This is a genomic window from Frankia sp. EI5c (genome assembly GCF_001636565.1).
Classification (GTDB): Bacteria; Actinomycetota; Actinomycetes; order Frankiales; family Frankiaceae; genus Parafrankia.
Genome location: NZ_LRTK01000066.1, coordinates 1 through 51,835, shown reverse-complemented (window position 1 = coordinate 51,835; position 51,835 = coordinate 1). Strand labels below are relative to the sequence as shown.

Genomic DNA, 51,835 nt, shown 5'->3' with positions numbered 1-51,835 from the left:
GACATCGCACCCGCGATCGAGCGGGCCTTCGCCAGCGGCCGGACCGCCGTCGTCCACGTGGTGGTCGACCCGAAGGCGAACTCCGAGGAGATGCCGAACTACGACGAGTTCCGCACCTGGTACGCCGAAGGAATGCAGTGATCTGACGCGACCTGACGACCGGCCTGACGGCCTGACGGCCTGCCCGGGTCGGACCGGGCAGGCGCCGGCCCGGCCCGGGCTCGCCGTGGTGGACGAGCCCGGGCCGGTGCGCTACTGGATCGGCTCGTCGCCCAGCAGGGTGGTGCGGCGCATGGTGCGCGGCCTGGTCCGGTCGAACTCGCAGGCCCGGTGCACCAGGCCCCGGTTGTCCCAGATCGCCATGTCGCCGACCGACCAGGTGTGCCGCAGCACCCGGTCCGGTGTGGTGGCCCGGCGCTCCAGGTCGTCGAGCAGCGCCCGGCCCTCGTCGCGGTCCATCCCGACGACGTGGGACGTCGTCGACCCGAACACGAGCGAGCGCCGGCCGGAGCGCTGCTCCCACACCAGCGGGTGCTCCCGCGCCGGCCGGGCCGCCCACTGCGCCAGCTGCTCGGCGGTGGGGTTCGGGTAGCTGTGCCGCTGCACCGCCTCGAAGGTGTGGATGACCCGCAGCTTGGCGTAGCGCTGCTTCTCCTCGGCGGTAAGGCCCTCGTAGGCGGTGTAGGTGCTGGCGAACTCCGTCTCGCCGCCCTGGCTGGCGACCACATGGGCGCTCAGCACGCCCGCCTTCGGCGGCGGCCCACCGTCCAGGCAGCCGTCGAGGTGCCAGCGGTCGTTGCTGCGGAAGTACTCCGCGTTCGGATTGCCGGGATCAAAACTGATCTCCATCACCTCCGGCGGGTCGTACCGGGGAAACGTCGCCAGCCGGCCCAGCTTCCGGCAGAAGGCCACCTGCGCGCGGTCGTCGACGTGCAGCTCGCGGAACAGCAGCACGCCGTGCTCCTCGAGTGCCTTCGTGCAGGCCGCCGGCAGGTCCTCGTCGTGCAACAGCCGGTCGACGTCGACGTCNAGGACCTCCACGCCGACGTGCTCGCTCAGTTTCCGCATGGCGATCGCAGCCATCCGTCGCTCCTTTCGGTAGTTGTTCCGCAGTTCCGCTCATTGCCCTCAGATGCGCCGGGCGGGCGGCACCTCGTTGTGGATGCGCGGCCAGCGGAACATGCCGCTGGTCGCCTGCTGCCCGCCGTTGATCACCAGGGTCTCCCCGGAGACCCACGACGCCTCCGCCGAGCAGAGGTAGAGCGCGGCCGCCGCCACGTCGTCGACCTCGCCCACGCGGTTGAGCGGGTAGAACGACGCCATGGCGGCCCGGTCCTCGTCGGTGGTCAGCCGGTCCGCGATGAGTGGCGTGTCGATCGGCCCGGGGGCGATCGCGTTGACCCTGATCCCGTGCGTGCCGAACTCCATCGCCAGGGTCGCGGTGAAGTGGTTGACGGCGGCCTTCATCGCCCCGTAGAGCACGGCGCCGGGGGAGACGAACTGCCCGCCCACCGACGTGATGTTGAGGATGGCGCCCGGCAGCCCGAGGCGGACCATCGACTCCGCCGCGCGGATCGAGGTGAACAGCGCCGACCGCACATGCAGCGCGGAGACATGCTCGAAGTCGGCCTCGGTGAGCTCGAAGGTGTCCCGTTCGAGCCGGCCGGTGTCGCCGGCCGAGTTGACCAGGACGTCGATCCGCCCGAGCACGCCGAGGGCGCGTGCCACCAGGTCGTCGGCGGCCCTGGGGGCGGTCAGGTCGACGGNCAGCGCCCAGGCGTCGCGGCCGAGCGCCTGGATCTCCTGCACCACGCCGGCCAGCTGTTCGAGGCTGCGGGCGGCGACCGCGACGTCCGCGCCGGCCCGCGCGTAGGCCAGCGCGATGCCGCGCCCGATCCCCCGCCCGCCTCCGACGACAAGTACCTGACGACCGGCGTAGGAGAACACGAGGAACCTCCGACATTCGTTGTTCCGCCCGCGCGGCGGTCAGCCGGCGGCGGCCGTCCCGGCCGCCGTGGAGCTGCCACACCAACGCACTGATCGGCCCGCCTGTCGACATCGAAGACCGTATCGTGGATATTGACACCACGATGCGGCATCGTCCAGGGGTGAGCTGGCTGGTCCGACCCGCCATGGGCGGGGGAGCGACCGGCGGGCGGCCTCGGTGCCGGTGCCGGTGCTGGTGCCGGTGCCGGTGCCGCGAAAGGAGACGTGATCGGCGGGATGACGCACTACCCAGCGCTGTTCGAGCCCGGGCGGCTCGGGCCCCGTGAGGCCGTCAACCGGGTCTGGATGACGGCGCACGCCACCGAGTTCACGACCGACCACACCTACGCCGACGCGCACGCCGCCTACTACGGCGAACGGGCGCGCCAGGGCGTAGCGGTCATCACGATGGAGGCGACGTCGGTGCATCCGACGAGCCAGCCGCGGACGGGTGTCGTCCTGGCCTACGACCCCTCCGTGGTCGACAGCTACCGGAAGGTCGCCGCCGCGGTCCAGCCGCACGGCACGCTGCTGTTCGCCCAGCTGTGGCACCGGGGCCGCGAGACCGACAGCGTGGTGAGCCGGCGCCCGGTGTGGGCCCCGAGCCCGGTGCCGTGCACGGTCTACCGCGAGATCCCGCACGAGGTCACGGTCGCCGAGATCGACGAACTGGTGGACGGCTACGAGCGGTCGGCGAAGCTGGCGGTCGCCGGCGGCCTCGACGGCGTCGAGATCCACGGCCTCGCGCACGGCTACCTGCTCGGCCAGTTCCTCTCGCCGGCGACCAACCACCGCACCGACGCCTACGGCGGCTCCGCCGAGAACCGCTTCCGCATCGTGCGGCGCATCATCGAGCGGGTGCGCGCGGCCGTACCGGCCAGCATGGTCGTCGGCATCCGCGTCAACGGCGACGACGGCGACTTCGAGGACGCGCTGCGCAACCCCGACTGGGTGGAGATCGCCCGCCGGATCGCCGCCACCGGCGCGGTGGACTACGTCTCCGTCTCGCAGGGCACCTACCTCGACCGGATGCTCATCTACGGCGCCACGCCCAAGCCGGCCGGCTACGAGATCGCGGCGACCTCGAGCATCAAGGCCGCCGTGGGGCAGCTGCCGGTCGTGGTCGTCGGGCGCATCACGACACCCGATATGGCCGAGGCCGTGCTGCGCGACGGTCACGCCGACTTCGTGGGCATGGCCCGGCAGCTGATCGCCGACCCGGGCTGGGTGACCAAGGCCGCCCAGGGGCGTCCCAACGACATCCGGCCCTGTGTGGGTGCCAACCACTGCATCGCGTCCATCGCGCGCACGGCGTTGGCCTGCATCCACAACCCCGCCGTCGGCCGGGAGGCGGAGTTCGCCGCGCCCCTGGCAGGGAAGGGGGCGGGACAGGCGGGGCCGGGGCCGGGGGCGGCTTCGCGATCGCTGACGGTGGCCGTCGTCGGGGCGGGCCCGGCCGGGCTGCGAGCGGCCCTGACCGCCGCCGAGCTGGGGCACGAGGTGACGGTGTTCGAGCGCGGCACCGAGACCGGCGGCCAGGTGCGCTGGATGAGCCTGGCCGAGCCGTACCGGGAGTGGCTCGGCATCACCGACTGGCTGACCGAGCAGCTGCGCGGGCGCGGTGTCACCCTCCGGCTCGGCCACGAGGCGACGATCGACGACCTCGCCGGGCAGTACGACTCCTACATCGTGGCGACCGGGTCGACGCCGCGTCGCGACGGGTGGACCGCACTGCGGCCATCCCGGTGGGCGCCTGGCGCGCCGAGCGTGCCAGGTGCCGACCAGTGGAACGTGCACACGCTCGCCGAGGTGCTCGGCGAGCGGGTCGCCCTGCCGAGCTCGGTGCTCATCGTCGACGACATCGGGGACCGCCGGGCGCTGGTCGCGGCCGAGTACCTGGCCGGCGAACGCCGGGTGGTGGAGATCGTCACCAGGCTCACGCACGTCGGGGTCGGTCTCACCGACAGCCACGACCTGCCGAGCGTCACCACCCGGCTGCGCCGGCGGGGGGTGCGGCTGTCCGCCGGCCTCGAACTCGTCGCGATCGAGGAGGACCGCGTCACGCTCGCCGACGTCTACAACGACGAGCGGCAGGTCCGGGAACCGGTCGACGCGGTGGTGCTGGTCACCGGGCAGCGAGCGGAGGACGCGCTGCTGCGGCGCCTCGGTGAACTCGAACCGAACGTCGTCGGGGTGGGCGACTGCGTGGCACCGCGCCGTATCTTCGACGCCGTCTGGGAAGGAGATCTCGCGGCGCGTTCCCTGTCGGTGCGCGCCTCGTCGGCTCGCTCCGTCCAGACTGCCCGGTCCGTCCAGACTGCCCGGTCCGTCCAGACGGCGGAGGCCGAGCAGGACCTGACAGCTCAGGAGAAGACACGTGTCTGGTGACCCGCTGGGATACCGAGCCAAGTTCGGTGTCGTGACACCGTCGGTCAACACGGTGGTGCAACCTGAGTACGACGCGATGCGCCCCGCCGGCGTGACCAACCACATCGCGCGCATCCACATCCCGGAGAAGCCCATCGACGGCGACGCCGGGTTCCAGGAACTCGTGCACGCCATCGACCGCGGCCTGGACGACGCCGTGGAGCGGGTGCTGTCCTGCGAGCCGACCTGCGTCCTGATGGGCGTGTCGATCGAGGCGGTCTACCAGGGCGGGGTCGCGGCCGCCCGGGCGATCGAGCGGCGGCTCGCCGCCAGGTTCGGCGAGCTGACGCTGATCCACGCGGCGGACGCGCTGCCGGCGGCGCTGCGCGCGCTGGGGGTGGACGACGGCCCGGTGTCACTCGTGACGCCCTACATGCCGGATGCCGACGCGCACCTGAAAGGCTTCGTGGAGGAACTCGGCTACGGGTACCAGCAGGCGATCCATCTCGAAGCCCCGACGCCACTGCAGATCTCGCACATACCCGAAGCGGTCGTGCGCCGGGCGCTCACCGAGCTCGCCGGCGGCCGGCCGCGGGCGATCGTCCAGTTCGGTGCCAACCTGTCGGTCGCCCGGCTGGCCGGGGAAGCCGAGCGGTGGCTGGAACTTCCGGTCGTCGCCGTCAACACCGCCACGTACTGGCACGCCCTGCGGCGGCACGGCATCCTCGACCGGCGCGAGGGCTTCGGTTCGCTGCTCCTCCAACACTGACCCAAGCGAACACTGACCCAAGCGAACACCGACCTACTCGAACACTGGTAGACGTGCGCGACAGACATCCGTGAAAGGGGGGGCCGGCTTGGAACGCGAGGCTGACGCCGTCCAGGTGCTGCACCGGCAGGCGCTGATCCTTGACTGCTTCTCGGGGGGCCGGCCGCGGTTGCGGGCCGCCGATGTCCGGGCGGCGACCGGGCTGCCGACCACGACCGTCGCGCGCATCCTGCGCTCGCTCGTCCAGGAGAACCTGCTCCAGCGCACCGGCGACCACTACTCCATCGGGCTGCGGGTGATGGCCTGGTCGGCGGCCGCGACCGCCGGTTCCGACCTGATCGAGGCGGCCAAGCCCGTCGTCACCGAGCTGCGGGACCGCACCGGCGAATCGAGCATCGTCTACGTCCGGCAGGGCGGCACCCGGGTCGCCGTGCTCATCAGCCACTCCGAGCAGTCGATCATCTACCAGGGCAAGATCGGCCAGATCCAGCCGCTCAACGCGGGCGGCGCTGGAAAGATCTTCATGGCGTACGAGCCGGAGGCGCTGGCGGCGGCGCTGGACGCGGGGCTGCCCGCGTACACGGAGAACACGATCACCGCGCGTGATCGGCTCGAAGCCGATCTCGAGGTTGTGCGCCGCCGAGGGTGGGCGTACTCGCCCGAGGAGCGCGAACGAGGACTCAGCTCGATGGCCGCGCCGCTGACCGACGCCCGCGGCGCCCTCGTCGGTGCGCTGGCGATCGGTGCCCCCGCGTTCCGGCTGTCCCTGGAGACGGCAGTCCACCACGCCCCGGCGCTGACCGAATGCGCCAAGGCGATCTCCCAGCAGCTCCTCTGACCGCGCGCGCCGAGACGGCAAGAACAGGAGCCACGACGACATGCCCACGTCCACAAGTGCGAAGCCGTCCGACCGGTCGGACGGGGGCGGCCCGCTCGCCGGCGTCCGGGTACTGGAGCTCGGCCAGCTCATCGCCGGTCCGTTCTGCGGGCAGCTGCTCGGTGACTACGGCGCCGAGGTGATCAAGATCGAGGACCCGGCGGCGGGTGACCCGATGCGGCGCTGGGGTTACACCGACGGCAGCGGCGAGCCCGTCCACTGGTCGGTGCTGGCCCGCAACAAACGGTCGATCGGCTGTGACCTGCGCAGCCCCGAGGGCCAGGAACTGGTGCGCCGGCTGGCCGCGACCGCCGATGTGCTCGTCGAGAACTTCCGCCCCGGCACGATGGAGCGCTGGGGTCTCGGCTACGAGCAGCTCGCCGCCGTGAACCCCGGCCTGATCATGGTCAGGGTCACCGGTTTCGGCCAGGACGGCCCGTACTCCAGCCGCGCCGGCTACGGGTCGATCGGCGAGGCGATGGGCGGCCTGCGCCACCTGATGGGGGAGGCCGACCGGCCGCCGAGCCGGGCCGGGCTGTCGATCGGCGACAGCCTGGCCGGCACGCTCGGCGCGCTGGGGGCCCTCGCCGCGCTGGTCGAGCGTGGCCGCAGCGGGCGGGGCCAGGTCGTCGACTGTGCACTGTACGAGGCCGTGCTGGCGATGAGCGAGTCGCTGGTGAGCGATTACGCCGCCTTCGGCCACGTCCGGGAACGGACGGGCTCGGTGCTGCCGGGCGTCGCGCCGTCCAACGTGTACCCGACCGCCGACGGCGCCGAAGTGCTCATCGCCGCCAACCAGGACACCGTGTTCCGCCGGCTGGCGGCCGCGATGGGACGCCCGGAGCTGGCCGACGACCCGCGGTACGCCACGCACGGCGCCCGCGGCGAGCGGCAGCGGGAACTCGACCAGCTCGTCGCCGACTGGACCAGCCGGCTGACCCACCAGGAGCTCGAACGCCGGTGCCTGGCCAACTCGGTCCCCGTCGGCCTGGTCTACCGGGCGCCGGAGATGATCGATGACCCGCACTTCCAGGCCAGGCAGTCGGTCGTCGAGGTCGATGTGAACGGCTCGAAGCTGCCCATGCAGACCGTCGTCCCGCGCTTCGGCCGCACGCCGGCGCGAGTCAGGTGGGCCGGTCCGCCGCTCGGCGACGCCACCGACCAGCTGCTCGCCGAGCTCGACCTCGCCGACGCCGAGATCGCCGACCTTCGCAGCCGTGGGGTGGTCAGATGAGCACGAACGCGCCGCGACCCGCGGCGAAGCCGCGGCCTATGGCGAAGCCGCAGCCCAGCGTGCGGGTGGTGGAGGTCGGTCTGCGCGACGGCCTGCAGTCGGTGGAACGGGACGTCCCGACCGAGGCGAAGGTCGAGCTGGTCCACCTGATGGTCGAGGCCGGCGTGCGGGACATCGAGGTCGCCTCGTTCGCGCACCCGCGGGTGCTGCCGCAGCTGGCCGACGCCGAGGCGGTGCTCGCCGCCGTGCCGCGCGGCGGCGGGGTGCGGTACCGGGCGCTGGTGCCGAACCTGCGGGGGGCCCACCGGGCCGCGCAGTGCGACCTCGACGTCGTCGTCGCGCTCGTCTGCTGCGACGAGCAGGTCAGCCGGCTGAACCAGGGCAGGTCGGTCGCCGAGGTGCTCGCCGAACTGCCCGCGATCGGTGAACTCGCCCGGGACGGCGGCGGCGAACTGGTCGTCGGGATCGCGATGTCGTATTTCACGCCGTGCGTCGGCGTCACCGACCNCGCCCTCCGGCTGGAAATGGTGCAGCGCGCCGTCGATGCCGGGGCGACCGGGGTCTATTTCGCCGACACCGTCGGGATGGCGAACCCGGTGCAGGTGGCCGAGTCGCTGGAAAGCGTCAGCGGGCGGTTTCCGGGCCTGGAGATCGGGTTGCATCTCCACGCGCGCAACGGCTTCGCACTCGCCAACGTGCTCGCCGCCCTCCAGGTCGGTGTCGACTGGCTTGAGTCGGCGTTCTGCGGCATCGGCGGCGACTTGTGGTTCCCCGGTGAGCCCGACGTCCTCGGGAACCTGCCCACCGAGGACCTCCTCGCCTTCACCGCCGCGATCGGGGTGGCGACCACGGTGGACGCCCAGCTCTATACCCGGGTGTCGGAGCTGGCCCGGCAGGTGACCGGCCGGGAGCCGCTCGACCACTACACCCGCGGCGGGTCGGCGGCCGGCATGGTGGATACCTCGTGGCCCGAAATCCTGCGCACGTTCGACGGCGTCACCACGACCCGGGGCCAGAACCCGGCCCCGGGTCGCGCGGCGGTCAGTCGCTGACGATGCGGTAGGTGGAGACGGCGGTCCGGCGCATCGTGCCGGGATCGACGTCGAGGACGAGGTTCTCCCCGTTCAGGCCGAACATGGACAGCCGGATCCGCCCGCCGCCGTCGACCGCGAACGCACGGAGCGCGTCGGCCTTCGCCACCTGGCGACCCAGCTTCTCGCCGGGTAGAAACCTCGGAACCTCGCGTGCGCCGGAGGGGTAGGCGGACAGCACGGAGTCCACGACCTTGATCTCGCGAGGCCCGTGAGTGCCGTCAGGCCGGAACTCGTAGCTGTCGAAGACGAGGCCGGGGTGGCGTGGGTCGGCGGCGGCGACGCCCGCTATCTGACGCGGGGCGACGAGCTGCCCGTCTGGCAGCACGACTCCCACGACCTTCGCGTTCACGGCTACCGCGCGGTCGGGGTGAGCGAGCGAGAACTCGATCGCGTCCAGCCGTTCGAGCGTGTTCCAGATCGGTTTGGCCAGCAGGCTGCGCTGCCTGGCCTGCTGCGGTGCGGAGAGCTGGTCCAGCCGGGCCTTCCACTGGATCCGCTGCCGGGCGAGCAGGCGCTCGCCCGCCGCCCGGCGCAGCAGGAGCGTGCCGCGGTCGAGCTGAGGCAGCGCTCGCCAGACTGGATGGCGAGCGGCGGGCAGCACCGGGTACTGGACCACCGGCCGGCCGCCGGGGCGAACGGCGCCGTCGGTGAAGGCCGGGCCCCGGGTGGGCGGGGGCGGCGGGACGTCCCCGGAACGAACCGGGTGTGCTGGTCGAGGCGGGGTCGGTGATGGTGGGGGCGGAGGTGTCGGGGGCGGAGGTGTCGGGGGCGGAGGTGGTGGGGGCGGCGTCGGCGGTCCGGTTGGCCTGCGGGCGGGTGGCGGAGTGTGCGTCCCGGTCCGCGGGCGGCTTCCGCCGCCGCGCCGGGTGGGCGCTCCCTTCGGCCCCAGACCGGCGGTGGTGACGGTCGCGACGAGGGCGGCGGCCGCACGGGCCGCCTCGCGGCCGGCCTCGCGCGCGAGCTCGACGCTCTCCCGGATATGCCCGGCCTGGCTGGCCCGCAGCGCGGCGCCGGCGATCTCGTTCGCCTGCCACCCATGCTCGAGGACGCCGACCATCGGGTTGAGGGTGGAGTTGACCGCCTCCCAGAACGATTCCCCCTGCGCGAGGTGCTCACTGAGCTGACGGATCAGATCGAGCGTCGCGCGGATCGCCGCGCCCTGCGGGTCGAGCAGCGTGTCGGCCTGGCCGGCCGCGGCGTGGGTCAGCGTCGACAGTCCTTCGGCGAGTATCCCCTGCAGATATGCCTCGCCCAGCGTGGCGGGCCGGCTCCGTGCGAGGACCTGGTCGACCTGCTCGTCCAGAACTGTGGCCAGTGCGTCCAGCGGGGCTACCCGAAGCAGCGGCACCGCCGCCGGCCAACCGAGGGGGGCCGTCGCCGGCGGGCTCAGCCGGGCCCGTTCCCGCAGCGACAACCACTCGTCGACGACCGTGTCGAGCAGCGGCAGCAGGCTGTCGGTGGCATCTGGACCGTGATCGGTGGCAGTGTCCGCCGAGCCGTCCTCGATGTCGTCGTCGCCTGCCGGGATCGGCGCCGGTGCCGAGCGAACCGCGATCGGGGGCCCGGCCCGCGGGATCGTCGGGGTCTCGGAACCAGGTGCCGTTCCCGGCTCGGCCAGGACATCGTCGTAGCCCGATCGGGCGGCTGTGCCCGCGTCGACGGGCACAGCCGCCGCGACGCCCACGGCCTCGGCGACGGCGGTGGCGGTGGCCGTGCCCGCCGCCCCGCGCCGGGCGACAGCGGCGGTGACGGGAGTCGTGCCGGTGTGACCAACCGGCAGTTCGGTGTGGACCACCCCCGTATAGCCCGCTGACGAGGAGTAACCGGCGGTGACGTCCGAGTAGGTGATGGCTGTGTATCCGGCCTGAGTCGTCATCGGTCTGTGCTCGGTTCGGTTTCGGGCTGGGTGATCAGTGCGAGATGTTGTTTGTCGTCGCGAGCGGCACGATCTCGATGTCGGGCTGATCGCCGAGGGTCTTCTCCCAGACGGTCGCCTTCTGGTCGGCGTCCGCGGCGTCCACGAGTTCGAGCGCCTTCGCCGTCCGGCGGGTCTCGGTCTCCCGCCATATGATGTCGGCCTCGCGTGCCCGCAGGTCCAGGGCCTGAAGGGCGGCGGCGTAGGGATCCAGGGCGTCAGCCCGACCGAGCAGTGCCTCGATGATGACGCTGTCGGTGCGGAGCACCACCGAGGTCTTGCTGGTGACGACGCCGTCGACCTTCCGCGGTTCGCCGGCCTGGCCGAGCGGCTCTCGCTTGATCCTCCAGACGACGTCCTTCGCTAGCGGATCGCCCTGGTGAGCCAGCGATCCGTCGCTGTCGATCTCCGCGTCCTTCCAGTCGGTGAGCACTCGGTTCGCCCCGGAACGCCATTCCAGCATCGTGATCGCGTTCCCGGTGTGGTCGAGGCACTGCGCGACAGTCGCCAGGATCTTCCGCCCGACCTCCGCGCGCCGGCTTTCGACGAGGTGCTTGTCGAGCAGGTCCCGGATCCCGGCGAGTTCGACGATCTCGGCCGAACCGGTCTTCCCGTTGAAGAAGGCGAGCTGGACCGAACGGAGCACGGTCACCACCTCGTAGGTCTGGTTCAGCTCCCGGAAAACGAAATTGAGCACGCGGCGCAGGTTGGTGTTCGTGATCTCCCGGGTGGTCGAGTTCTCCTCACCGGTGGTGGTGGTGACGGCCGCCGTCGAGCTGACCGCCTGCCGGCGCGCGCTGTTCACCTGGCTCGCGTGTTCCGATGCCGATCGGCTGACACTGGCGGCGAAGCTCTGCCGGGCCTCCTGATGATTCGCCGCGAAACCGGCCTCAAGGGACGCCTTGGCGCTGACGAACCCGAGTGAGCCGGAGGCCGAGGCCTTGGTGTTGACCGACACCGCCCAGCCGCCCTGGTCCTGGAACGCCGAGCTGGTCTCCTTCTCGAGCTGCGAGCTGAAACGCTCCTGGGCGGCGGTGTCGGAGGAATCGAACACCGAGGTGCTGTCCTGCCGGTCGGTGGTCGACTCCCGCCAGGTGCGGATGGCGATCGTGGTCCGCTCGCCTGGCAGGAGGCTGAAGGTGTTGATCGTGCGTCCCAGCCCGTAGTCACCGAGAAAGGCGCTCACCTGGTAGGTCTCTACCAGCGCGAGCGTCGGCCGCGGCCCGGCGGACGCGTCGACGGGGATCAGCCGGGTGCTGTTCCCCAGGCCGGGTGCTGGAACGTCGATCGTCATGAGTTTGCCGGTGGTCGCGAGGTCGACCTGCTTCTTGACCATCCGGTCGAGGTAGGCGTCCAGGATCGGTGCGGGCGTCACCGACAGGGCGGCTGAGGATGCCAGCTCCGACGCCGCCAGAGCCGCCGGTGCCGGCGCCGGCTGCGGCGGCCCAGGTAGCACCGGCGAAACTCCGACGGCTGGCTGGCTCCCGAACGACCCGGTGGACGAGGCCGGGCGCGGCGGGCCGCCGTCAACGGTCAACCTGGCGGCGGTCAGCGGGCTCGGCACGAGACCCGGTATCACCAGCCGCTCGTAGTAGGCCCGGAGCCGCTCGGCGGACACCGCCACCACATTCCCGGCCGACAGCTGGACGACGCCGAGCTCGGCCAGTGACTCGCCCGGCTTCTTTGCTGTCTCGACGAAATGGTCCGCCGGCAGGTCCAGCGGCACGATCCGTTGAAAGGAGTACTCACCCGGCAGCGGAATGTCGTATCGGATCCGCGCCGCGGCGTTCCGCGCGTCATCGCCGAATGCGGCCAGGTCGGCGGCGTCCACGGGGTCTGAACTCAGCGGCATGTGCGGGTTCCTTCGGTGAGATCGTTGTCGGCCCGGGTAGTCGGCCCGCCGGAATCGGTCCGCGTCGGGCCGCGCATCCGGGCCCAAGTCTGGATGACNGCGGCCACGCTGCCATCGGGTGTTTCCCCACCGCTGCCGCGCATCGTCGTGTAGCGTTGCCGGCGGGGATTCGGGATATCCCTCGAAACGGTCTTTCCGGATAGTCGCCCCGCTTGCGGGGGCGCACTGGGAAAGAGCTGGTCAGCGGTATCGGGCCACCATCACACCTGTATGAATGACTGATCGGCGCGCGGGGGAGCGGTGATCGTCGGCAGGGCACGGGAACGGAAGCTGCTCGACCGCCTGCTGCGGGCGCTGCCGACCGGCGGCGGTGCCCTGGTGATGTGGGGCGAGCCCGGGGTCGGTAAGACGAAACTGCTGCACTACGTGGGCAGCGCCGCGGGCAACATCGCGGGCGCTCGCGTGCTGCGGCTCCGTGGCGTCGAGTCTGAGATCGAGCTGCCCTTCGCCGGCCTGGCCGATCTCCTCCTGCCGCTGGCCGAGCACATCACCGCACTGCCCGCCGCGCAGCGGCAGGCGATCGAGGCCTGCCTGGCGCTGTCCGTCGCACCGGTTACCAGTCCCTACGCCGCCTGTGCCGCGGCGCTGAACGTCCTGGCCGCCGCGAGCGAATCGGGTCCGCTGGTCATCCTGGTCGACGACCTGCACTGGATCGATCCAGCCACCCGGCAGGTGCTCCTGTTCGTGGCCCGCCGGCTGGAGTCCGAGCGGATAGTCGTGATCATCACGACCCGGGCCCAGGAAGGCACCGGCACCGCCCAGCTGGTGCTGCCCTCGGTCGAGGTCACCGATCTGTCCCCCGCGCACTGTGCCGATCTGTTGCACACCCGCGGAATCGAGGTCAGCCCGCCGGTGCTGGAGCAGTTGATGCTCCGTGCCGGGGGGAACCCGTTGGCGTTGCTGGAGATGGCCGTGGCGCTGCGGGCCGCGCAGGCGCGGGGTGCCGAGCCGCTCGGGTTCTCGCTGCCGCTCGGTGACCAGCTCGAGCGGGCGTGGGCGAACCGACTGGACCACATACCGGAGGACTGCCGACAGGCACTCGTCCTGTTGGCGGCCTGCCGGTCGTCATCGACGAGTCTGCTCGCCGCCGCACTGGCCGTCGGTGGGCGCGCGCTGTCCGACCTGGATCCCGCGCTGCGGGCGGGTCTGGTGCGGGCGGACGAGGCGCGGGTCGAGTTCCGGCATCCGCTGGTGCGGACCTATCTGCTGCGGCACGCCGGCCCGGCGTCGCTGCGTGCGGTGAACCGCCTGCTGGCCGCTGCCTCCACCGGCGACCAGCGGACCTGGTATCTGGCCGGGGCGAGCGCCGACGTCGATGAGACGTTGGCGCTCGCCCTCGCGGAGATCGCGGACGGCTGCCGCCGCCGCGGCGCCTACGCGGAAGCTGCCCGGGCCCGGCGACGTGCCGCCGATCTCACTCCGGCCGCCGCGGAGCGCGCCCTGCGTCTGCGGGATGCCGCGATCGACGCACTGCTCGCCGGCCTTGTCCGGGAGGCGGACGCGTGCTCCGAGTCGGCGCTGCGGCTCACGGCCGATCCGGGGTTGCGTGCCGAGCTCACGGCCGTCCGTGGCCGGGTCCGCTCGATCAGCGGCGATCCGGCCGGCGCCGCCGACGACCTGGAGCAGGCCGCGGAGGCACTCGCGGCGAATGATCCCGCGACCGCCTCCGTCCTGCTCGCCGAAGCCGTCATCGCCGCGGCCCTCGACAATCGGAACGTCTGCGCGGCGCGGCTGGCGCTGCGGTGCCAGGATCTCGTCACCCGGTCGGGCCTCGATCCGCTGGCCGATCTGGTCACCGCCTGCATCGCCTTCGGCTTCGCCGCGGGCGGACAGCACGCCGCGGCCCGTGAGTACCTGCTGGGGCACCCCCCGCCGAGCGGCGCCGGCGACCGACTGCCGCTGGCGATCAGGGGGCGGACGCTCGCCCTGGTGCATGCCGATCAGGAGGCGGCCCGGGCGCTGTCAACCGTGATCGTGGACGCCCGGCGGTCCCACGCGCCGGCCCGGTTCGCGCACTGCCTGACCGCGAGGGCAGGCGTCGAGTTCCGGCGGGGGCGCTGGGCGGTCGCGTACGCCGACGCCACCGAGGGCCTGCGCTGGGCGGAGGAAATTCAGCAGATTCCCACGGTGGGTGACGCTCTTGCCTGCCTGGCGCTGCTCGACGCCGCCCGCGGCGAGCGAGAACGCGCCGAGCAGCGGGTGGCCCGGCTGCGCCGCCTCGCGGGGCGGATGCCGCTGGGATGGCTCGAGGTCCGGGCGGCCGGGATCCTCGGCTTCGCGGCGTTGTGCGCGGGTGAGTACGAAAGCGCCGCCGCCCACCTGATGCACGCCTGGTCGCACGACGTGGACCCGGACACGGCTGCCGACGGCGACCGGGTGCACGAGGCTCCCTACGCCGCGGACCTGGTCGAGGCCCTGCTCCGCAGCGGTCAGGCGGAGCAGGCCAAGTACGTGCTGGACTGGCTCGACGCCTGGGCGCGAAGATCCGGTCTGGCGGACGTCGCGGCTCTGGTGGCCCGCTGCTGTGGGCTGGCTGCCGACCGTGCCGAGGTGGCAGAGGCCGAGTTCGCCACCGCGCTGGCAGCGCACGCCCGGCATGGCGTGTCCTTCGAGCGGGCGCGCACCCTGCTCATGCTCGGCGAAACCCGCCTGCGGTTCCGGCAGCCGCGGGCGGCACGAGCCCCCCTGCGTGCGGCACTCGGGATCTTCAGCTCGCTCGGGGCGGCGCCCTGGGCGGCGCGGGCCACCGCCGCGCTGGCCACCGTGGGCGGCCGGCAGCCCCGTCCCGGCTGGTCTTCCGTGCTGGAGGACATCACGCCTCAGGAGCTGCAGGTGGCCCGCATGGTCGCGACCGGAATGAACAACCTGGAGGTCAGCGCCGCGCTCTATGTGTCCCGCAAGACCGTCGAGGCACACCTGACCCGGATCTACCGCAAACTCGGCGTGCGCTCGCGGACCGAGTTGACGAGGCTGCTGCTGACCGAAGGCGTCGACACCTGAGGTCGCCGCCGGCTCCCTCGGGAAATTCGCCGGCGACCCGCATGTGGTCGGAGGTGAGCCGCGACGGGCACCCGGCGGTGCCCGTCGCGGCGTGGCGTGGCGGTCAGAGCTGGGCGGGCTCGAGACCCAGGCGTATCGCCGGTTCGGCGAAGTGCTCCTCGTTCGGCTCGGTGGCGGGGGCCGCCCGGTGGCGGGGCACGAGCAGCGAGCAGAGCATGCCGGCGCCGGTCACCGCCGCGCCGACGGTCAGGGCGACATGCAGCCCGTCGGTGAACTCGACGGCGTTGGCGTAACCGCCGGCCGCGGCGAACACCGAGGCCAGTACCGCGATGCCGAACACCCCGCCGACCTCGCGGAAGGCGTTGTTGACGCCGGACGCCACCCCTTCGTACTCGGTGGGCACCGACCCCATGACCACGTTGGCGACCGGCACGAAGAACAGCGCCATACCGATACCGGAGATGAGGAAGGCGGGCACGAGCGCCAGGAAGGTGGTGTCGGGGGACAGCTCGACCCGAAGCCAGACCAGTCCGGCGGTCATCATCGCCAGGCCGGTGACCATCAGTGGGCGTCCGCCGATCCGGTCGGAGAGCGGGCCGGCGATCGGCGCCACGATCAGCGGCATGGCCGTCCAGGGAAGGGTGCGCAGGCCGGCACCCAGCGGCGTGTAGCCCATCACGTTCTGCAGGTACTGGGAGAGCAGGAAGATCGAGCCGAACATCCCGAAGGAGAAGAGGACCGAGACCGCGTTGACCGCCGCGAACCCCCTCCGGCGGAACAGGCTCACCGGCAGCATCGGCGCTTCCCGGCGCCGCTCCGACCGCATCTCCCAGGCGACGAAGGCGACCAGCGCGACCGCACCGACGATGATCGAACCCAGGACGCTGCCGCTGGTCCAGCCGTGGTCCTGGCCGCGGACCAGACCGAGGACGATCCCGAGCAGCCCCAGGCTGACCAGAACGGTGCCGGCGATGTCGAGCCGACTGGACGGACCGCGGCTCTCGGTGAGGCGGGTGAAGGCCAGCGGGATCGCGGCCAGGCCCAGCGGGACGTTCAGCCAGAAGATCCACTGCCAGGCGGCGCCCTGGGTGATGGCCCCGCCGACCAGCGGCCCGAGCGCGATGGCCAGGCCGGACACCCCGCCCCAGATACCGAGGGCGGCCCCACGCCGCTCGGCCGGGACCGCGGCCGAGAGCAGGGTCATCGACAGCGGCAGCACGATCGCCCCGCCCACACCCTGCACGGCTCGGGCGGCGATGAGCGTGCCGATGGTGGGTGCCAGCGCGGCCGCCGCGCTGGCCAGCGTGAAGATCGCCAGGCCGGCGGCGAAGACCCGGCGCCGGCCGAGCCGGTCGCCCAGTGTCGCGGCCGGCAGCAGCAGGACCGCGAAGGAGAGGGTGTAGGCGTTCACCGTCCATTCCAGCCCGGCGAGGCTGGCGCCGAGATCCTCGCGGATCGCTGGCAGCGCCATCGTGACCACCAGGTTGTCCAGGGAGGTCATGAAGGCGGCGAGGCAGGTGACGATGAAGGTCCAGGTGAGGCGGTTCCGGTCGGTGGTCATCGGCGTCCCTTCAAGGTAGTGACTGACCACTTCCATGTGCGATCAAAAAAAATCGTGTTGCTGCTCGAGGGGTGGAAGCTCAGTCGGCGGCTGCGCCGCCGGCGGTCTCGGTGTTCGAACACAGGGTGCCGTCGACCAAGGCCGCCTTGCTCGCCTGGATGCTTTGCTCGTCGCCCTTGCAGACGATCTGGGCCCAGCGCTCGTCCACGGCGGGCAGATCCATGGCCGCGGAGACGTTGCAGAGCATTCCCATGGCGAAGAACGCCCGCACGATGTCGGCATCCACGCCGGTGAGGCGCTCGACCGCGTACCAGAGGTCGCGGAACCCCCGCCGGGTCACGCTCCGGATCTCCGGATCGCCGCAGGCGGCGTAGGCCTGCATCTGCATCAGCAGGTAGCTGGGCTCGGCCAGCAGGTCGTTGTAGGCGTCGGCGATCGCGGCCAGTGCCTCCTGCCCGGATCGCTCGCCCGCCGCGGCATCGAAGGCGATGACCGTACGGGAGAAGGTCTCCTTCACGGCGGCCAGGAACAGGCCCTTCTTGGAGCCGAACAGCCGGAACAGGTAGGGCTGGGAGATTCCGGCGGCCGTCGCGATCGCCTCGGTCGACGTGCCCTCCAACCCGCTGCGGGCGAACTCCGACACGGCTGCCGCCAGCACTGACACACGGCGTTCCTCCGCTGTCTGCCTCGCACCGGTCGCAGCCACGTTCCGTAAGCTAGTGCTCAATCACTTCCTCGTCAAGGCAGGCCGTGATGTCGGCGCTGGGCCGAGATTTGCCGCCTCGGCAAATTTTCTTTGGGGCCCGCGCGGGCGTGGGCGAGAGTGGCGCCATGACTGATGACCTGGCGTCGGGATCGCGCACGGCAGAGGCTCTCCTGCCGGCAGACGGCTACCTCGGGGACCCCGCGGTGCGGGCGGAGTGGGACCGGCGGTACGCCGAACGGGAGCGGATGTGGAGCGGCCAGCCGAACGGCGCGCTCGTGGCCGAAGCCGCCGGGCTCAGGCCCGGGCGGGTGCTCGACGTCGGCTGCGGCGAGGGTGCGGACGCCATCTGGCTCGCGCGCGCCGGTTGGGACGTGACCGCGATCGAGGTCTCGGGTGTGGCGTTGGAACGGGCGGCCGGGCACGCGCGGGACGCCGGCGTCGCCGTCCGCTGGGTGCACGGCGGACTGGCCGAGGCGGGGCTCCCGCCGGGGTCCTTCGATCTGGTCTCCGCGCAGTACCCGGCCCTGCTGCGCACCCCCGACGCCGCGGCCGAGCGAGCGCTGCTGGCGGCGGTCGCGCCGGGCGGACTGCTGTTGCTCGTGCACCATGCGGGCATGGAGGACCGCGAGGTGCACGAGGGTGGCTTCGACCCCGCCGACTACGTGTGGCCCCGCATGGTCGCCGCGCTGCTCGACGACGCCTGGGAGGTGCAGGTCGACGAGCAGCGGCCACGTATCGCGCCCGACGGTGGCGCCGGTGCGCACCACGTCGACGACCTGGTGCTGTGCGCGCGCCGGCTGCGTTGAAAGTGCCCGGCGCGCGGCGCGGTCAGACTTCGTCCGGCTCGTCCGGCTCGTCCGGCTCGATCGGTTCGATGCCGAGCATGCGGGCCATCGGCCGCAGAGTGGCACAGATCCGGCCGTCGGGGACGCGCCATGGTCCGTTGTCGCCCTCGCAGTCATGGTCGTAGCCGTGTAGGTCGACGATCTCCCGCGCGTTGGCGCAGAGCGTGCGGACGGCCGCCGGGTTCCACCGGGCTATGTGCTCGGCGGTCGGGGGCGCGACCCCGGTCCGGCCGGCGACCTGGCGAGCGTTCCAGACCGACGCTCCTGGGACGGCCGACGCGGTCCGTTCGAGGTGATCGAGGCGGTCGAGGATCCGGGTGCGCAGGTCAGGCACGGCTGCGACCGGTGCCGGTAGGAACGCTCGCGTTCATCACGCGAATGATCGTGCCNCGGCCGACGGCGGCGGGGCGGGTGACAGGCACGTCGGTGGGGCGCGGCGCAGGCATCGGTGCCGGGGGCTCGGCGCCTCGCGGGGATGCGGAGGGGCGTGCGGTGCTCCGACCACACGGTCCTCCGACCACCAGTCCAACCACACGGTCTCAGTGCTCGGAGGGCGGGCGTCCCCGCCACCCGTACTCCAACAGGTCGAGCACATACCGGATCCGTTCCTCGTTGACCGGTACCGAGCCCGCTCGGAGCGCCGCGGCGAGCACTACCAGCAGGTCGATGATCTCGATGTCCGGGCGCGCCGCCCCTGTCGACTGGGCGCGGGTCAGCACCCGGCCCCCTGCCCGCAGCGCTGCCTCGGACCAGCAGTCGTAACCCTCGTCGACCGTCCACCCATGGCGGCGTCGCCGGGACAGCCCACCTATCTCAATGGCGTGCCGGAGCGCCCCGTCGAGCCACCCGTACAGCGCCTGCGTCGGGCCGCACACGGTGCTCGTCTCGTCCGCGAGTCGGCACAACGCGCGGATCTCGGCGTCGAAGGCGGCGTTGAGGAGCGCCTGACGATCGGAGAAGTGTCGGTACAGGGTCCCCGGGCCGACCTTCGCCTGCCGCGCCACCATGGCCAGCGGAGCTCCCGGCCCGAGCGCATCGAAGATGTCCCGCGCGGCCTCCACCAGCCGACTTTCGCTGTGCAGGGCGTCGGCCCGCCGGGCACGCGGGCGGTTGGGCGGCGCCTCCGTCACGCCCACCGGCTCCTCGGCGCGGCGGGCCATACGGCGGCAACCGGAAGCAGGTCCTCCCTGGTCGCGCTGCCGACCAGGGCGTTTCCCGCGGTCACTTTCGCCACACTGCTGTAGGGACCGCCGAGCGTTCCATGAACTGTCAGAGCTCCGCGGTACCAGGTCGCCGCCCGCTGGCCACCGGCCGCCGACATGGTGCCGGCGACCAGCCCGTTGTCGTTGATGTCCACGGGATCGAAGGCGGAGGCCGCCGGGCCGAGCTCGATCCGCTGGCCGTTGATCCAGAGGAATCCGCGGTTCTGCGTTCCCACGCTCCGCACCAGGACCTGGCCGTGGGAGGTGATGGCGAGCGCCTCACTGTTCTGGTCACCCGGCAGTACTCCGAGATCCGTCATGTGCCCGCGCTGCCAGAGAAAGGCGCGCAGCTGCCCGTCGGCGGTCAGGCTGTGCCCGACTACCTGACCGGCGTTGTTGATGGATACCGGGTAGCTCACCGGGCCGCCGAGCGTACCGAGGTCGTACATGCGGCGGTCCCACCACAGGGCCGCCCTGGTCGAACCATCCGGCCGCTGATGCGTGCCCACGGTCTGCCCGAGATCATTGACGGCGGCCGCGGAACTGTGGGAACCGGGAGTGCCCAGGTCCTTCATCGTCGCCCCGACCAGCTCGAACGCGTGGAATTCTCCCGCGGCTGTCGTGCTGGTGCCGACGATTTTCCCCGAGGTGTTCACCGCCGTGGCGGTACTGATACGGCCGCCGAGCGTGTCCGTCCCGCCCAGGAAGCCGAGCGGCTGCCAAACCCCGCGGAACCAGCGAAAGGCCTGCCGATCATAACGGCCGACGATGTCGCCCACGACCACGCCGCTGCTGTTGATTGCCGTCGGCATACTGTTGACGGGCAGGTGGCGAAGATGTCCGGCTTGCCAAAGAAAGCCGGCCACGCCATACGGGGAGGACTGCCAGAAACCGGCACAAAGCCCTGAACTGTTCCCGCAGACCACGGAGCCGGCCCAGGGCTGGGGGGCTGGTATCGGGATCGGCGTGGACTCTGCCCAGGCGGAGCCGGGCCTGGGCGCCGTGCTCGCCGTGTCGAGGAGGGAAGGCCCGCCCACGGAGCCCGCCGGCTGCGTGCCGGCGTCCGCGAAGGCCGGCCTGTTCGACGCGAAAAACGACGGCGCGGCCGCCGTCAGGAACGCCGCCTGCAGGACGAGGCGACGGTTTCTGTCCCGCATGTCTTCTTTTCCTCAGATTCTCTTCCGGACTTGACGAGTCCGTGTCCGACGGGAATTGCAGAAAGCGGCTCCCGGACTGCCGGGTAGCACGCAACGGCCAGCGTGCGGGAAACATCTGCCNGGCGGCCGTCATGGTTTGCTGGGGAGCGCTCTACGCGCGGCACGTCGAAGTCATCCGAAAAAAGTGGGAGATTCGGGTCGGGCTCGACCGCCGTCAACCGCTTGTCGGCGAAGGGCGCCGGGTTCCTCCGCCGAGCGGGACCTCGGCAGATCACCGCCTTCTGCTGGGCAGCCGATCCGGAGACAGGACGGCTGCCAAATACCTCGACTGAGTCCGGTTGATTACGTCGGCACGCTGAGGCTCGGCCCCCGTTCCCCTTTCTCTCCCGTGCCGGGACGGCTGACGAGGTCCTCAGTACGGGAGTTCGCTGGAAGCGGTCACAACGATTCGATGACCCGGTTGTGGTCGGGCCGCGAGCCGCGGCCCGCCGGGTTCAGGGGCGCCCAGCGGTGTGCCGGTTGACCAGGAAACCCCCGCGGCGCCTGGTTCTCGCCGGTCGACCACGAGACGGGAACATATTCATCTACTCTTGGGCGGGGAGGTGGAATCGTGCTGGCCCTGCCCACCGGCGGCAGCAGGCAGTGGCACTTTCGGAAGAGCCTGACGGCGCGCATGGACGTCGGCTTCAGGGCGGGGCGGGGCGGGGCGAGGCTGCCCGTCGAGGCGGGACCATAGCTGAACCGCGGCGTTCCTTCGAGCAAGCCGCCGGCTCGGCGGGTCATCCCGGAGAATAGCCCTCCGCTTGGTAACGCGACCACTCTGTCGGAGCCCTGGTTGAAGACCTGGCGGACTGGCTGCGCCGCACGAACTCCGGACCGTGCGGGACAGGCGCGCAGCAAAAACTGCTCAGGAGATGACCAGCCACTGGTAGCCATTTTTCGAGGGACTGCGAGGAAGGCGATCCCGGGGCTGCCGCCCCGCGCGACCGGAAGGTCGATACCAACGGCGGGAGCGCAAACTCGTCCGCCGGTGCGGGGTTGACCGATTACGGATGGGAGGCGATTGCTCATTGGTGCGAGTTTCGGGCGCACCCGTGATCCTGCTGTGGTCCTTGATGGCAGGCATCTCCTTCGGACGCTACCCTCGCGGTAGATCACTTCTCGATGTGTTGCTGGCTACTTATCGACCGTCGGGGGTGCGTCCTGAGCCATTGCGTCGTGGGCGGGCGGCGGCGAGGGGTTCGAGCATCTCGCCGGCGGTGTCGGCAGCCGAACGGGTTGTGGGACCCTTGCTCCAGGTTTTCATCCGCCGACGGATGTCGGTTTCGAAGGCGGAGATGGTGCGGTGGGCGGATCGGCCCGGTCCGTGGTTGGTCAGCTCGGGGAGCAGGGTTCCGCGCCGTTCCTCCACGACTGGAGGTTGGGGTGATGGGCAGGTGATGGCGCGGGCGGCGGGTCGGTTCACGGCCGGTGCGTTCGGAACAGACGCGATTTCAGCCCGAACGTTCGCCGTGTTCGCGAGGCCGTCGACCGCGGCGGCCAAGCGCCCTGAAGGTCGCCCTGGAGTCCCAGTGACTTTTGCGAGTCTCATCGCCCGATCCAAGTGCAGGCCGGGGTCCAGACGGACGTTCAGTGCCGCCTGCTACTCAGTCAAGGGAATTTTAGTCCCGAGCCTATTATGATCAATGACCTGTCGGAGAGTGAAGTGCGTCGGACCTGTAGACGGCTGGAGCGGACCGTGGCCGGGTTCGCTCGACGAATGACATCCACCCGGATAGGAGGGTGAAGTGTGGCGAAACCGAAGGAAGCTAGAGCGGACCGTGGCCGGGTTCGCCTCAACGAACGCGATCTCCACGCAATCGAGTGGATCTTTGACATGGGGGCGATCTTCGAGAAAGATATCCCCGCGCTTGTGACGCCGGCATCGCCGATCTCGAAGAACGCCGCGCGGTCGATCGTGAGCCGGTNGGAGAAGGCGGGAGTGGCACACGCCGAGGCGGTACTCGCCCACCAGGGCCGGCTTGTTCGGCTCACCCGCGAGGGTAGGGCACTCGTCAGCGGAGACAACTTTGTGGAGGTGACACTCTCGGGTGCGGTGGCGGTGCCGGGCGTGGTGGCGAGCGACGTCTACCGGGCCATGGTGAGCAGGGCACGATTGCGGATCGAGCGGCACGGAATAGTCGGTACCCAGGTGCGCAGATGGGTAAGCGAGCGCCAGTGGCGCCACCAGAACGCGGATCATCCCGGGAGCGACGGCTACAGCCCCAACGGGGTGGTGCACCTGGAGAGTGGCGAGCTGGGCCTGGTGCATGTCGGGCATACAACCGTCGCGGTCGAGGCCCTGCGGCCGAGTATCGCGGAGCTGATGCGCTCGTTTCCGCTGATTGTCCTCGTGGTACCCACCGAGCTGGTCTCGATCGCGGAGGAGTTTCGTGCCGCGCTTCCTCCCGGCCAGGCGCGGGTGGAGGTCGTGGACTTCTGAGTCGCCCGCCCGCACCCGCGCCGCCCGCGCTCGCCGGCGGCGCGTCACACGACCAGGAGCCGGGAGCCGGGGCCGTCCGGTTCCACCCTCGCGGGGTCGACGCCAAGGGTGAGTCCGACGGGGGTGGAGCAGGCCGCCGACCCCGGGTTCGTCCCGCTCGGTACCCGTTCCCGGGCCGGGCCGGGCCGGGGCTGAGGGTGCCGCTCGTCGGTTCCCTCGCCGACGGGGCAATTCCGCCACCGGGGGATTAGCGGTGAATAACTTCCTTAACGTCCGGTGTTCTGCGCTGGGGAGAATGCCGCGGGTGGTGAGTATCCACGCCTACTCCATTGTCTGCTCGCGCTCCTGGTAGCTGTTGGGTAGCGTTCTGCCCGCGCCATCAACGCGGAACAACAGCCATGACGAAAGGGCTCATGAGATGACTCAGCAGGAGCATCAGCAGCGCCAGCAGGTGGAGCAGCAGCTGCGCCAGAACTGGCGGCAGCTTCGCTACCGTCTTCTCGACCAGTTCGGTCAGGTCAGCGCTTCTGACCTGGACGCGGCAACCGGTATCAACGACCTCATCGCGCGGATCGCGGACAAGACCCACCACAGCGAGCGTTACGTCGAGAACCGCCTGCGGGAGCTGGCCGGCGTCGGCGCCTCCGAGGGCGGGCAGTCCGGTGAGCGTTTCGGCGGCGGGGAGCAGGGCGGCCAGGGCCGGCAGGGCCAGCCGTTTGGCAGCCAGTAACAAGGCTCCTTGCGCCGGGTGGGCGCGACGGGAACACATGCGGGCCCCTGGCCCTGACCCGTCGCGCCTGCCCGGCCTTCGCCGCGTCAGCGGACCTCGGTGGGCCGCACCCGCGGTCAGCAGGCCCGGTCGGCTGACGAAGCCGCGAGCAGCGATCGGAACTCAAGAAGATCGTCCATGAGGTTGGCGGTCTCCAAGGTCCGTGGCATCCGGCGGAGCTCGTCCAGCATCGCGTCGGTTTCCGACACGGTGGGAATTCCGTCCACGGACGCCGCCAGCGACACGATATCGGCCATGGGATCACCCGCCAGTCAAGGTCAAAGGCACGCCGCCTGGTCGGTCAGTTGCCCGGGTTCCTCAGGGTCACGCATATTGGTTGTGGCCGTGTAACACCCGGCTGCCTCGTCCGTAAAACCTGCCGGTGGCCGTATGCGCCGGGCACTGAGCAAGCACGGCTGTTGTCCTTCTCCGTGGTCGATCCATACCCCCATCGCAGTCTCCGGGAACATCCCGGAGGGTGCTCGTCGCTCCTCGCCGCCGCCCCCGGGCCGCTGCCCGGCTTCTCCAACCGCCCCCCATACGTCCGGACCGCCCCTCAGGGGAGGGGAGAGACCTCGGGGCGGGCGGCTTCGGCCAGAGCGCGGCCGAAACGTTCGGCGCCGAACGAGCGGGTGGGGCAGGGGGTCATCGCGGGCTGGGCTATCGGGCAGAAGTGCACCCCGTCCGGACTGCGGACCTGAACCTGGCCGTCGGCGTCGCAGTCCTCGCCGGTCTCACAGGGCAGCCGCGGGGTGAACTGCCCCCTGACGGTGAGGACCTCCCCGGCGGGGGCCACCCGGACGTTCGCCCGCGCGCTGGCGATGTCCCGCCAGAGCCGGTGGAGCTGGGTGTGCCCGTCGCCGTCGACCAACTGGTCCTGGCGGGGCGGGGAGTCCGCGAGCACCACCTCGGCGCCGCGCCGGGTGAGGATCTCGACCGCCTCGGTCACGTCGGTGCGGTAGGCGGTGAGCAGGTCCCGGTCCCGCATGCAGTCGGAGCCGGTGTTACCGGAGAAGGAGAGCACCGCGACCGTCGGGCGCCAGCGGCGGGCCTGCTTGCGCATGTCGTCGAGCCAGTCGCAGGGCGCGGTGCCGCCCCAGGTGCGGGTGAGGGTGTCGACGGAGTCGTCCGCCTCGGCGGCCTCGACGAAGGCGTCCCGGGACTCCCAGGCGAGCGAGTCGCCCCAGAGCACGACGCGTTGCTTCTCCGGGTCCTCGCGGCCGGCTGTCAGCGCGATGACGGCCAGGACCGCGGCCGCCGCGAACATCCAACCGATGACGCCCACGCGTGGGATGTTCAGCGCGACTCCTCTCAACGTATGCCCGCGAGGTGTCCGGGTGTGAGCGTCAGCCGACGCCCGGACGCGGACGCGGGTCTGCAGTGACCGACGAGTCCGGAGCCGCTTACCGTCGGACACAGACAGGCCACGGACGACATCGTGCTACATCGCCGTGCCACTGCCGGGCCCACGGTGAGGAGCGCCGCGGATGTCCGTCTGCGCTGCGACGGACGCCCGGCGACATCAGGGTCATGGCACGCGGAGCGGCACCGGACCCACGTAGGCCTTGTGCGTGTGTTACGCGCTGAGAGCGGGATACCCTCCGACCGTCACCAGGCGTCGTCCCGGCGCATACGCCGCGGTCGGCCGTCCGGGTCGTAGAGCGAGTGGTAGAGCGGAGCCGACCAGGCGCGCGTGAGCGGGTGCAGACGCCGCGGCTGGTGCAGCCGGATCCGACCGGGCGGGCGCGGCCCCACCTGACCGGCCTGGTGCCAGGCCTCCAGCTGCTCGGCCCGCCGCCGGAAGGCCTTGAACCCCGTCTCCGGGTCGATCAGCTCGGCGTCGTCACCATCCCAGTCGAGGTGCTCGCGCCACAGCTCCAGCCGCAGCTCGCGGGCGAACACCCGGGCCCCGTCACCGAGTCCCCCGGGGTCCCGCGGCTCGCGCTGGTCGAGGGTGGCGTCGATGGTCGCGACGGCGAGCTCGGAGTCGTGGCTCCACGAGCGCCGGTTCAGGTTGTCCGACCCGACCGAGGCCCAGACGTCGTCCACGGTCACCGCCTTCGAGTGGACGTAGACGGGTGTCCCGGCATGGTTCTCCACGTCGTACACACCGACCCGGTCACCACCGGCGGTGCGGCAGATCTGCAGCGCCTGTTCCCGCCCGACCAGATTCGGCGGCAGCGTGAACCGGCCGCCCTGGGTCGGGAAACGCGGGACGACGATCACCAGGTGCAGCTCCGGCTGCCGGCGCAGCGCGTCCGCGAACAGGCGGGCGACCTCGGTGGACCACATGTACTGGTCCTCGAGGTAGATCAGGCTGCGCGCGCGGCCGAGCACCTTGCGGTACGCCCGCGCGATGGAGCGTTCGCCCTTGCGCGCGAACGGGTAGTGGGGGCGCCTGCGCGGGTAGGTGCGCAGGACCTGGACGGCGTGCGGCCCGGCGGGCGGGGGATCCGCCTGCTGCGGCGGCAGCGGTTCCGGGTTCGTGTGCACCGCCGGGCGCAGCCGGTAGAAGGCCCGGCGCACCGGGTTGGGGTTGTCGAGGCTGGCGGGATCCTCCCAACGCTCCCGGAACGTCCGCTCAAGGTCGCCGACCGCCGGCCCGTGCACCTCGACCTGGATGTCGTGCCACGGCGGGGCCTGCCCGTAGGCGTCGGCCATCGGCTGGCTCTGCGGGTCGCCGGCGTGCGCGGCGTCGTCGCGGCGGCTGTAGCAGAGGTCGATGCCACCGGCGAAGGCCACCGCGGGCCCGGCGGCGGGTCGGACGATGACCAGCTTCTGATGGTGCGAGCCGTTGCGGTGCACCCGGTGGTCGAGCACGACCTGGGCACCGGAGCGGTTCAGCTCCTCGGCCAGGCGCCGGTTCGGCCGCGAGCTGAACGACAGCAGCTCCAGATGGGAGCGCCACATCAGGCCACGGACGGTCACGCCCCGCTCGGCCGCGCGCCCCAGCACCCGGCCGATCTCGGAACCGGCACCGTCGAGCCGCTGGTCGAGGTCGCCGCGCCAGTCGGTGAACAGCAGCAGGTCACCCGCGCCGAGGCTCTCGGCGACCGCCAGCAGCCGGGAGAAGTAGGCCCGACCGTGCACGAGCGGTCGGACGAGGTTGCCGGTGGTCCAGGCGTGCCCGTCAGGATGGCGGCTGTCCAGGTCGGTGTCCGGGTTGCCGCGTTCCTCGGCGGTGAGGAACCACTCGTCGAGCATGTACCGGTCCTCCTTCTCGTCAGCCTGCTGGACCGGCGGCAGCTCGCGACGTTTCGCCAAACATCGGTCGCCGGGTGAAGATCCGGACCATCCCCGGAGGGATCTGTTCCCTCACCCGGTCCCGGCGAACCAATCGTGCGGGTACACGGAATGACGGCGATGGTGTGGGACAGTGTCGATCGCGGGCTGATCCGTCATCGGGCCNGCCACTTCGCGGCAACGCCCGGTGTGGCGACATATGACGAGGCAAGGCAGGACACGGCGGCACAGCGGCACGGCGACACGGCGACAGCGGCACAGAGGCGCGGCGGCACAGAGCGGTGGGGGCCATGGGGCGGCGACAGGTAGCCCGGCGGCATGAGGGAGCGGTGCCGCGAGGTATCGCGATCGCGCGGGAGCGGAGTGGCGCGCGGGCCGGAGCACGGGCGTGGGGTGATGCACGGGCGTGCCCAGGGGGGCCGCCGCGCCGAGTGTCTGGCGGGCCCGCGGCGCTCGCGGCCACCGGCGGCGGGCTCATCGCGGCGTCCGCCCTGCTCTATGGGCTGCCGTCACTCGCGACGCTGCGCCGGGTGCGCACCGTGGTCGCCCCAGGCCTCGCCGGGGTGGGGCGCGCGGATCATGTGGCGCTGACCTTCGATGACGGTCCGGACCCGGTGTCCACACCCCGCTTCCTCGAGGTGCTGGACGAGCTCGGCGTCCGCGCCACCTTCTTCGTCCTGGGCGGCATGCTGGAACGCTCGCCCGGCCTCGCCNGGGAGATGGTCGCCGCGGGGCACGAGCTGGCCGTGCACGGGTGGGACCACCGCCCGATGCTGCTGCGTGGTCCGATGTCGACCTTCGACCAGCTTGCCCGGACCAGGGATCTGGTGACCGACACGACCGGCCGGGCCCCGGTCTATGTCCGTCCGCCGCACGGGGTGCTGTCGTCCGGGGTGCTCGCCGCCGCCAGCCGGCTCGACCTCACCCCCGTCCTGTGGACGGCGTGGGGTCGGGACTGGACGGCGACGGCGACTCCGACCGGTGTGCTGGCCACCCTCGAACCTGACCTGCGCGGTGGTGCCACGGTGCTGCTGCACGACAGCGACTGCACGTCGGCGCCGGGTGCCTGGCGCAGCGCGCTGGGTGCGCTGCCCGAGCTCGCGGCCCGCTGCGATGACGCGGGCCTGGAGCTCNGGCCACTCGCCGACCACGGTCTGCGCACGGGCCGCCGGGCGCAGGTCTCCAGGCGACAGGTAGCGCGGTGAACGGCTCACCGTCACCGTGGCTGGCCGGCCAGCACGACGCCGTCGCCGACAGCTATGTACGCCTCGCCGCCCGCGTCGTCGAAGTCGGGCGCCAGCCCCGCGCAGGCTACGTCTCCGGGTAGAGGGAGTAGGACGGGAAGTTGCCGTAGAGGCGCTCGTTCGGGTCGTCGCTGACCGTGACGGCGCGGACGAGGTGCTCACCGCCGACGAACGCGCCCTTCCAGGACGCGCCGCGGCCGCCGAACGGCTCGGCCCGGTCGCCGCGGGAGCGGGGCTTGTTGACACCGACCTTGAACGCGGCGAGCTCCCCGGACAGCCGCCGGGCCGTGGCTTCGTCGTCGCAGGCGAGGGAGGCGACGAGCGCGCCGTTCGAGGCGTTCATCGCGGCGAGCAGCTCGGCTTCGGAATCGACGATGACGATGCTGTCGACCGGGCCGAACGGCTCGGCGTGGTGCAGCGCGGCCGACGGCGGCGGGTTGAGGATCGCCACCGGCGGAACGTAGGCGGCGCGGTCCTGACCGGGCAGGAACCGGCCGTCGGCCAGATCNCCCCGGTACAGCGGCACACCGCCCTTCGCGATCGCTTCGTCGACCTTGCCGGCGAGCTCCGCGGCCTTCTCCGCGGTGATCACCGGGCCGTAGTCGAGGTCTGGCAGCGGGTCGGAGTCGTTCTCGACCGCGAGCGGGTGCCCGAACCGCACCGAGGAGACCACCGGCAGGTACATCTCCAGGAACCGGTCGAACAACTGGCGCTGCACGACGTAACGCGGGTAGGCGGTACACCGCTGCTTGCCGTACTCGAAACCTTTCCGCAGATGCGTGGCCAGCAGGTCCCACTGGGAGAAGTCCCAGATACCCCAGGCGTTCAGGCCCTCCTGCTCCAGGAAGTGCCGCTTCCCGGTGTCGACGAGGGCGGCGGCGACCTGCCCGCCGGCCGACCGGCCGCCGACGAACGCCAGGCAGCCGATCTCCGGCGCGCGCACCAGCGCGGACGACAGCCGTGAGCCCGAGCCGGAGACCAGCGACACCGGCAGGCCCGCACGGCGGGCGAGCGCGCAGGCCAGGGTCAGACAGGCAGCCCCACCGTCGGTGGGGGTCTTGGCGATGGCGGCGTTACCGGCCAGCATCTGCACCAGCATGGCGTGCATGAGCACGCTCATCGGATAGTTCCAGCTCGCGATGTTGCTGACCGGGCCGGGCAGCGGTGACCTGCCGGCGCTCATCCCCTCGATCTCGTCGATGTACCAGCGGACACCGTCGAGGGCGCGGTCGACATCCGTGCGGGCGAGCCGCCAGGGCTTGCCGATCTCCCAGACGAGCAGCAACGCGAGCAGGTCCCGGTGCTCCTCCATCGCCTCGACCGCGGCGCTCACCNGAGCCTTGCGGTCAGCCAGCGGAACATCGCGCCATTCCTTGTGATCGTCCAACGTCGCCCGGATCGCCTCCCGGGCCGCATCCGGATCCAGCATCGGCGGCCCCGCGATCGGGGACCCGTCAACCGGCGAAAGCGCATGCAGCGGACTACCGACACGGCGCCACTGACCACCCCACAGATTGAGCAGACGGTCCTCGTCGAAGGCCTCGGGGGCGACCTGGCGGGCCCGCCCGTAGGCGTCGGCCCAGGAGGTTCCCGGCTTCAGTCGCAGGCGGGGCGGTGGCGTGCTGGCGGCGGCGTTCATCTTCTGAGAGTCCCTCTGATCCGATCGTGGCGCCACCAAACAGACCTCAAAGACGTCGTACATCCAGTACATCCAGTTGCCTTGGATAACTGGTAATGAAGTGGCCGTTACCCTGACCGTGCGGCCGCCGGGTGTTGTTGGCAGGTTCTGGTGCGTGGCGCGATGAATCCGCCCCCGGTGCCGGGTGGAGTCCGGTGCGGNGTCGGCGCGGGTTCCAGGCCCGGTCAGGGGCTGCGCGGCGACCGAGTGACGAGCAGAAACGGACGGGAAGGGGGAACCTGGCGCAAAGCCGCGTACCATTTCGGCTATGTCGGACCTGTTAAGGACCTGGAAGCGGGGGGTGGCTTCAGCGTGCCTGCNACCTCGGGTGTGTAGTGCATCACGTAGAGTGGGCAGGTGTCCGAACCGGCTTTCGTTCGCGGTGGTGAAGCCGTGAGGCGAAAAAATCGAACCCGATTTCCGGATGTGTGATGACGGCCAGTGTGGTGCCGCCGTCGGCCGCTGATGCCGACCCGACCCGTGAGGCGACGCCGATACGGGTTCTTGTCGTGGATGACCATGAGCTCTTCCTCCAGGGCCTGCAGACCGTCCTGGACACCGAGGACGACATATCGGTGGTGGGCAGGGCCGCGGACGGGCAGGAGGCGCTGGTACTCGCCTCCGGCACCGCGCCGGACATCGTGTTGATGGACGTGCGGATGCCGGGGCGCGACGGCATCGCCGCGGCCGGCGCGATCAAACGGGCCGTCCCGCGGGTGCGCGTCGTGATGCTCACGGTGTCGGACGAGGAGTCCGACCTGTTCGAGGCGATCAAGGCAGGTGCCGTCGGCTACCTGCTGAAGTCGATCCCCCCGCACGAGGTGGCCGACGCGGTGCGGGCGGTGCACAACGGCCAGAGCCTGATCAGCCNGTCGATGGCGTCGAAGCTGATGGCCGAGTTCGCGACGATGGCCAGGGGCGGTGGTGGCAGTGAGGACCGAACCCGCGCGCATGCGCCGCACCTGACCGCGCGTGAGCTGGAGGTCCTCAAGCTGGTGGCCGAGGGCCGGGCCAACCGCGAGATCGCAAGAAAGCTTTTCATCAGTGAGAACACTGTGAAGAACCATGTTCGCAATATTCTTGACAAACTCCAGCTTCACTCGCGGATGGAAGCGGTAATGTACGCCGTTCGTCAGGGCCTGTTCGACATCGAATAGGCCGGTCGGCGCCGCCACGGCCTCGGCTACCGCCCCACCGCCCGCCTCGCTACGAGGCCTACTGGCCTGGAAACCAGGGCCGACAGGCGGGCCGGGCCGGAGGTGTGTCAGGGCCGGAGGTGTGTCAGGGCCGGAGGGGGTGCCAGAGCCGGAGGTGCGCTTTGTGCGCACCTCCTTTGCCGGGTTGGCGGGGCTGGTAGTCCGGGCCCGTCGGATCTGGCGGGCCGGGTAGTCGGCTGCGCGTGCCGGCGGGGTTGGGCTGGGGTGGAGGCACGGATGGGCCGGTCCCCGGNGAGACGAGCATCACTGCCGGTCCGTCGGTGTTGCGGTGAATGACCCTGCGGCACTGTGCCCCGTTAAAGAGTGAATTGTCCGTTCAGGCTTGGTCTGGCGGGCGATCGAGGGGATTGCTGCCGGGGAACGCGGGCCGGGGGCGGCGCAATGGCGTCGCCTGTGCCGCGCGGGGGAAGAGGCACAGGTGGGAACGCCAAAGCGCCGGCCCGACCGTTGCCGAAGAGCAAAGAACGATGCGTTTGCGCAGGTACATCGAGCGCCCGGCCGGAACCAGTCTGCCGTCCGAAGGCAAGTCGGTATGGCACAACCAGGCCACTGAAGTACCCGGAGACCGGTTGCGGCGAGTGGTGGTGAACACTGTTGTTCGGCCCTTTGCTGCATTCCACCCCATACGATGTCGATGTTGGCTAGCGTCATCGCTCGACCGGGGTGGNGGCTGCTCGTGAGACCAGCCGTCCGTTGCCGGGGGCAGTGTTCTGTCGGGGAGGTGAGCGACCCGGCCCTCGCCAAGGGCCACGTCCATGGCCGGCATCGCGCCCGGCCCGCGATCAGTTCAGCGTCCGGCCACTCCTGTGGTCCGTCCATCTCCTGGCCCAGCCGGGCCGCCGAGCGCTGGCAGGCCGCGAGACCACTCGTCCCACGGTTGGTTCTGACCGGGGAGGTGAGTACACCGGTGAACACAGCGGAGCAACCGTCCGGGGCCCACGCGAGCCCGGGTCGTCCGAGCGTCATCAACCAGATCTGTCTGACCTGCCGCGGCGGGCGGGCGGTGTTCGAGCTCCGGGCCGCCGATCAGGGCGGAACCGCACCGCACCTGGAGCCGTGCCGCCACTGCGCGGGCAAGGGCCGGCACGTCGGTCTCATTCCGCCGGTGTGATCATAGCGTTACGGGGTCCGCGCTCCGCGCGTGACCTTCCATGAATCCGGCGGCCCGCCCGAAACGGGTCTGCGACCTCATCGCCTTCGGCCGGAGGCAGGCGGGGCCTCGGCCCGGTACCCGGCGGGCCGGTCGGGGTCCTGCCGTTCGATGGCGGTGTTGGCCAGAGCCGGTAGGACAGGTGCCTACAGGCCATACCGAGGACGAACTTCCGCCGCGGATGCCTCGCCGGCAGCACTACCTCACAATGTGAAGCCGCTCCGGGCCTTTCTGCTGCCGCCCAGCCGGTGCTACCTGACCGAAAAGGCCCGGTAGCACGGCTGGAGCAATGGGGTGAGTGACGGGATTTGAACCCGCGACACCCGGGACCACAACCCGGTGCTCTGCCAACTGAGCTACACCCACCATGACCTGCAACCGCGATGACCTGCANCCACAACAACCTGCAACTGCGATGCCCGATATCAACCGGGCGCAGCCATCGTACCGGTAGAACGCGCCCGCGTGGCGACCGGGTACCGGTCGAGTGCGGAAAACATGTCGATCACGGGGACCGATCGGGCGGGCTGTGGCGAACACGGCCTCGCGCCGCCCGGGCTGGAGGGGGGAGACTTGAGGGGGGAGAGCGGTCAGGGGGCCGGAGCTGCCGGCGCGGCGGCCCGGACGGCGGCAGCCGCGGCCCGGGCGGTCTCGGTGGTCGGGCCGGGCTGCGGCACGAACAGGACCTCGCGGTAGTACCGCAGCTCCTCGATGCTCTCCCGGATGTCGGCCAGCGCGCGGTGGCCACCAGCCTTCGCCGGAGCCGCGTAGTAGGCGCGCGGGTACCAGCGCCGGGCCAGCTCCTTGATCGAGGAGACGTCGATCATCCGGTAGTGCAGGAACTCGTCCAGCTGTGGCAGGTAGCGCGCGATGAAGGTGCGGTCGGTCGCGATCGAGTTCCCGCACAGTGGCGCCTTGCGGGAGTCCGGCACGAAACGGCGGATGTAGGCGAGCAGCTGCTGCTCGGCCTCGTCGACCTTGAGCGCGGAGGCACGGACGGCGGTTGTGAGGCCCGAGGCCTCGTGCATCTCNCTGACGACGGGAACCATCTGGTCGAGCGCCGCGTCCGGAGCACCGAGGACGAGGTCGATCCCCTCGTCCAGGATGTTCAGCTCACTGTCCGTCACCAGGCAGGCAACTTCGAGCAGCAGGTCGGAACCGGCGTCGAGGCCGGTCATCTCGCAGTCGATCCAAACCAGACGATCCATCCCGTTCACATTAAGGATTTCCGTCGCTGTCGTCACCTACGCCCCTCCGCTTCCTTCTACGCCCCATCCATACTTGCCGTGACGGGGCGAGGTTGCCAGCGGGTGCGGAGGCGCGCTCAGCTCGGCTGGCCGCTGTTCGCCGAGGTGTTGTAGATCCAGAAGCTGATGGTGGCGGGGTTGATCCCCGGGTTCCCCGCGGTGGCCTTCAGGCTGTACGGGCCGTTGATCACCTCGGTCGTCTCCCAGCCGTTGGGATGCGGGGCGAACGTGTACGGAGGCTCCGGCGCGTTCACGATGTACTGCTTCCCCGTCGGCCCGGTCAGGGTGTACACGATCCCGTCGACATCCCCCATCGTCACGAGCGTGATCCGCTGGAAGTCATGCAGATACGCGCCCTCGACGATGCCGTCGAACCGCACGAGCACACCGGGAACAGCACTCGTCGGCGTGCCGGCCCCGGGGGCCGGCGTCTCCTGGCGGGCCGCCGCGGACTCGGCAGCGGTCAGCTCGGAGCCACCTGCCTCCGACCCCCGGAACTCGAGCACCAGGATGGGCATCAGGACAAGGGCTGAGAAGAACAGGGCCAGGCCAACCCAGCCCCGCCGGAAGGCGTCCACGTGGGGCACACCCTTCGTCACGGATGCGGGAATGCCCACACTTTAGCCCGGCCCGCCGCGGCCTGGGACGAGGCCGATCAGCGCGGGCTTGTCAGCGCGAACCTGTCAGCGCGGCCGCCTGCCCGGCGGCCTGGTAGGCCGCCGCCCAGGGCCCCGGTTGTCCCGCGGGCGCTGACGTCCCCGTAGTCGACTCACTGCCAGGATGCGCTCCTGTGCGACGCGCTCCTGCCGAAGGCACCGGCCACGATCCACACCCCGAAGGTAGCTCGCGGAAGCCTGTTTCGTGGGTGGCGTCACAAGGTGTTAACCGAACTCCCGGCGTGTCGTATGTGTCCGGCGTTGCGCGGGGGCCGTGGGTGCGGCGTGGCAATGTTGCTGGTGGACACCGGATCCCGGCGTGACAGCGGTGTCCACCAGCCGGCTGGGGCGGCCTGGGCCGACGGGTGGCGCGGCTTACGTCCTACCCGTCGGCGGGGGCCCGTTCAGGCCGCGACGGCCCTGGGTCGCCCGGCCTCGAACGCCGGCTCCAGGGCCAGCCGCAGCACCTCCCGGACGTCGGCGACGAGATGCACGGTGAGCGCCTCCCGCACCGGCGCCGGGACGTCGTCCAGGTCGGGCCCGTTACGGGCCGGCAACAGCACGGTGGTGATGCCGGCCCGGTGGGCGGCGAGCAGCTTCTGCTTGACCCCGCCGATGGGCAGCACCCGGCCGGTGAGTGAGACCTCCCCGGTCATGGCCACGTCGGCCCGCACGGGGCGTCCCGACAGCAGCGACGCGAGCGCGGTGGTCATGGTGACGCCGGCACTCGGGCCGTCCTTGGGCACCGCGCCCGCCGGGACGTGGATGTGGATCCCCCGGTCCCGCAGGTCCCCGACCGGCAGTTCCAGCTCCGCCCCGCGCGATCGCAGGTACGACAGCGCGATCTGCGCCGACTCCTTCATGACGTCGCCGAGCTGCCCGGTGAGCGTCAGGCCGCTTGCGCCGGTCTCCGGGTCGGCCAGCGACGCCTCGACGAACAGGACGTCCCCGCCGGCGCCGGTGACGGCCAGCCCGGTCGCGACCCCGGGCAGGGCGGTGCGCTCGGCCGACTCCGGGGTGTGCCGCGGCCGGCCCAGGTAGCCGGGCAGCTCGCCGGGCCCGATGGTGACCGGCAGCGTGGCCTCGCCCAGCGCGGCTCCGGTGACCACCTTGCGCAGCACCCGGGCGGTCGCCCGGTCGAGGTCGCGGACGCCGGCCTCACGGGTGTACTCGCCGGCCATCAGCCGCAGGGCCTCGTCGTCGACGGTGACGTCCGCGGGGGTGAGACCGGCCCGCTCGATCTGCCGGGGGAGCAGGTGCTCGCGGGCGATGACGACCTTCTCGGCCTCGGTGTAGCCGTCGAGGCGGATCAGCTCCATGCGGTCCAGCAGGGGTGCCGGGATCGCTTCCAGCGTGTTCGCGGTCGCCAGGAACAACACGTCCGACAGGTCGAGCTCGACTTCCAGGTAGTGATCCCGGAAGGTGTGGTTCTGGGCCGGGTCGAGCACCTCCAGCAGCGCCGCCGTCGGGTCGCCGCGGTAGTCCGAGCCGATCTTGTCGACCTCGTCCAGCAGGATCACCGGGTTCATCGAACCGGCCTCGCGGATCGCGCGCACGATCCGCCCGGGCTGCGCGCCGACGTAGGTGCGCCGGTGGCCGCGGATCTCCGCCTCGTCCCGTACGCCGCCGAGCGCCACCCGGGCGAACCCGCGGCCCATGGCCCGGGCCACCGACTCGCCCAGCGACGTCTTGCCCACGCCGGGTGGGCCGGCGAGCGCGAGCACCGCCCCGCTGCGCCGCCCGCCGACGACGCCGAGCCCCGCGTCGGCGCGGCGCCGGCGGACCGCCAGGTACTCCACGATCCGGTCCTTGACGTCCGCCAGCCCGGCATGGTCCGCGTCGAGCACGGCGCGGGCGGCAGCGATGTCGTAGGTGTCCGTCGCGTGGTCGTTCCAGGGCAGTTCCAGAACGGTGTCCAGCCAGGTGTGGGTCCAGCCGACCTCGGGGGACGACTCCGGCATCCGCTCCAGCCTGTCGACCTCCTTCAGCGCCGCGGCCCGGACCTTCGCCGGCAGCTCGGCGGCCTCCACCCGGGCCCGGTAGTCCGCCTTCTCGGTGGACTCGGGTGAGCCGTCCAGCTCGGCCAGCTCCTTGCGGACGGCATCGAGCTGACGCCGCAGCAGGAACTCGCGCTGCTGGCGGTCAACCCCCTCCTGGACGTCGCGCCGGATTCCCTCCGCGACCGCGACCTCGGCGGCGTGCTCCTTCGTCCACGCGACGAGTTTCTCCAGCCGGCTGGTCACGTCCAGGGTGCGCAGCAGCTCCAGCTTGCGCTCGGTGGACAGGTAGGAGGAGTAGCCCGCGGTGTCGGCGAGCGTGCTCGGGTTCTCCAGCGCGGCGACGGTGTCGGCGACCTGATCGGCCCCCCTGGCCCGCAGCAGGCCGGTGACCAGCACGCGGTACTCGGACGCGAGCGAGGCCAGGTGCGCGGCCGCGCTGTCGCTGTCGTCGAGCGGGGTGGTGCCGGGGGTGCCGGTGGCGCCGGGGAACCCCGTGGGCAGGACCGGCTCGATCAGAGTCGCCTCGACCCAGACAACCGCGGCGTCGGCCGGTTCGGTGGCGCTGGCAGGCTCGTCGAGGATGGCGGAGGTGTCCGGGGTACCTGAGGCGCCCGGAGTGGCGGAACCCAGCCTGGCCCGGGACACCGCCCGCACGATCGCCGCCGACTCGCCGTTCGGGAGCCGTCCGACCTGTTCGACCACCGCCGTGACACCGAGCTCGACCAGCTCACCGGCCACGCGCGGAACCAGCAGGATCTCGGCGCGGTGCTGGGCGGAGCGGCTGGAGATGCCGGGCGCGCGGGCCTCGCGCGCGTGATCGGGTCGCACGCCGCGGGCCGCCTCCACGGCGGCGCGGGTTGCGCTGTCCGACAGGCCGAGCGGGACCACCATGCCTGGCAGGAGAACCGTCTCGTCCAGTGGCAGCAGGGGCAGGAACCTGGTCTGTGACATGCGACCTTCATCCCTCGCATCGAGTGGCTCGGGCCCAGTCATCTTGAGCCTGATCTGCTCAAGCTCTCGGAGTCGGTCGTTGTTCCCGAACCCGCGATCGCTGTGGGTGAACTTCTTCGGCGCCCGCGGGCGGCCGGGCCCGGCGCCGGGAAGTCATGAGGCGGGCGGCGGGTTGGGCCAGATGTGGTTGCGTCGGCAACTGTCAGCGCCCGGCCGGTTCACCGGTCGGCGCGGGCTGGCCCGGGCGGAGCCCGACCACAACGGAGCAGCACTACCTTGGAGGCCACCATGCCAGCCGTCACCGCCGACACCGTCACCCTGCCGAGGCTCGCCGAGCCGGGGCTCGGCGACGTCGAGCGCCCGGTGAAGAAGGTGGTGACCGCCCCCACGGGGTTCGAGGGCGAGGGATTCCCGGTCCGCCGGATGTTCGCCGGGATCAGCATGGCCGACCGGGACCCGTTCGTCCACGGTGACCAGATGGGTGAGGTGGACTACGCCGCCGGCGAGCCCAAGGGCACGCCCTGGCATCCGCACCGCGGCTTCGAAACCGTCACCTACATGATCGACGGAACGTTCCAGCACCAGGACTCGCATGGCGGCGGCGGTCTGATCGCCGACGGCGCCACCCAGTGGATGACGGCCGGTGCCGGCATCCTGCACATCGAGACCCCGCCCGAGGCGCTGGTCATCAGTGGTGGTCTCTTCCACGGGGTGCAGCTGTGGGTGAACCTGCCGGCCAAGGACAAGTTCAGCGCGCCGCGGTACCAGAGCATCGAGGGCGAGCAGGTCTCGCTGGTCGCGTCGCCGGACGGCGGGAGCCTGGTCAGGATCATCGCCGGTGACGTGGGTGGCTTCCGCGGCCCCGGCGCGACCCACACGCCGATCGCCGTCGTGCACACCACTGTCAGCCCGGGGGCGCGGGTCAGCCTGCCCTGGACCCCCGGATACAACGCGCTGGCCTACGTGCTCGCCGGGGCGGGAACGGTCGGCGCGCAGCGCACCGCCGTGCACCTCGGCCAGACGGCGGTGATGGGCGCGGGGGACCGGATCACCCTGGAGGCGAGCCCGCGGCAGGATGCCGACACCCCGAACCTGGAGGTGCTGCTGCTCGGTGGCCAGCCGATTCGGGAGCACGTGGAGGTGTACGGGCCGTTCGTCATGAACACCCGGGCCGAGCTGCAGCAGGCGATCGAGGACTACCAGGCGGGCCGGCTGGGCGTCATCCCCGAGAACGCACTGATGCCGCACCGGTCCTGACCTCCGGCGTGGATCGTCCCCGGGTTCGGCCGAGTGCCGCGCGCACCCGGTCCTGCACACACGGGTGCCGACATGGTGGTATCAACCGGTACGCCAGGTGACTACCTGGATCGCTGGTCACGTCCTGCCGGCGGTACCTGGTGCAAAGGAGCGGGTGATGGCTCGGGGGGTGGCTCCGCGTCGCATGGACTGGCCGCCGTCGACTCTCCTCGGCAGACTGCCTGAGCCGACTCGTGCGGAGTTCGTGGCGCTGGGAACGTATCGGGAGTACGCCAGCGACGAGGTTCTGCTGCGGGAGGGCGAGTCCACCAACTTCGTCGTGCTCCTGCTCAGCGGGTGGGTCAAGGTGACCGCGTCGACGGAGAACGGCGGTTTCGCGCTGCTGGCGATCCGGCACGGCGGTGACCTTGTCGGCGAGCAGGCAGGGCTCGACAGTGAGCCACGCTCGGCGACGGTGACCGCCGCCGGAGCCGTCCTGGCGAAGGTCATCTCCCAGGAGAGTTTTCTGGCCTTCCTGCGGACGAATCCGGAGGCGAACCAGCCTGTGCTGCAGGCGGTGAGCGCGAAGCTGCGCAACTCGACCCGGCGCCGGGTCGAGTTCAGCGGCTGCTCGGTCGCGGTGCGGTTGGCCCGCGTGGTCTGCGAGCTGGAACGCTCCTACGGTGCGGACGCGGCCGACGGGGCGGGCCGGCGCGTGCGGATCGCGCTCACCCAACCGGAACTCGCCGCGCTGGTCGGCGCCGCCGAGCCGACGGTGCACAAGGTGCTGCGTGAGTTGCGCCAGGCGGGCATCGTGGACACCCGCTACCGGGCGATCGTGATCCGTGACGTCGACGCCCTGTACCGGGCCGCCGGGATGCAGCGCAACGTCTGATCTCGCCAGACCACCAGACCACCAGACCACCAGACCGCTCGGCAGCCGGCTTCCCGGCCGTTCAGTGGTCCGGTGGCCCGGGCGGGGGACTGCGCATGGTGAAACCCATCGCAGGAGGATGTGTCCGCCACTCCACTGGGGAACAGTTGGCTTCCACGAAACGTCACCTTTGGAGGCGCAGCGTGAACGAAGCGGTTCCCGGGATCCGGCGCCTGTGCATCGCGGTAGCCGCGGATGGCGGCGCCCCGGATGGAGGAGATGCGGCCCCGGTCTCCGCGTCGAGCCCACCGACCACCGCCACGCCTTCGCTCGGGTCGCTCCTGGACGAGGCGTGCGTCGCCGCCGATGCCGGGCGCGTGCACTGGCTGGCCGGGCCCGGGGGTGACGAGCTCGCGGTCTTCCCGCCGGGAATCGACGAGGGACGGGTGGTCGGCGACTTCGTCCGCGCGCTGCGCCTGAGCGTCTCGCGGATGAACGACGGCGCCGGGCGGCGGACGCGCCTGCGGGTCGCGCTGCACCAGGGCATCACCCGGTGCGACGAACAGGGCTATGGCGGGCGGGCCGTGTTGAAGGCTCTCCACCTGTGCGAGGCGGAGGTGCTCGGCCAGGAGTTGGCGACCCATCCCGACTCCGACCTGGCGTTCATCGTGTCCGCGGAGCTCTTCGACGACGTGGCCGGGGATGACCGGCCTCAGCTGCGCCGCGGCGAGTTCCGGCAGGTGATCGTACCGGCACCGGTGCCGGGTCCGGGATTCCCCGCCTGGGTGTCGGCGGCGGCCCCGGCCGCGCTGCCCCACTCGGCCGGCCCCTCCGGCCGGCGGGCATGCTGAACGTGTGCTTCGTCGTGTCCGCGCGATTCGTTACGCCACACCGCTGAGGGAAGGCGGCAGCCTCCCCGGCCTGATGGAGGGCGACGACCTCGGCACCTGGGTGGTCAAGTTCACCGGTGCGGGTCAGGGGCCCAAGTCGCTTGTCGCCGAGGTGGTCGTCGGCGAGCTGGCACGGGGCCTCGGGCTGGCCGTGCCCGAGCTCGTCGTGATCGACGTCGACCCGGATCTCGGCCGCACCGAGCCGGACCAGGAAGTCCAGGAGCTGCTCAGGTCGAGCGCCGGCAGCAACCTCGGCATGGACTATCTGCCAGGCTCGATCACCTACGACCCGCTCGCCTTCGAGGTCGAGCCGGGGCTCGCGGCCAGGGTCGTGTGGCTGGACGCGTTCACTCTGAACGTGGATCGCAGCTGGCGGAATCCCAACCTGCTGGTCTGGGGCGGCCGTCTGTGGCTGATCGACCACGGTGCGGCGTTGTACCCGCATCACGACTGGGCGGGGATCGACGCCGCGGTGGAGCGCTCCGTGCCCGGGATCAGCGACCATGTTCTGCTGCCGGTTCTCGGCGCGCGCGCACCGGAGCTGCTGGCGGCGGCCGATGCGGAGCTGGCACCCGCGGTGACGGCGGCGCTGCTCGGCGGCGTCGTCGATCTGGTGCCGGGGGAGTGGACCGACGCGCCGGGCACGGCGTACGTCGAATGGCTGCTCGCCCGGGTGTCGGGCCGCCGGCCCTGGCTGGAGGAGCTGCTCGTCCCGGCCGCTGCCCTTGGGTCCGAGCGGGCGGGCGGCGGCGCCCGCGGGGCCCGGCGGTCCGAGCGCCCCGACTGGCTGCGGGGTGGGCGCGGTGCCTGATCTGTTCGAGTACGCGCTGGTCCGCGTGGTGCCCCGGGTCGAGCGCGGCGAGTGCGTCAACGTCGGGGTGCTGCTGTGGTGCCAGCGGGCGGACTTCCTCGGCTCACGGTGTCTCCTCGACCGTGAGCGCCTGGTCGGCCTCGACCCTTATCTCGATCTGGACGTGGTGGCCGCGCATCTGTCCGCGCTGCGCAGGGTCTGTGCCGGCGGCCCGGACGCCGGCCCCGCCGCCCGGATGTCCGGCGGGGAGCGCTTTCGCTGGCTGACCGCCCCGCGCAGCACGGTGGTACAGACCTCGCCCGTGCACACCGGGCTCACCGACGACCCCGCGGCCGAACTGGAGCGGCTGGTCGAGCTGCTGGTGGCCCGGCCCGGGCCGATCGTCCACTGACGGCCTTATGGCGGCACGGCCGCACGGCCGGAACTGGCCGCCGCCGGCCTTGGGTGCCGACCAGGTGGTCGGCGGTGGTCGGCGGATGCCGCCGCGGTGGCCTCGGGTACTGGCTGCGGCGGGCAGCGCCGCTCGCGGGTCCCCCACGTTCCCGCGAGCGGCGTGCCGGTCAGGGTGCTCCGCTGGTGCTCCACAGGTTGGCGTAGAGCTGGGCGGCGGCATTGTTGATGAACAGGCAGTGTTCGCCCGTGGGGCGGAACAGGTTGGAACCCACGTTGGGTGGCTCGCAGGTGCTGTAGTAGTTCTCGTAGTACATGCCGTGACCGGCGCGGGCATCCATCCAGTCGCGCATGAACCGGACGAAGTTCGGATTGTCGCCGGCGCCGTTCTCGTCGCGCCCGCTCACGACCCCCCACTCCNCGATGCCGAACAACTTGTTGTGGGCGCGGGCGAAGTTGTACAGCCAGGTGATTCCGCCGATGTCGTTCGCCTGCCTGTTGAACTCGGCCAGAGTGCGTGACGGCGGGTAGTGGTCGTAGGCGTCGATGCCGATGATGTCCACCCAGTTGTCACCCGGATAGAGGTCGAGCGGGTTGTGGCTCGCCGGGTTCTGTGAGTAGTGCGCGTTGATGGTCCAGTCGAGCATCGGGTCGGGATCAGCCGTCGCGTTGATGGCGTCGGCGATGTGCCGCCAGCAGCCCACGTACGCGCTCGGGTTACTGCCCGACCACTGGTACCAGTTGCCGTTCGCCTCCCAGGCGATCCGGATGATCGAGTTCTGCCTTCCCGTGGTGTTGAGCGTCTGCCCGAAGGTGCGCCAGTACGAGTCGTAGGCACCCGCGGCACAGGCGGTGAGTGTGTGACCCGAGTTCTCGGGGAAGGGGGGAACGGAGATGACGAGGCGCCCCGGCCAGCCCGCGAAGTTGGCCTGGGTCCACGACGGTTGCACGATGTTCTGCCAGTTGTTGCGGCTCACGAAGACATGCGCCAGGTCGCAGGGACTGCCACGGCGCGAGCAGAACGCGTCGACGTTCGCCGGGTTCTGGATCGGGTCTCCGTTCGCACCCGAGAACCAGGGCTGGCCGGACCGGTTCCCCGGGTTGCCGCCGCTCTGGTCGACGTATACCTGGGCCTGGTCGAAGGTGACCCGGATGCCGCTCGATGCCGGGTCCCGCCATCCGAGGTTCACCAGCACCGCGGTGTGAATCCCGGGGTTGAGCAGCCCGGACCGGTAGATGCGCGCTAGTGAGGTGGTGCCGGCAAAGGTGTTGATCGCGGTTGGTGTCCCGCCGTCGACACTGATCGTCGCGATCCCGCCGGAGGGCCCGAGAACGCCGTAGATGTCGACCTGGATGCCGGAGAAACGCAGCACCGCTCCGGCGTTGGCGTCGTCCGTCTGCCGGTATGTCCCGTTGGCCGTGGACGGCGAACAGCCCACACAGGCCGCCCAGTCTCCGAAGTAGCTGACCTGGGAAAGTCCGGAACCGATGGCGTCGTCCTCGATGACGACGCTGGGTACGGCCGCGGCCTCGGCGCTGATGCCGGCGACTGTCGTGCCGGCCGCCAGGAGTGGTCCGAGGACGGCGAGGCGGAGAAGCGCCACTCGCCGGGCGGACCGCCGTCGGCGACCGGAGGTCGTGCGCCCGATGCGTCTTCCGGTGCTGCTTTCTCCGTCTGTGCTGGTTTCTCGGTCTGTGCTGCGTTCTCCGCGCTCGAAATAGTCGTTCCCCCCGTTCTGCGGCACTGCGTGGTGCCGCCGGCTGTGGCGGCCCAGCCAACTGGTGGACCGCCGGTGCCGGCCGTGTCGTGCACGCTTCGAGTTGCTTTCGCCGGAGTCGGTTGCCTCCTCCGGCGATGCCCCCCGATCCGAAGTGGTTTTGTGTGGCACCCCCGCGCCTCATCCCTTCGTCAGGACTCCTGGTCGGGTTACTCGTCGACCAGGCGCCGCTCGTAGCAGATGACGCCGCGATGCTATACGGAGGGTAAGCGGAAACTACCCTCCGTAACTTTTCGGTCGGAGATTCGGCCTACCGTGCCGGACTTGGGGCCGGGGTATCGGGGGCGGGCTCCCGCCGGCGGCGGGCCGCGAGAGTGATGACCGTCTCGGCTGCCAGCAGCAGGACGGTCAGCCACGACAGCGTGGCCACCCGATCGAACGCCGCCACCCAGGAGCCGTTGGTCGGCAGGTCGTGGCGCCCCTGGGCCTGGAGGACGTAGGCCGCGCTGACCGCCAGGCACACGGCGGGCGCCAGGCGCAGCACCAGCCGAGCCTGGGGCAGCCGGGTGGCCGCAGCCGCCAGGACGGCGACGACGAGCCCGGCGAACGGGCTGACCAGCACCACGCTCGCCGCTCCCAGCGCAACCGCCAGCAGCACGGTGGACCGGGCCGACAACGCCGGCAGGCGGCCCCGCCAAGGCTCGGCCACCGGCAGTTCGGCCTTACCGGCCGGGCCCGGGTTCGCCCCGGCCGCCCCGGTGGCGGCCGCTCCGGGTGCCGCGGGGAGTGCCAGGTCACGCCAGCTCCGGCCGCTTCGCCGCCGGTACGTCCCGGCGATCAGCACCGCCAGGCTCACCAGGCCCGTGACGACAGAGAGCTTCAGCGCGAGGCCGACAACATGCTGCGGAGCCCAGTCGATGACGATGCTGAAGCTGTCACTGGTCGGGGTGATGCGCCACCCGTTGGCGTAGGCGTCCACCAGCTGTGACTCGCCCAGGTCCCGGCCGTTGACGCTGGCGGTCCAGCCGGGCGAGCGGCTCTCACCCAGCACGAGCCAGAACGGCGTGCCCGGCTTGGCTCCGGTGACCTCCACCTTGAACGCGGTGTCGCTGGTCGCGTTGACCCGGAGGGTGGGCAGCGTCCCGCCGGTCTCGCCGGCGGCCGCGCCCGTGCCGGTACCGGTCGCCGCGGTGCCCGCGCCGGTGGCGTCGAGCCACGCGTCGCCGCCTGCCTCGGATGCCAGCAGCAGCCGGTCGATGTCGATGCCGGTCACGGCCCCGTTCGCGGAGCGCACCACATGGTCGCCCGCGCCGAGGGTCACCGGTGTGCCACAGAGGCGCAGCGAGAGCCCGTCGCGGCCGACGGCGTTGTTGATGGTCCCGGTGACCTGGACCCCGACGGGCGCCCCGTCGATGGTCAGCAGGTCGGTGCGGCACGGCGCCGGGATGTCCTGCGGGCTGGTCGCGGCGGTTCCGAGCCCCCCGGCCCGCGGGGCGAGCACGGCGCCTTCGGCCGCGGCGGTCACCGCCGGGGAGCCGGCGGCCCCCGGTGCGGTGGTGGCCGCCTCGCGCCGCCCCGTCCCGCCGGCCGTGCCGTCGAGCCCGGGAAGGGCGATCTCCGCGATGCCGACGGGCAGGTTGGTGATCGCGCCGCTGATCGTGTCCTTGCTGGTGACGGTGCGGACGTCGTCGATCACGAAGCGGAACGTGCTCCCGGTTACCGCCGGGAAGCTCAGGCTGACCGTCCGGGTGGCGTCACGGGTCTGCGAGCTCACCGCGGTGTCCTCGACCGGTGGGACGGCGACGGCGCCGACCCGGCGGCCGTCGACCACGATGCCGAGCTTCGTCGGCACCGAGTGCCGTCCGTCGGCGACGACCGTCAGCTCCGCCGAGGAGACGGTGACTGATGTCGGTGCGGCGATCTGTACCCAGGTCCCGATCTGGTCGCCGAGCCCCNGGCTCCACGCCGTGCCGGGGTCGCCGTCGAAGGCGCTCGACCCGCGGGCCTGCAGGTCACCGGGTAGCCGGCCGGACGAGGAGACCACCGGCGCCGCTCCGGCGCGGCCGAGGGTCGCGTCGATGAGCAGGTCGGAGGCATAGGCGGAGATCCGCGCCGTTCCGGTGAGCGCGAACGTGCGGGCGGTCGGCAGGTTGAAGGTACGCCTGATCGCCGATTCGGGGTCGCTGCGGAACGGCTCCCCGGGGTTCGCCCGGTCGCGCGACATCTGCAGGCTCAGCCGGTGGTCCAGGGAGTCGGCGCCGGCGGTGTCGAGGGTGTCGGTCGGCATCCGCAGCACCTCCTCCGCCGTCAGCGGCTGGCCGTCCGGACCGGGGATCTCCACCTCGGCCAGGCCGACTCCGGAGAGGCCGTCGTAGGTGCGCTGCTCGCCGTAGTTCGTGGCGTCGACATGAACCCGCAGCGTGGTGAACGTCCGCGCGGGGAAGTCGATGGTCTGCCCCAGCTCGGTACGGGACGACTCGCGCATGTCGACGGTGACGGGGGAGCCGCCGTCGAAGGTCAGCGTGAGCCGGGTGATCCACCGGTTGCGCGGTCCGTTGATCGGTTGGACGACGCGCACGTGGTCGGCGGTCGTCGGCTTCGCGAGCTGGACCTGCCAGGCGGCGCCGGTCGGATCGGTGAACGCCCCGACCCGCCAGGCGGACTGGATGTCGCCGTCGATCGCCTGCACCGGGCGGTCCGCGACGCCGTAGGAGAAGGTGTTGCCGTAGTCGGTGGCGCGCACGTTCTCGACCTGGGCCTCGGAACCGGGCGCGTGCGTCTGCATGATCGTCTCGGAGGCGTGGCTCGCGGCGGGGAAGAGCACCAGCCGGTTGTCGTTCGCATCCCGCGCCAGCGGGGTCACGCCAGGCTGCTCGACGTAGCCGAAGTTCTCCCGGATGCCNGTCCAGCGCTCGGCACGCAGCCGGTTCGTGTCGCTGACGAGCAGTTCGGCGCCGTCGTCGAGCGCCTGCCGCAGCCGGCCCGGGTCACTGGCGAGGTCGCCCGCGTAGAGGATGGTCCGCCCGCTGTCGAGGATGGCGTCGAGCTGGCCGGTGGCCGCCGCGTCGACCAGCGCCTCGCCGTTGCCGCTGACGAGCAGCGGAGCCCGGGTGCTCTCGGCGCGCACGATCGAATGCGGGTCGTCCACGGCGAAGGCGGCGAGGGCCGGCGGGTCGATGACCTCCGCGTCGGTGCCCAGGGTGATCTCGTCGGTGTAGGGGATGCCGGGGTCCTCAAGGACCGGCGGCCCGAAGGTCTCCGGTTCGCCCAGCCCGTCCGGCCGCTGGTTGGCCAGCAGGTCCCAGGTCGCGCGGGGGCGCGGGGTCCGGAACCGCTCGTAGGCGAGGTTGCTGCGCAGCACCACGTCGCCGGCGCTCATCAGCCGGGCGATGCCCGGGACCGACTCCGGGTCGAGCACCCCCTCCTGCAGCCGCCGGTCCAGCGAGCGCACCAGGTCCACCGAGCCGGCGTCCCCGTAGGGGATGAGCTCGCGGACCACCGAGGGCCGGTCCATCAAGCCGTAGGTGACCGGATCGAGGGTCGTGCCCCACCGGTAGTGGGCGAAGTCGGCGCCGGGCAGCTCCAGCACCCGGGTCTGTTCCCCGGTCGCGTCGGGTGGAGCGGCGTCCAGGGCGCTGGCGAGCTCCTGCTCGTAGGCCGGGATGTCCTCCGGGCGGTCCAGCAGCGGCTCGATGAACTCCCCGCGGAACATCGGGGACATGTTCAGGACCAGCAGCAGGGCGGTGCCGCCGAAGGCGAGCGTCGAGGCCGGCGCCGGCAGGCGGCGCGGCGTGCCCGCGCCGGTACCGGCGCCGGTGGCACCCGCACCCGCGCCCGCACCCTCGGCCCGCCGCGCGCGGCGGTCGGCGAGGCGCTGGTCGAGAACGGCCAGACCGCCCGCCAACAGCACCGACAGGCCGAGGATGACCATCGGCACGGCCCGGGGCAGCGACCGCAGGGCCAGGCCGGCCGTGGACTCCTCGGCGAAGTCACGGAACAGCCGTCCGAGCGGTGACGGGTTGTCGTACGGGTAGACGCCGACCGAGATCGTCGTGCCGAGCGTGATCAGCGCGACGAAATAGGCGCGGTGGCCCCAGCGCACGCAGGACGCGGCGGCCAGCGCCAGGATCGGTACCGCGAAGCTGATCGCGATGACGACGAGGTTGCCGGTGTACTCGGTCGCCGGACCGATCCAGGGACCGAGCGCGTCCTCACCGTAGAAGAACCAGTTGCCCAGGCCGCGCAGCACCTCGGAGGCCTGGGAGCTGCTCGCGACGGTCTTCACCGTCTCGGTGAACGCGAGCACGTTCAGCCCGTAGCCGGCCTGCGTGTAGAGACCGGCCATCCACCAGGCGGACGTCACGACGATCAGCGCCACCGCCCGCGCGCACAGCGCCACGGCGGTGCCGAGGCGCACCTCGCGGGTGCCCCACACCGCGAACGGCACCCACAGCAGCGGCGCGAACATGATGAAGATCAGGCTGGACGCGTTGATGCTGCCGATCAGTGTCACCATCAGCGCGAACGCCGCCGGCCACCGCCAGCCCGACCGCAGCCGCGCCCAGCGGGAGGTGCCGGTCGCGCGGGCCAGCTCGTCCACGCCGGCCTCACGCAGGCCGCGGACGGTGATGCCGATCAGCCAGCCCAGGCCGGCGTACGGCAGCAGGATCGCCGAGATCCGGGCCTCGTACTCCAGCGTGTAGGGCGTGAGCATGTAGCCCAGGGCGGCGATGAACGCGTAGCGGTCAGGCCAGCGGAACGTGCGCAGCAGGAACAGCACGCCGGCGCCGGCGCCGAACAGGATCGATCCGGTCCACAGCCGCTGGGCCACCCAGTCGGGCAGCCCGACGAACTGGGCGAGCAGGTAGAACAGGCCCTGCGGGAACAGGTAGCCGATGTTCTGGTGGGTGACGGTGCCCATCCCGACATCGGGATCCCACATCGACACGGCCCGGGCGAGCATCCGGCCCGGGTCGAGGTAGAGGTAGGCCTTGGTGTCCGCGCCGATCCGCCCGGGCGCCGTCGCCAGCAGCGGTATGTAGGCCAGCGCCGCCAACACGAGAACGGGCCAGGACGGCAGCAGGCGCCGGAGGCGGTGCGGGGCGCCGGTACGACCGGGTGCTGCCGGACTCGCGGCGTCTGTTGCGGTCTGTGGCCCTTGCCCGTCGTGATGGCCGGAACCGGAGGGCGGCGCGGTCAAGGTCACCGGGGCGTGTCCGGCTGTGCGCTCGGGGCGGGGCGGCGGAGCAGGCGGCGGCGGGCGGCCTCGTTGACCAGCGCGAGATAGGTCGAGCGCGCGGTCTGCTCCCAGGTGAACGTGGCCGCGTGTGCCAGGGCGCCGGCGGTGAGCCGGCTGCGCAGCTCGGTGTCGGACAGCACGCTGGCGAGGATCTTGCCGAGGTCGTGCGGGTCCTCGACCAGCAGGCCGGAGGCACCGTCCACGACCGCGTCGGTGTGACCCGCGATTCTGGTCGCGACGGCCGGCGTCCCGCAGGCGGCGGCCTCGGTGATCGTCATGCCCCAACCCTCTCGGGCGGAGGCCGAGGTGAGTACCCAGGCGCGCCGGTAGAGGTCGAGAAGGGCGTCGTCGTCGACCCGGCCGATCAGCCGAAGCCAGCGGCCCGCCCCGGCGGCGGCGATGCGCGCCTCCAGCGCGGGGCGCTCGTAGCCCTCACCGACGATCACNGCCTCCATCGAGGGGTGCTCGTCGTGCGCGCGGATCAGCGCGTCGATGAGCAGGTCGAACCGCTTCACCGGGACCAGTCGGCCCACGGCGAGCACCAGCGGATGCGGCGACCGCTCACCGGCGGGCCGGAAGGACGGGNCGATGCCCGGTGGGATCACCGAGATGTTGCCCGCGGGCAGGCCCAGCAGCTCGATGATCTCGTCGCGGGACGACTGGGAGAGCGTGAGGATGCGGGTGCGCCGGTACAGCGGCGGTGCCATCTTGAACTCGATGGTCTCGCCGATCTGGGCCAGCCGGCGGGAGAGCACCATCCGCCACATTTCGCCATGCACGTGGTGCAGGAAGACCACCCGCGGGCAACGGGCCCACACCGGGGAGAAGAACGGCATGCCGTTCCAGATCTCCACCAGGCCGTCCCACGGGCCACTGCGCCCGAGCGCGCCGGACATCGCCGTCCGCGGGAACACCGAGTACCGGCCGGCCTTGCGGACGACCTGGTAGCCGTGCCGCCGCGCCGTCTCAGGGTGGCCGGGAGCCAGTGCGGTGCGCATGCTGACGTCCACACCGGCCGCTGCCCACCGCTCGGCGACCTTGTCGGCGTGCAGCTCGGATCCGCCGGACTCGGGGTCGTCGAGATCGCGCCAGGCAAGCATGTGGATGCGGCGCAGCCCCGAGAGCTCGACCAGTTCGGCGAGGGAGGGCACCGGGCCCGCCGGGTCCGGGAGGCCCAGCCTGCTCAGTGCCGAGGCCGAGAGGGCCGCGCCGGCGGAACCAGCCGGGAACGAGCGCGACGATCCGCCCCTGGGGCGCGGTGAGTCCTCCGGGTACGTGCTCACGCGTGGGCCGTCCGGCGGCGCGCGGCGGCGAGGACCATCAGCCCGGTCACGACCGCGAGTGCGGCCTGGCAGGCCAGATTCGCCCGCGCGGTGGACACCGGCGAGCCCTGCGCCCAGGCCATCAGGGACACGGCGGCACCGGTCGCGACGGCGAGGACCGCGAGCACGGCCCGTTCACCGAGGGCGAGCAGATAGTGGGAGAACAACACGGTCGCTCCGAGACAGGTCATCGCTCCGGCCAGCGGGAGCAGGGCACCGGAGGCATTGGTGAAACGCGGCCCGAAAGCCAGGGACAGCAGTGTGTCGGGTGCGATCGCGGCCACCGAGAGCAGCCCCACCGCGGGTACCGCGAGTATCGCCAGGGTCGCACCGAGCTGATGCAGCGCATGCTGCCCGAGGTGGTTGCGGTCGGCCGCCTCGGGCAGGAGGAAGCCGGCGAGGACGACCGCGGCCAGCACGATCACCTTCGCCGCGACCGACACCGCCGCGTAGGCACCCGACTCGTCCGGAGCGAGCCGGCCCTGCAACAGGACGTCGATGTTCTGCAGAACGCCCAGGAACGCCAGCGTCACCAGGGCGGCCCCGACCTCCACCGCGAGGCGCCGGGGCTCCGCGGTGGCCGCGGGGCCGGCGACCGGCAACGGAAGCGTCGTCGCGGCCGTGTCGGCGTCGGCGGGCGCCCGGCGCCGAGCCAGGGCCACGGCCAGCGCCTTCCGCTGGTCGGCCGCCCCCACCGGGGGGGCGCCCACCGAAGCGGAGGACGGGTGGGAGCCTACCGGCTCGGTCTGGCGCAGCGCGGCCGGATGCCGCCGCAGGCACCATCGGGTGTGCGCCAGCGCGGCGAGCACCCCGAACAGGACGGCGATGGCCGCCCCCGCCTCGTCCAGGCCCGCGAGCACGAGCGCGATGGTCGAGCCGCTCTTGACCGCCGCGTCCACCAGCAGGTTCGCCGACAGCGCGGGGTACAGCCGGCCGCACTGCATCAGCCCGCGGTCCACACACAGCAGGCACCACGCAGCCCCGGCGATGATGATCTCCGCGACGCCACCGGCACCCGGCAGGGACAGCTCGTCGGCGATGAATCCACGAGTGATGATCGCGAGGGTCGCGACGGCCAGGACGAGCACGACGCCCGCCCGCCGGACTCGGCTGATCCACGCGTCGATCAGGTCCGCCTGGCCGGTGTGCTGCCAGGCGGTGATCCGCCGGACGACGCCGACCAGCAGGGCGCTGCCGGGCATCGACACCACGAAGAAGATCGCGAACAGCTGCGCGACCGCGCCGTAGGAGCGGGTGCTCATCGCCCGCGCGATGATCAGGGTGACGCCGAGGTTCGCGGCGTTGGCCACCAGCCCGGCGAGCGCGAGCGGGATCGCGCCCCGCATCGCGGCGCGGATGCGGTCGCTCTGGCCCCGCAGCCGCCGCGGGGCGAGGCCGGCGAGCCCCGGGAAAGCCGCGAGGCTCGGATGCACCCGGCGTTCGTCGCCCGCCGGGCGGGCGGGCGCCGCCAGCGCCGGCCCGCCCCGGGCACCCGGCCGGCCGGTACTCCCGGATGTGCTGGTGCTGCCGGATGTGCTGGTGCTGCCGGATGTGCTGGTGCTGCCGGGCTGGCCGACATCCGTCGCCTGGCCCGGTCCGGTCACGCCCCCGGGGACCTTCCCACCCGGCACCGGTCCCGTCACGTCCTGCCGATCCGTATCCTGCCGGGCCGCCGGGTTCCGGGTCGAACGGTGCCGCCCGCGGGACTGCGGGGGGAGGGACCCGGTGGCTCGACCAGTGTTCATCGGCTGTCCCCCGGAGTCACGCACGCGCGTACCCTCCCCATCACAGGACGTGACATGCGCTCGGCCGCGAACTCACCCGCGTCGAGTCGCGGCGCAGGACGCGGGGGCCACGCCTGTCGCGCGCTTCCCGCGGTGAGGGCCAGGGGAGCGTCGGTCACCGGTTGGTCTGAGTCTGTCCCGCCGCTGCAGCCTCGGTGGCGAGGTCGGCGTCCACCATCATCTCAATCAGCTCGCGGAAGCCGACCCGGGGCTTCCAGCCCAGCACCTCACGCGCCTTCGACGCGTCCCCGACCAGCACATCCACCTCGGCCGGCCGGAAGAACCGCGGGTCAACCCGCACATACCCCG

Annotated in this window: 33 protein-coding genes, 1 tRNA gene and 15 pseudogenes; 20 read left to right on the top strand and 29 right to left on the bottom strand. The window is 71.6% G+C overall.

Annotation, left to right across the window (positions count from 1 at the left end):
- Nucleotides 1–252: 252 nt before the first annotated feature.
- From UG55_RS21265 to UG55_RS40965, 3 genes and pseudogenes are all read right to left on the bottom strand, one after another.
- Nucleotides 253–1,029: pseudogene (locus UG55_RS21265) on the bottom strand (TauD/TfdA dioxygenase family protein); the annotation flags it as partial.
- 99 nt (nt 1,030–1,128) lie between these two features.
- A pseudogene (locus UG55_RS21260) lies at nt 1,129–1,766 on the bottom strand (SDR family NAD(P)-dependent oxidoreductase); the annotation flags it as partial.
- 1 nt (nt 1,767) lies between these two features.
- On the bottom strand, nt 1,768–1,947 hold a 180-nt coding region (locus UG55_RS40965), incomplete at its 3' end, for an SDR family NAD(P)-dependent oxidoreductase (RefSeq protein WP_242424893.1).
- Between the two features lie 276 nt (nt 1,948–2,223).
- Here UG55_RS40965 and UG55_RS21255 point away from each other — a divergent pair.
- The 6 genes and pseudogenes from UG55_RS21255 to UG55_RS40955 all read left to right on the top strand — a co-directional run.
- Nucleotides 2,224–4,374: an FAD-dependent oxidoreductase gene (locus tag UG55_RS21255; RefSeq protein WP_083987060.1), complete on the top strand. Its 2,151-nt coding sequence runs from the start codon at nt 2,224–2,226 to the stop codon at nt 4,372–4,374.
- Nucleotides 4,364–5,122 carry an IgiC gene (locus tag UG55_RS21250; protein ID WP_066072150.1) on the top strand — a complete coding sequence of 253 codons (759 nt, stop codon included), beginning with the start codon at nt 4,364–4,366 and terminating at the stop codon, nt 5,120–5,122. Before UG55_RS21255 ends, UG55_RS21250 begins: the two co-directional genes overlap by 11 nt.
- An 88-nt stretch (nt 5,123–5,210) precedes the next feature.
- Complete coding sequence (locus UG55_RS21245; RefSeq protein ID WP_242424892.1) at nt 5,211–5,960, top strand: IclR family transcriptional regulator; 750 nt, start codon at nt 5,211–5,213, stop codon at nt 5,958–5,960.
- A gap of 40 nt (nt 5,961–6,000) precedes the next feature.
- Nucleotides 6,001–7,233 (top strand): CaiB/BaiF CoA-transferase family protein, encoded by a 1,233-nt coding sequence (locus UG55_RS21240; protein WP_066072144.1) that lies wholly within the window; start codon nt 6,001–6,003, stop codon nt 7,231–7,233.
- Nucleotides 7,230–7,740, top strand: a pseudogene (locus UG55_RS40960) (hydroxymethylglutaryl-CoA lyase); the annotation flags it as partial. The gene UG55_RS21240 and the pseudogene UG55_RS40960, both read left to right, overlap by 4 nt.
- Nucleotide 7,741: 1 nt before the next feature.
- Nucleotides 7,742–8,285, top strand: a pseudogene (locus tag UG55_RS40955) (hydroxymethylglutaryl-CoA lyase); the annotation flags it as partial.
- Here the strand turns inward: UG55_RS40955 and UG55_RS29605 are convergent.
- Both UG55_RS29605 and UG55_RS21225 read right to left on the bottom strand, forming a co-directional pair.
- Complete coding sequence (locus tag UG55_RS29605) at nt 8,275–10,203, bottom strand: hypothetical protein (protein ID WP_066072138.1); 1,929 nt, start codon at nt 10,201–10,203, stop codon at nt 8,275–8,277. The pseudogene UG55_RS40955 and the gene UG55_RS29605 overlap by 11 nt on opposite strands.
- Nucleotides 10,204–10,237: 34 nt before the next feature.
- A complete protein-coding gene (locus UG55_RS21225; protein WP_128423113.1) occupies nt 10,238–12,094 on the bottom strand; it encodes a hypothetical protein in 1,857 nt (618 codons plus the stop codon).
- A gap of 300 nt (nt 12,095–12,394) precedes the next feature.
- Here UG55_RS21225 and UG55_RS21220 point away from each other — a divergent pair, with 300 nt between their 5' ends.
- The gene (locus UG55_RS21220; RefSeq protein WP_066072131.1) at nt 12,395–15,154 is read left to right on the top strand and encodes a helix-turn-helix transcriptional regulator; all 2,760 of its coding nucleotides are present in this window, start codon (nt 12,395–12,397) and stop codon (nt 15,152–15,154) included.
- Nucleotides 15,155–15,257: 103 nt separating this feature from the next.
- Here UG55_RS21220 and UG55_RS21215 read toward each other — a convergent pair whose 3' ends face one another.
- Nucleotides 15,258–16,715, bottom strand: a complete 1,458-nt coding sequence (locus UG55_RS21215; RefSeq protein ID WP_066072128.1) for an MFS transporter — start codon at nt 16,713–16,715, stop codon at nt 15,258–15,260.
- A gap of 79 nt (nt 16,716–16,794) precedes the next feature.
- Nucleotides 16,795–17,379 (bottom strand): TetR/AcrR family transcriptional regulator, encoded by a 585-nt coding sequence (locus UG55_RS21210; RefSeq protein ID WP_066072126.1) that lies wholly within the window; start codon nt 17,377–17,379, stop codon nt 16,795–16,797.
- Nucleotides 17,380–17,546: 167 nt separating this feature from the next.
- Here UG55_RS21210 and UG55_RS21205 point away from each other — a divergent pair, with 167 nt between their 5' ends.
- Nucleotides 17,547–18,227 (top strand): bifunctional 2-polyprenyl-6-hydroxyphenol methylase/3-demethylubiquinol 3-O-methyltransferase UbiG, encoded by a 681-nt coding sequence (locus UG55_RS21205; protein ID WP_066072123.1) that lies wholly within the window; start codon nt 17,547–17,549, stop codon nt 18,225–18,227.
- Between the two features lie 22 nt (nt 18,228–18,249).
- Here the strand turns inward: UG55_RS21205 and UG55_RS21200 are convergent, their stop codons facing one another.
- The 3 genes from UG55_RS21200 to UG55_RS21190 form a co-directional block, all read right to left on the bottom strand.
- A complete protein-coding gene (locus UG55_RS21200) occupies nt 18,250–18,600 on the bottom strand; it encodes a DUF6221 family protein (protein WP_066072119.1) in 351 nt (116 codons plus the stop codon).
- Between the two features lie 205 nt (nt 18,601–18,805).
- Nucleotides 18,806–19,396 carry a TetR/AcrR family transcriptional regulator gene (locus UG55_RS21195; protein ID WP_066072181.1) on the bottom strand — a complete coding sequence of 197 codons (591 nt, stop codon included), beginning with the start codon at nt 19,394–19,396 and terminating at the stop codon, nt 18,806–18,808.
- Nucleotides 19,393–20,280: an HAF repeat-containing protein gene (locus UG55_RS21190; RefSeq protein WP_242424891.1), complete on the bottom strand. Its 888-nt coding sequence runs from the start codon at nt 20,278–20,280 to the stop codon at nt 19,393–19,395. Before UG55_RS21190 ends, UG55_RS21195 begins: the two co-directional genes overlap by 4 nt.
- 3,245 nt (nt 20,281–23,525) lie before the next feature.
- Between UG55_RS21190 and UG55_RS21180 the strand changes: the two genes are divergently transcribed.
- The gene (locus tag UG55_RS21180; protein WP_066072113.1) at nt 23,526–23,837 is read left to right on the top strand and encodes a hypothetical protein; all 312 of its coding nucleotides are present in this window, start codon (nt 23,526–23,528) and stop codon (nt 23,835–23,837) included.
- A gap of 116 nt (nt 23,838–23,953) precedes the next feature.
- Here the strand turns inward: UG55_RS21180 and UG55_RS21175 are convergent, their stop codons facing one another.
- The 3 genes from UG55_RS21175 to UG55_RS21165 form a co-directional block, all read right to left on the bottom strand.
- Complete coding sequence (locus UG55_RS21175; protein ID WP_066072110.1) at nt 23,954–24,133, bottom strand: hypothetical protein; 180 nt, start codon at nt 24,131–24,133, stop codon at nt 23,954–23,956.
- A gap of 299 nt (nt 24,134–24,432) precedes the next feature.
- Nucleotides 24,433–25,161 (bottom strand): SGNH hydrolase domain-containing protein, encoded by a 729-nt coding sequence (locus UG55_RS21170; protein WP_083987053.1) that lies wholly within the window; start codon nt 25,159–25,161, stop codon nt 24,433–24,435.
- A 323-nt stretch (nt 25,162–25,484) separates the two neighbouring features.
- The gene (locus UG55_RS21165) at nt 25,485–27,080 is read right to left on the bottom strand and encodes a phospholipase D-like domain-containing protein (protein ID WP_066072172.1); all 1,596 of its coding nucleotides are present in this window, start codon (nt 27,078–27,080) and stop codon (nt 25,485–25,487) included.
- 470 nt (nt 27,081–27,550) lie between these two features.
- On the opposite strand from UG55_RS21165, the pseudogene UG55_RS40950 reads away from it, so the two are divergent.
- The 3 pseudogenes from UG55_RS40950 to UG55_RS47765 all read left to right on the top strand — a co-directional run.
- A pseudogene (locus UG55_RS40950) lies at nt 27,551–27,832 on the top strand (polysaccharide deacetylase family protein); the annotation flags it as partial.
- 1 nt (nt 27,833) lies between these two features.
- Nucleotides 27,834–28,252: pseudogene (locus UG55_RS40945) on the top strand (polysaccharide deacetylase family protein); the annotation flags it as partial.
- A 107-nt stretch (nt 28,253–28,359) separates the two neighbouring features.
- Nucleotides 28,360–28,428, top strand: a pseudogene (locus UG55_RS47765) (VapC toxin family PIN domain ribonuclease); the annotation flags it as partial.
- A gap of 2 nt (nt 28,429–28,430) precedes the next feature.
- Here UG55_RS47765 and UG55_RS40940 read toward each other — a convergent pair.
- The 3 pseudogenes from UG55_RS40940 to UG55_RS40930 form a co-directional block, all read right to left on the bottom strand.
- Nucleotides 28,431–28,871 (bottom strand): annotated as a pseudogene (locus UG55_RS40940) (aldehyde dehydrogenase family protein); the annotation flags it as partial.
- Between the two features lies 1 nt (nt 28,872).
- A pseudogene (locus UG55_RS40935) lies at nt 28,873–29,697 on the bottom strand (aldehyde dehydrogenase family protein); the annotation flags it as partial.
- 1 nt (nt 29,698) lies between these two features.
- Nucleotides 29,699–30,002: pseudogene (locus UG55_RS40930) on the bottom strand (aldehyde dehydrogenase); the annotation flags it as partial.
- 470 nt (nt 30,003–30,472) lie between these two features.
- On the opposite strand from UG55_RS40930, the pseudogene UG55_RS40925 reads away from it, so the two are divergent.
- The 3 genes and pseudogenes from UG55_RS40925 to UG55_RS21145 all read left to right on the top strand — a co-directional run.
- A pseudogene (locus UG55_RS40925) lies at nt 30,473–30,911 on the top strand (response regulator transcription factor); the annotation flags it as partial.
- Between the two features lies 1 nt (nt 30,912).
- The coding region (locus UG55_RS40920) for a response regulator transcription factor (protein ID WP_242424889.1) at nt 30,913–31,198 on the top strand (286 nt) is incomplete at its 5' end.
- A gap of 967 nt (nt 31,199–32,165) precedes the next feature.
- A complete protein-coding gene (locus UG55_RS21145; RefSeq protein WP_066072098.1) occupies nt 32,166–32,369 on the top strand; it encodes a hypothetical protein in 204 nt (67 codons plus the stop codon).
- Nucleotides 32,370–32,698: 329 nt separating this feature from the next.
- Here UG55_RS21145 and UG55_RS21140 read toward each other — a convergent pair.
- The 5 genes and pseudogenes from UG55_RS21140 to lon all read right to left on the bottom strand — a co-directional run bounded on the left by UG55_RS21140 (nt 32,699) and on the right by lon (nt 37,262).
- Nucleotides 32,699–32,774: transfer RNA gene (locus UG55_RS21140), tRNA-His, on the bottom strand.
- A gap of 224 nt (nt 32,775–32,998) precedes the next feature.
- Nucleotides 32,999–33,439: pseudogene (orn, locus tag UG55_RS21135) on the bottom strand (oligoribonuclease); the annotation flags it as partial.
- A gap of 1 nt (nt 33,440) precedes the next feature.
- Nucleotides 33,441–33,616 (bottom strand): exonuclease domain-containing protein (locus UG55_RS40915; protein WP_255360514.1); only part of this gene is annotated, 176 nt, incomplete at its 3' end.
- Between the two features lie 116 nt (nt 33,617–33,732).
- Nucleotides 33,733–34,254 carry a hypothetical protein gene (locus UG55_RS21130; protein WP_128423111.1) on the bottom strand — a complete coding sequence of 174 codons (522 nt, stop codon included), beginning with the start codon at nt 34,252–34,254 and terminating at the stop codon, nt 33,733–33,735.
- A gap of 461 nt (nt 34,255–34,715) precedes the next feature.
- Nucleotides 34,716–37,262, bottom strand: coding sequence for an endopeptidase La (lon, locus tag UG55_RS21125; RefSeq protein WP_066072087.1), 2,547 nt, complete (start codon nt 37,260–37,262; stop codon nt 34,716–34,718).
- Between the two features lie 288 nt (nt 37,263–37,550).
- On the opposite strand from lon, the gene UG55_RS21120 reads away from it, so the two are divergent.
- The 5 genes from UG55_RS21120 (at nt 37,551) to UG55_RS21100 (ending at nt 41,464) form a co-directional block, all read left to right on the top strand.
- Nucleotides 37,551–38,519, top strand: coding sequence for a pirin family protein (locus UG55_RS21120; protein WP_066072169.1), 969 nt, complete (start codon nt 37,551–37,553; stop codon nt 38,517–38,519).
- A gap of 157 nt (nt 38,520–38,676) precedes the next feature.
- Complete coding sequence (locus tag UG55_RS21115; protein WP_066072084.1) at nt 38,677–39,393, top strand: Crp/Fnr family transcriptional regulator; 717 nt, start codon at nt 38,677–38,679, stop codon at nt 39,391–39,393.
- Nucleotides 39,394–39,575: 182 nt separating this feature from the next.
- Complete coding sequence (locus UG55_RS21110) at nt 39,576–40,223, top strand: hypothetical protein (protein WP_083987051.1); 648 nt, start codon at nt 39,576–39,578, stop codon at nt 40,221–40,223.
- Between the two features lie 4 nt (nt 40,224–40,227).
- Nucleotides 40,228–41,073, top strand: a complete 846-nt coding sequence (locus UG55_RS21105) for a HipA family kinase (protein ID WP_066072082.1) — start codon at nt 40,228–40,230, stop codon at nt 41,071–41,073.
- Complete coding sequence (locus tag UG55_RS21100; protein ID WP_066072166.1) at nt 41,066–41,464, top strand: DUF3037 domain-containing protein; 399 nt, start codon at nt 41,066–41,068, stop codon at nt 41,462–41,464. The genes UG55_RS21105 and UG55_RS21100 overlap by 8 nt, the downstream gene beginning before the upstream one ends.
- A gap of 420 nt (nt 41,465–41,884) precedes the next feature.
- Here the strand turns inward: UG55_RS21100 and UG55_RS40910 are convergent.
- The 8 genes and pseudogenes from UG55_RS40910 to UG55_RS21075 all read right to left on the bottom strand — a co-directional run.
- On the bottom strand, nt 41,885–42,413 hold a 529-nt coding region (locus UG55_RS40910), incomplete at its 3' end, for a glycosyl hydrolase (RefSeq protein WP_255360513.1).
- 2,724 nt (nt 42,414–45,137) lie between these two features.
- Nucleotides 45,138–46,083, bottom strand: a pseudogene (locus tag UG55_RS47760) (DUF3367 domain-containing protein); the annotation flags it as partial.
- 1 nt (nt 46,084) lies between these two features.
- Nucleotides 46,085–48,387: alpha-(1->3)-arabinofuranosyltransferase family protein (locus UG55_RS40895; RefSeq protein WP_242424888.1), on the bottom strand; the 2,303-nt coding region annotated here is incomplete at its 3' end.
- Nucleotides 48,384–48,866: pseudogene (locus tag UG55_RS40890) on the bottom strand (glycosyltransferase); the annotation flags it as partial. The gene UG55_RS40895 and the pseudogene UG55_RS40890, both read right to left, overlap by 4 nt.
- Before the next feature lies 1 nt (nt 48,867).
- Nucleotides 48,868–49,005, bottom strand: a pseudogene (locus UG55_RS40885) (glycosyltransferase family 1 protein); the annotation flags it as partial.
- A 1-nt stretch (nt 49,006) separates the two neighbouring features.
- A partial coding sequence (locus UG55_RS40880; RefSeq protein ID WP_242424895.1) for a glycosyltransferase family 4 protein occupies nt 49,007–49,607 on the bottom strand: 601 nt, incomplete at its 3' end.
- A 92-nt stretch (nt 49,608–49,699) separates the two neighbouring features.
- The gene (locus tag UG55_RS21080) at nt 49,700–51,088 is read right to left on the bottom strand and encodes a hypothetical protein (protein ID WP_242424894.1); all 1,389 of its coding nucleotides are present in this window, start codon (nt 51,086–51,088) and stop codon (nt 49,700–49,702) included.
- Nucleotides 51,089–51,641: 553 nt separating this feature from the next.
- On the bottom strand, nt 51,642–51,835 hold a 194-nt coding region (locus tag UG55_RS21075; RefSeq protein ID WP_199865211.1), incomplete at its 5' end, for a GDP-mannose 4,6-dehydratase.

Excerpts from the sequence above, each read along its gene's own strand:
- UG55_RS21115 (WP_066072084.1), top strand. The coding sequence starts at position 38,677 with ATGGCTCGGGGGGTGGCTCCGCGTCGCATGGACTGGCCGCCGTCGACT.
- UG55_RS29605 (WP_066072138.1), bottom strand. The coding sequence starts at position 10,203 with ATGACGACTCAGGCCGGATACACAGCCATCACCTACTCGGACGTCACC.
- UG55_RS21080 (WP_242424894.1), bottom strand. The coding sequence starts at position 51,088 with ATGCGGGGCGCGATCCCGCTCGCGCTCGCCGGGCTGGTGGCCAACGCC.
- UG55_RS21255 (WP_083987060.1), top strand. The coding sequence starts at position 2,224 with ATGACGCACTACCCAGCGCTGTTCGAGCCCGGGCGGCTCGGGCCCCGT.
- UG55_RS21205 (WP_066072123.1), top strand. The coding sequence starts at position 17,547 with ATGACTGATGACCTGGCGTCGGGATCGCGCACGGCAGAGGCTCTCCTG.
- UG55_RS21175 (WP_066072110.1), bottom strand. The coding sequence starts at position 24,133 with ATGGCCGATATCGTGTCGCTGGCGGCGTCCGTGGACGGAATTCCCACC.
- UG55_RS21165 (WP_066072172.1), bottom strand. The coding sequence starts at position 27,080 with ATGCTCGACGAGTGGTTCCTCACCGCCGAGGAACGCGGCAACCCGGAC.
- UG55_RS21215 (WP_066072128.1), bottom strand. The coding sequence starts at position 16,715 with ATGACCACCGACCGGAACCGCCTCACCTGGACCTTCATCGTCACCTGC.
- UG55_RS21240 (WP_066072144.1), top strand. The coding sequence starts at position 6,001 with ATGCCCACGTCCACAAGTGCGAAGCCGTCCGACCGGTCGGACGGGGGC.
- UG55_RS21190 (WP_242424891.1), bottom strand. The coding sequence starts at position 20,280 with ATGCCGACGGCAATCAACAGCAGCGGCGTGGTCGTGGGCGACATCGTC.
- UG55_RS21225 (WP_128423113.1), bottom strand. The coding sequence starts at position 12,094 with ATGCCGCTGAGTTCAGACCCCGTGGACGCCGCCGACCTGGCCGCATTC.
- UG55_RS21180 (WP_066072113.1), top strand. The coding sequence starts at position 23,526 with ATGACTCAGCAGGAGCATCAGCAGCGCCAGCAGGTGGAGCAGCAGCTG.
- UG55_RS21120 (WP_066072169.1), top strand. The coding sequence starts at position 37,551 with ATGCCAGCCGTCACCGCCGACACCGTCACCCTGCCGAGGCTCGCCGAG.
- lon (WP_066072087.1), bottom strand. The coding sequence starts at position 37,262 with ATGTCACAGACCAGGTTCCTGCCCCTGCTGCCACTGGACGAGACGGTT.